The 55,358-nt window shown below is 73.4% G+C and carries 52 protein-coding genes and 1 pseudogene (1 of these 53 running past the window's edge); 26 read left to right on the plus strand and 27 right to left on the minus strand.

The features are described 5' to 3' along the window. Positions 1 to 2: 2 nt before the first annotated feature. Together ACFVHV_RS02490 and ACFVHV_RS02495 are read left to right on the plus strand one after the other, a co-directional pair. Complete coding sequence (locus ACFVHV_RS02490; protein WP_380348298.1) at positions 3 to 506, plus strand: MarR family winged helix-turn-helix transcriptional regulator; 504 nt, start codon at positions 3 to 5, stop codon at positions 504 to 506. A gap of 178 nt (positions 507 to 684) precedes the next feature. After that, positions 685 to 963 (plus strand): annotated as a pseudogene (locus ACFVHV_RS02495) (DNA-binding response regulator); the annotation flags it as partial. Between the two features lie 192 nt (positions 964 to 1,155). Here the strand turns inward: ACFVHV_RS02495 and ACFVHV_RS02500 are convergent. From ACFVHV_RS02500 to ACFVHV_RS02510, 3 genes are all read right to left on the minus strand, one after another. Beyond that, a complete protein-coding gene (locus ACFVHV_RS02500) occupies positions 1,156 to 1,926 on the minus strand; it encodes a peptidyl-tRNA hydrolase (protein ID WP_359900524.1) in 771 nt (256 codons plus the stop codon). A gap of 133 nt (positions 1,927 to 2,059) precedes the next feature. Continuing rightward, entirely contained in the window at positions 2,060 to 2,305 is a 246-nt protein-coding gene (locus ACFVHV_RS02505; RefSeq protein ID WP_380348300.1) for a hypothetical protein, read from the minus strand. A gap of 47 nt (positions 2,306 to 2,352) precedes the next feature. Continuing rightward, positions 2,353 to 3,282 carry a hypothetical protein gene (locus ACFVHV_RS02510; RefSeq protein ID WP_380348302.1) on the minus strand — a complete coding sequence of 310 codons (930 nt, stop codon included), beginning with the start codon at positions 3,280 to 3,282 and terminating at the stop codon, positions 2,353 to 2,355. Between the two features lie 124 nt (positions 3,283 to 3,406). Here ACFVHV_RS02510 and ACFVHV_RS02515 point away from each other — a divergent pair, with 124 nt between their 5' ends. Continuing rightward, positions 3,407 to 3,778 carry a YbjQ family protein gene (locus ACFVHV_RS02515; protein ID WP_359900518.1) on the plus strand — a complete coding sequence of 124 codons (372 nt, stop codon included), beginning with the start codon at positions 3,407 to 3,409 and terminating at the stop codon, positions 3,776 to 3,778. 168 nt (positions 3,779 to 3,946) lie between these two features. Next, positions 3,947 to 5,110: an NAD(P)-binding domain-containing protein gene (locus ACFVHV_RS02520; RefSeq protein ID WP_380348304.1), complete on the plus strand. Its 1,164-nt coding sequence runs from the start codon at positions 3,947 to 3,949 to the stop codon at positions 5,108 to 5,110. Positions 5,111 to 5,116: 6 nt separating this feature from the next. Here ACFVHV_RS02520 and paaE read toward each other — a convergent pair whose 3' ends face one another. The 8 genes from paaE to ACFVHV_RS02560 form a co-directional block, all read right to left on the minus strand. Then, the gene (gene paaE, locus ACFVHV_RS02525; RefSeq protein ID WP_380348306.1) at positions 5,117 to 6,292 is read right to left on the minus strand and encodes a 1,2-phenylacetyl-CoA epoxidase subunit PaaE; all 1,176 of its coding nucleotides are present in this window, start codon (positions 6,290 to 6,292) and stop codon (positions 5,117 to 5,119) included. Continuing rightward, positions 6,293 to 6,868, minus strand: a complete 576-nt coding sequence (gene paaD / locus ACFVHV_RS02530) for a 1,2-phenylacetyl-CoA epoxidase subunit PaaD (protein ID WP_380348450.1) — start codon at positions 6,866 to 6,868, stop codon at positions 6,293 to 6,295. 80 nt (positions 6,869 to 6,948) lie between these two features. Then, a complete protein-coding gene (gene paaC / locus ACFVHV_RS02535) occupies positions 6,949 to 7,887 on the minus strand; it encodes a 1,2-phenylacetyl-CoA epoxidase subunit PaaC (protein WP_380348308.1) in 939 nt (312 codons plus the stop codon). A gap of 13 nt (positions 7,888 to 7,900) precedes the next feature. Further along, complete coding sequence (paaB, locus tag ACFVHV_RS02540; RefSeq protein WP_359900510.1) at positions 7,901 to 8,218, minus strand: 1,2-phenylacetyl-CoA epoxidase subunit PaaB; 318 nt, start codon at positions 8,216 to 8,218, stop codon at positions 7,901 to 7,903. Beyond that, on the minus strand, positions 8,215 to 9,372 hold the full coding sequence (gene paaA, locus ACFVHV_RS02545) for a 1,2-phenylacetyl-CoA epoxidase subunit PaaA (RefSeq protein WP_380348310.1): 1,158 nt from the start codon (positions 9,370 to 9,372) through the stop codon (positions 8,215 to 8,217). The genes paaB and paaA overlap by 4 nt, the downstream gene beginning before the upstream one ends. A gap of 186 nt (positions 9,373 to 9,558) precedes the next feature. Beyond that, positions 9,559 to 11,235 carry a M20 family metallopeptidase gene (locus ACFVHV_RS02550; protein ID WP_359900506.1) on the minus strand — a complete coding sequence of 559 codons (1,677 nt, stop codon included), beginning with the start codon at positions 11,233 to 11,235 and terminating at the stop codon, positions 9,559 to 9,561. A gap of 817 nt (positions 11,236 to 12,052) precedes the next feature. After that, on the minus strand, positions 12,053 to 12,712 hold the full coding sequence (locus ACFVHV_RS02555; RefSeq protein WP_359900504.1) for a response regulator transcription factor: 660 nt from the start codon (positions 12,710 to 12,712) through the stop codon (positions 12,053 to 12,055). Beyond that, positions 12,709 to 14,058: a sensor histidine kinase gene (locus ACFVHV_RS02560; RefSeq protein ID WP_380348312.1), complete on the minus strand. Its 1,350-nt coding sequence runs from the start codon at positions 14,056 to 14,058 to the stop codon at positions 12,709 to 12,711. The genes ACFVHV_RS02555 and ACFVHV_RS02560 overlap by 4 nt, the downstream gene beginning before the upstream one ends. A gap of 197 nt (positions 14,059 to 14,255) precedes the next feature. Here ACFVHV_RS02560 and ACFVHV_RS02565 point away from each other — a divergent pair, with 197 nt between their 5' ends. From ACFVHV_RS02565 to ACFVHV_RS02585, 5 genes are all read left to right on the plus strand, one after another. Next, positions 14,256 to 15,182, plus strand: a complete 927-nt coding sequence (locus ACFVHV_RS02565) for a class I SAM-dependent methyltransferase (RefSeq protein ID WP_380348314.1) — start codon at positions 14,256 to 14,258, stop codon at positions 15,180 to 15,182. Positions 15,183 to 15,191: 9 nt separating this feature from the next. Beyond that, positions 15,192 to 15,494 carry a GNAT family N-acetyltransferase gene (locus ACFVHV_RS02570; RefSeq protein WP_359900498.1) on the plus strand — a complete coding sequence of 101 codons (303 nt, stop codon included), beginning with the start codon at positions 15,192 to 15,194 and terminating at the stop codon, positions 15,492 to 15,494. A 296-nt stretch (positions 15,495 to 15,790) separates the two neighbouring features. Further along, complete coding sequence (locus ACFVHV_RS02575; protein WP_380348452.1) at positions 15,791 to 16,726, plus strand: aldo/keto reductase; 936 nt, start codon at positions 15,791 to 15,793, stop codon at positions 16,724 to 16,726. Positions 16,727 to 16,810: 84 nt separating this feature from the next. Continuing rightward, positions 16,811 to 17,398 (plus strand): TetR family transcriptional regulator, encoded by a 588-nt coding sequence (locus ACFVHV_RS02580; RefSeq protein ID WP_359900495.1) that lies wholly within the window; start codon positions 16,811 to 16,813, stop codon positions 17,396 to 17,398. Positions 17,399 to 17,505: 107 nt separating this feature from the next. After that, positions 17,506 to 18,459, plus strand: a complete 954-nt coding sequence (locus tag ACFVHV_RS02585; protein ID WP_380348316.1) for an ADP-ribosylglycohydrolase family protein — start codon at positions 17,506 to 17,508, stop codon at positions 18,457 to 18,459. Here the strand turns inward: ACFVHV_RS02585 and ACFVHV_RS02590 are convergent. After that, on the minus strand, positions 18,446 to 18,709 hold the full coding sequence (locus ACFVHV_RS02590) for a GlsB/YeaQ/YmgE family stress response membrane protein (RefSeq protein ID WP_359900491.1): 264 nt from the start codon (positions 18,707 to 18,709) through the stop codon (positions 18,446 to 18,448). The two genes, ACFVHV_RS02585 and ACFVHV_RS02590, sit on opposite strands and share 14 nt — an antisense overlap. A 206-nt stretch (positions 18,710 to 18,915) precedes the next feature. After that, complete coding sequence (locus tag ACFVHV_RS02595) at positions 18,916 to 19,182, minus strand: GlsB/YeaQ/YmgE family stress response membrane protein (protein ID WP_355254305.1); 267 nt, start codon at positions 19,180 to 19,182, stop codon at positions 18,916 to 18,918. A gap of 257 nt (positions 19,183 to 19,439) precedes the next feature. Between ACFVHV_RS02595 and ACFVHV_RS02600 the strand changes: the two genes are divergently transcribed. Continuing rightward, entirely contained in the window at positions 19,440 to 20,687 is a 1,248-nt protein-coding gene (locus ACFVHV_RS02600) for a glycosyltransferase (RefSeq protein WP_380348319.1), read from the plus strand. A gap of 138 nt (positions 20,688 to 20,825) precedes the next feature. On the opposite strand, the gene ACFVHV_RS02605 is transcribed toward ACFVHV_RS02600, so the two are convergent. From ACFVHV_RS02605 to ACFVHV_RS02620, 4 genes are all read right to left on the minus strand, one after another. Then, complete coding sequence (locus ACFVHV_RS02605; RefSeq protein WP_380348320.1) at positions 20,826 to 22,382, minus strand: NCS1 family nucleobase:cation symporter-1; 1,557 nt, start codon at positions 22,380 to 22,382, stop codon at positions 20,826 to 20,828. Between the two features lie 209 nt (positions 22,383 to 22,591). Beyond that, entirely contained in the window at positions 22,592 to 23,605 is a 1,014-nt protein-coding gene (locus ACFVHV_RS02610; protein WP_380348322.1) for a TIGR03842 family LLM class F420-dependent oxidoreductase, read from the minus strand. Between the two features lie 155 nt (positions 23,606 to 23,760). Further along, on the minus strand, positions 23,761 to 25,209 hold the full coding sequence (gene hydA, locus ACFVHV_RS02615) for a dihydropyrimidinase (protein ID WP_359900481.1): 1,449 nt from the start codon (positions 25,207 to 25,209) through the stop codon (positions 23,761 to 23,763). Between the two features lie 11 nt (positions 25,210 to 25,220). Then, positions 25,221 to 26,063 carry a nitrilase-related carbon-nitrogen hydrolase gene (locus tag ACFVHV_RS02620; protein WP_359900480.1) on the minus strand — a complete coding sequence of 281 codons (843 nt, stop codon included), beginning with the start codon at positions 26,061 to 26,063 and terminating at the stop codon, positions 25,221 to 25,223. 432 nt (positions 26,064 to 26,495) lie between these two features. Here ACFVHV_RS02620 and ACFVHV_RS02625 point away from each other — a divergent pair, with 432 nt between their 5' ends. The 10 genes from ACFVHV_RS02625 to ACFVHV_RS02670 all read left to right on the plus strand — a co-directional run bounded on the left by ACFVHV_RS02625 (position 26,496) and on the right by ACFVHV_RS02670 (position 38,395). Next, positions 26,496 to 29,744 (plus strand): hypothetical protein, encoded by a 3,249-nt coding sequence (locus ACFVHV_RS02625; protein ID WP_380348324.1) that lies wholly within the window; start codon positions 26,496 to 26,498, stop codon positions 29,742 to 29,744. A gap of 162 nt (positions 29,745 to 29,906) precedes the next feature. After that, a complete protein-coding gene (locus ACFVHV_RS02630; protein ID WP_107086570.1) occupies positions 29,907 to 29,984 on the plus strand; it encodes a putative leader peptide in 78 nt (25 codons plus the stop codon). Between the two features lie 196 nt (positions 29,985 to 30,180). After that, positions 30,181 to 30,873 carry a cysteine dioxygenase gene (locus ACFVHV_RS02635; RefSeq protein WP_380348326.1) on the plus strand — a complete coding sequence of 231 codons (693 nt, stop codon included), beginning with the start codon at positions 30,181 to 30,183 and terminating at the stop codon, positions 30,871 to 30,873. After that, positions 30,867 to 31,253 carry a rhodanese-like domain-containing protein gene (locus tag ACFVHV_RS02640; RefSeq protein WP_359900474.1) on the plus strand — a complete coding sequence of 129 codons (387 nt, stop codon included), beginning with the start codon at positions 30,867 to 30,869 and terminating at the stop codon, positions 31,251 to 31,253. Before ACFVHV_RS02635 ends, ACFVHV_RS02640 begins: the two co-directional genes overlap by 7 nt. Before the next feature lie 214 nt (positions 31,254 to 31,467). Then, complete coding sequence (locus ACFVHV_RS02645; RefSeq protein WP_380348328.1) at positions 31,468 to 32,682, plus strand: ABC transporter ATP-binding protein; 1,215 nt, start codon at positions 31,468 to 31,470, stop codon at positions 32,680 to 32,682. Then, on the plus strand, positions 32,669 to 33,340 hold the full coding sequence (locus tag ACFVHV_RS02650) for an ABC transporter permease (protein WP_359900470.1): 672 nt from the start codon (positions 32,669 to 32,671) through the stop codon (positions 33,338 to 33,340). Before ACFVHV_RS02645 ends, ACFVHV_RS02650 begins: the two co-directional genes overlap by 14 nt. Further along, positions 33,337 to 34,014, plus strand: a complete 678-nt coding sequence (locus tag ACFVHV_RS02655) for an ABC transporter permease (protein ID WP_359900468.1) — start codon at positions 33,337 to 33,339, stop codon at positions 34,012 to 34,014. The genes ACFVHV_RS02650 and ACFVHV_RS02655 overlap by 4 nt, the downstream gene beginning before the upstream one ends. Before the next feature lie 45 nt (positions 34,015 to 34,059). Then, positions 34,060 to 35,007: an ABC transporter substrate-binding protein gene (locus tag ACFVHV_RS02660; RefSeq protein WP_359900466.1), complete on the plus strand. Its 948-nt coding sequence runs from the start codon at positions 34,060 to 34,062 to the stop codon at positions 35,005 to 35,007. 206 nt (positions 35,008 to 35,213) lie between these two features. Beyond that, complete coding sequence (locus tag ACFVHV_RS02665) at positions 35,214 to 35,783, plus strand: hypothetical protein (protein ID WP_380348330.1); 570 nt, start codon at positions 35,214 to 35,216, stop codon at positions 35,781 to 35,783. Positions 35,784 to 36,337: 554 nt separating this feature from the next. Continuing rightward, positions 36,338 to 38,395 (plus strand): glycosyl hydrolase family 18 protein, encoded by a 2,058-nt coding sequence (locus tag ACFVHV_RS02670; protein WP_380348332.1) that lies wholly within the window; start codon positions 36,338 to 36,340, stop codon positions 38,393 to 38,395. Positions 38,396 to 38,577: 182 nt separating this feature from the next. Here ACFVHV_RS02670 and ACFVHV_RS02675 read toward each other — a convergent pair whose 3' ends face one another. The 5 genes from ACFVHV_RS02675 to ACFVHV_RS02695 form a co-directional block, all read right to left on the minus strand. Further along, positions 38,578 to 39,912 carry a multidrug effflux MFS transporter gene (locus ACFVHV_RS02675; RefSeq protein ID WP_359900460.1) on the minus strand — a complete coding sequence of 445 codons (1,335 nt, stop codon included), beginning with the start codon at positions 39,910 to 39,912 and terminating at the stop codon, positions 38,578 to 38,580. A 295-nt stretch (positions 39,913 to 40,207) separates the two neighbouring features. Beyond that, positions 40,208 to 40,690 carry a hypothetical protein gene (locus ACFVHV_RS02680; protein ID WP_359900458.1) on the minus strand — a complete coding sequence of 161 codons (483 nt, stop codon included), beginning with the start codon at positions 40,688 to 40,690 and terminating at the stop codon, positions 40,208 to 40,210. A 516-nt stretch (positions 40,691 to 41,206) separates the two neighbouring features. Further along, entirely contained in the window at positions 41,207 to 42,085 is an 879-nt protein-coding gene (locus ACFVHV_RS02685; protein ID WP_359900456.1) for an alkaline phosphatase family protein, read from the minus strand. 294 nt (positions 42,086 to 42,379) lie between these two features. After that, a complete protein-coding gene (locus tag ACFVHV_RS02690) occupies positions 42,380 to 42,757 on the minus strand; it encodes an ADP-ribosylation/crystallin J1 (RefSeq protein ID WP_359900454.1) in 378 nt (125 codons plus the stop codon). A gap of 94 nt (positions 42,758 to 42,851) precedes the next feature. Continuing rightward, positions 42,852 to 44,039: an acyl-CoA dehydrogenase family protein gene (locus ACFVHV_RS02695; RefSeq protein WP_359900452.1), complete on the minus strand. Its 1,188-nt coding sequence runs from the start codon at positions 44,037 to 44,039 to the stop codon at positions 42,852 to 42,854. A 173-nt stretch (positions 44,040 to 44,212) separates the two neighbouring features. Between ACFVHV_RS02695 and ACFVHV_RS02700 the strand changes: the two genes are divergently transcribed. Beyond that, complete coding sequence (locus ACFVHV_RS02700; protein WP_359900450.1) at positions 44,213 to 44,539, plus strand: hypothetical protein; 327 nt, start codon at positions 44,213 to 44,215, stop codon at positions 44,537 to 44,539. 135 nt (positions 44,540 to 44,674) lie between these two features. On the opposite strand, the gene ACFVHV_RS02705 is transcribed toward ACFVHV_RS02700, so the two are convergent. Then, positions 44,675 to 44,983, minus strand: a complete 309-nt coding sequence (locus ACFVHV_RS02705) for an AzlD domain-containing protein (RefSeq protein ID WP_380348454.1) — start codon at positions 44,981 to 44,983, stop codon at positions 44,675 to 44,677. Next, entirely contained in the window at positions 44,983 to 45,720 is a 738-nt protein-coding gene (locus tag ACFVHV_RS02710) for an AzlC family ABC transporter permease (protein ID WP_380348335.1), read from the minus strand. Before ACFVHV_RS02710 ends, ACFVHV_RS02705 begins: the two co-directional genes overlap by 1 nt. A 159-nt stretch (positions 45,721 to 45,879) precedes the next feature. Between ACFVHV_RS02710 and ACFVHV_RS02715 the strand changes: the two genes are divergently transcribed. After that, entirely contained in the window at positions 45,880 to 46,539 is a 660-nt protein-coding gene (locus ACFVHV_RS02715) for a helix-turn-helix domain-containing protein (RefSeq protein WP_380348337.1), read from the plus strand. Positions 46,540 to 46,569: 30 nt separating this feature from the next. Here the strand turns inward: ACFVHV_RS02715 and ACFVHV_RS02720 are convergent, their stop codons facing one another. After that, a complete protein-coding gene (locus ACFVHV_RS02720) occupies positions 46,570 to 48,597 on the minus strand; it encodes a cholesterol oxidase substrate-binding domain-containing protein (RefSeq protein WP_380348339.1) in 2,028 nt (675 codons plus the stop codon). Between the two features lie 353 nt (positions 48,598 to 48,950). On the opposite strand from ACFVHV_RS02720, the gene ACFVHV_RS02725 reads away from it, so the two are divergent. Both ACFVHV_RS02725 and ACFVHV_RS02730 read left to right on the plus strand, forming a co-directional pair. After that, a complete protein-coding gene (locus ACFVHV_RS02725) occupies positions 48,951 to 49,784 on the plus strand; it encodes a carbon-nitrogen hydrolase family protein (RefSeq protein ID WP_380348340.1) in 834 nt (277 codons plus the stop codon). 214 nt (positions 49,785 to 49,998) lie between these two features. Continuing rightward, positions 49,999 to 51,405 carry a class II fumarate hydratase gene (locus ACFVHV_RS02730; RefSeq protein WP_359900439.1) on the plus strand — a complete coding sequence of 469 codons (1,407 nt, stop codon included), beginning with the start codon at positions 49,999 to 50,001 and terminating at the stop codon, positions 51,403 to 51,405. Between the two features lie 176 nt (positions 51,406 to 51,581). On the opposite strand, the gene ACFVHV_RS02735 is transcribed toward ACFVHV_RS02730, so the two are convergent. Next, positions 51,582 to 52,055, minus strand: a complete 474-nt coding sequence (locus ACFVHV_RS02735; protein WP_359900437.1) for an SPW repeat protein — start codon at positions 52,053 to 52,055, stop codon at positions 51,582 to 51,584. Positions 52,056 to 52,240: 185 nt separating this feature from the next. Here ACFVHV_RS02735 and ACFVHV_RS02740 point away from each other — a divergent pair, with 185 nt between their 5' ends. Then, positions 52,241 to 52,813, plus strand: a complete 573-nt coding sequence (locus ACFVHV_RS02740; RefSeq protein WP_380348343.1) for a PadR family transcriptional regulator — start codon at positions 52,241 to 52,243, stop codon at positions 52,811 to 52,813. A 113-nt stretch (positions 52,814 to 52,926) separates the two neighbouring features. Continuing rightward, the gene (locus tag ACFVHV_RS02745; RefSeq protein ID WP_380348345.1) at positions 52,927 to 54,642 is read left to right on the plus strand and encodes an acyl-CoA dehydrogenase family protein; all 1,716 of its coding nucleotides are present in this window, start codon (positions 52,927 to 52,929) and stop codon (positions 54,640 to 54,642) included. A gap of 112 nt (positions 54,643 to 54,754) precedes the next feature. Here the strand turns inward: ACFVHV_RS02745 and ACFVHV_RS02750 are convergent, their stop codons facing one another. Continuing rightward, a protein-coding gene (locus tag ACFVHV_RS02750) for a response regulator (protein ID WP_380348347.1) crosses the window boundary here: on the minus strand, positions 54,755 to 55,358 show its 3' portion. The gene runs 89 nt beyond the window's last position; 604 of the gene's 693 nt are visible here — the last part of the coding sequence; its start codon lies beyond the right edge, outside the window — the gene reads right to left on this strand; it ends in the stop codon at positions 54,755 to 54,757.

Consider the following 55,358-nt stretch of genomic DNA (forward strand, 5'->3'; position numbering starts at 1 on the left):
CCATGGATCACGTGGACGTCATGCTCGACCAGTGGAGCCGGGAGCGCCCGGACCTCGACCTGGCGGCCGTCGGCACCGTCGGCCGCCTCGGCCGCTTCGCGCTGCTCGCGGGTCGGGTCGTCGAAGAGGTGTTCAAGCAACACGGCCTCCAGCGCGGCGAGTTCGACGTTCTCGCCACCCTGCGCCGCTCCGGCGCGCCGTACGAACTGATGCCCTCCGAACTCGCCGCGCTGCTGCTGATGTCGCGGGCCGGCATGACCAGCCGGATCGACCGGCTGGAATCGGCGGGCCTGGTGGAACGCCGCACCGACCCGGCGGACCGGCGCAGCGTCCGCATCGCCCTCACCGCGGCCGGACGCGCCCTCGTGGACGCCGCCTTCACCGACCACGCGGCCAACGAGACCGCGTTGCTCTCCGCCCTCTCGGAGGAGGAACGGGCCACCCTGGACGGGCTCCTGCGCAAACTGCTCGCCGACGTCGAGGGCGCGGAGAGCCCGGCGCCCTGACGGCCCCGCCCGACGGCCCCGCCCGAGGACTGACCGACCCCGGACCTGACCTTCGCAGCCATTACGAACGACGACTGAGCCGGCACGGATTAGTTCATTCCTTCCTTCCTTCCGCACCAGCCCGACCGGCCACCTCCGAGCTCGGGCTCCGAGGCCGGCACACATCCTGCGGCCGGCGGCCAGGTCCGTGCAGGCCAGGACCGCGATCACCACCACTACTGCAACCGCGGCCGGCATCCGCACGATCGACGTCGGCAACGCGGAGATCGAGCGCGCGATCGGCTACCTGCTCAAGGACACCACGCGCGATCAGCTCGTCGACGCCATCCGATCCGCCTCCCGCGGCGAGACCGTCCTGGCCCCGAGGGTCGCGGAGCGGCTGGTTGCCCGCATGCGGCAACCAGCTCCGGTGACCCTGACCACCCGGGAGGTGGATGTGCTGAGCGCGGTCGCCGAACGGGTCCGGCATCGGACGGCCAGACAGTTCGCTGACGAACAGGCCGCGGCCTTCGCGATGCCTACCCGTCCTGCCCGTTGGCGGGAGCGCCATCCCCGGCCCGCTCCGAGAAGACCCGCCGGAGACATGCGACTGCCGGGAACGTACGCGCCTCACCTGCCACGTTGCTGTTTGGGGGTCAGCTTGGTGCGTTCACGGGCGCCGAAGGCGCGGGGTGGGGCAGTAGCGCGTGCCTCCTTCGAGGACAACAGTCGGCCCGGGGGCGATCTCGGTGAAGCCCGCGTCCTGGACCACCGGCAGCCCGCTGCGGACGAGTTCCTCCCACGCCTGCGGCGAGGCCGTTCGGACCGCGAGCGCGAAACCGGCCTCGGCCCACTCCTTGCGCTGCGCCTCGTCCAGCCGCCACCACCCGAGCTGGGCGGCGTGCCCGGTCTGCGCCATCGTCTTGCCCGCGCTCATCTCCAGCTCGGGGTTGAGCCACAGCACCGGCAGCCCCGGCTCGGGCGCCGTGACCTCGGCCGTCTCCTCAAGGTCCGTCCCGGACACCTGGAGCTTGGCGAGGTCCTTCGGCCACCCGTCCAGCGGGACCGGCGGGAACACCCGCACCTCGGCCTCCCGGCCGTGCACCGTGAGGCCCGGCAGCTCGCCCGCCCGGCGCCACTCCCCACCCCGGGCCCGCCGGACCACCTTGCGGATCCGGGCGTCCTCCCAGGCCGCGACCCGCTCCGCCCACTCGCCGTCCGCCCCGGTCACCCGGGGGTCGGACAGCAGGGTGAGCACCGCCCGGGCCGAGGTCTCCAGCGCGTCCGTCCGGCTCGGCGGAGTGGCCCGCTCCATCCGGACGACCAGGGGCAGCACGTACTGCGGCCGCTCGTCGCGGTCCTCGCGGTCCTCTCGCTCCGGGGCCTCGCCGGGGTCCGCCGCAGGGGCCGGGGGCTCGGAGACCGGAGCCGGAGGAACCACGGCCGGAGTCGGAGCGGTGGAGGTCGGGGCAGTGGGGGTCGGGGCATCGGAAGGATCAGTCACCCGTCCAGGATGCCAGCCCCGCTCCGGACGACTCGGCCCGGCCCGACCGCCGCAGCGTCCACCTCCGCGCTCACCGCAGCCGCTGCCGCAGCTCGTCCACCGCCGTCCGGATGCCCGCGCTGTACGCGTCCCCCGGCAGCGCGTCCTCCGACAGCGCGTCCAGACTGCGCACGGCGCGTTCGAGCTGCTCACGGGCGAGGTCCGGCTCGCCGAGCTCGAGGTGGTCCGAGGCCAGGTTGAGGTGCAGCGAGGGGTAGAAGGCGCGCACCTGGAGGGCCGACTCGTACGCCCCGGGTGCCCGATACCCGGCGTCCAATGCCCGGCGCCCGACGCCCGACGCCCGCCCTACGGCGCAGCGCCCCGTCAGCGCCGGTAGCCGCGCTGAGGGTCCCGCTCCTCGGCGTCCTCGTACATCAGGAACCAGCCCTCCGGGTGGGTGGCCGCCAGCAGCACCTCCGTGCGCTGCTCCGCCCCCAGTTCCGGATCGCCGTCGTCCGGCCCGTAGACCCCGAACAGTTCGTCGTGGCAGCCGTCCCAGTCGTAGTCGTACAGGTCGGCCGGGAGGTCGCCCATCATGTCCGCGACCGACTCGGGCTGGGCGCCGAGCAGCGTCCGGGCGTCCACCAGGGCCATCCGCAGCGCCACGTCCTCGGCCAGGCAGCGTGGCAGCGGCCACTCGCCGAGCGCGAGGTCGTCGGCGAGGTCGTCGAAGGCCCGGGCCATCGCGCGGCGCCAGCTCCGGTGCATCCGCCAGGTGCGTTCGGGGAGCCGGGCGAACACCGTCCAGTCCGCGTCCTCGCCGTCGACGATCGCCTCGTCCCCGTGCTCGTCGAAGTCGTCGTACGCGGCGTCGGCCAGGCCTATCAGCTGGGCGTGGAGCAGGCAGGCGGTGCGCGGGGTGAGCGTCCAGTCCGCGCCCGCGCCGCCGTCCTCCTCGTCGCCCTCCAGCGGGAACAGGTCGGCGAAGTCCGGTGTGAAGTCCTCCGTGACGCTGATCTCCAGCGTCCCGCCCATCGCCTCGACCCCGGGGATGGCGGCCACCAGCCGGTCCGGATGCAGCAGCGCGCCGAGCGCCGCGTTGGCGTCCTCGGCGACCTCGCGCAGCAGTTCGCGACGCTGGCCGGCCGGGTCGATGCCGTCGAAGTCCAGCTCCTCGACGGCCCTGATCGCGGCCGCGCGCAGGGCCGGCCAGTCGGTGATCCGCAGGCCCAGCACCACCGTCGCCTCGATCTCCTGCGCGCCGGAGTCCTCCGCCGCGCCCGGCCCCTGTGGATGATCGCTTCGCTCGCCCATGGGGCTAACGGTACGGCCTTTCGGCCCCCCGATCACCGGTCGGGACCAGCTTCCGGAAGCGTTCTCGGCCACCGCCCGGCCACGCCTCGGTCACTCGGACGCAGGAACTGGCAGGATGCGTCCCATGGCTGACATCAACGAGTACGGCGGCGGGCAGGGCCCGAACGCCGACGTCCTGGTCGTGACCACCAACGACATCCCCGGCTTCCGGGTCGACCACGTGATCGGCGAGGTCTTCGGGCTGACCGTGCGCAGCCGCCACCTCGGGAGCCAGATCGGTGCCGGTCTGAAGTCGCTGATCGGCGGCGAGCTGCGCGGTCTGACGAAGACCCTGGTCGAGAGCCGCAACGAGGCCATGCAGCGGCTGGTCGAGCAGACCAAGGCGCGCGGCGGCAACGCCGTCCTGATGATGCGCTTCGACGTCACGGAGGCGGCCGACGTCGGCACCGAGGTCTGCGCCTACGGCACCGCCGCGGTCATCTCCCCGCTCTCCTGACGCTCCTCCGCGCCTCTGCTCCTCCACGTCCGCGCATCCGCGCCTTCGCGCCTTCGCGCATCCGCCCGCGCACTCCCGTTCGCGACCACCGTTCGCCCGTCCACGGACGCCGACGGAGCCCCGGCGGAACGACGGGAACAGCCGTCGACCCCCCGATGTTTCAGCGGCGTGACTGTTTACGGTGCAACGAACAGCGTTCCGGAACGCGTGGACGTCCTGGTGGTGGGTGCCGGGCAGGCAGGCCTTTCCGCCGCCTACCACCTGGGCCGCCGCGGTTTCGCCCCGTACCGGGCGGGCGTCGACGGCGGTTTCGTCGTCCTCGACGCCAACGCCGTCCCCGGGGGCGCCTGGGCGCACCGCTCGCCGTCCTTGCGGATGGCCACCGTGCACGGCGTCCACGACCTCCCCGACGCCGAACTCCCGCCGCCGGACCCCGGGGCCCGCGCGCGCGAGGTGGTGCCGGAGTACTTCGCAGCGTACGAGGCCCGGCACGCGCTCCCGGTCGTACGCCCGGTCGCGGTGCGTGCCGTACGCGCCGAGTCCGAACGACCGGATGCCCGGCTGCTGGTCGAGACCGACCACGGTGTCTGGTCCACCCGCGCACTGATCAACGCCACCGGCACCTGGACCCGGCCCTTCCTCCCGCACTACCCCGGTCACTTCGCGGGCCGCCAGCTGCACTACGCCGAGTACCGCGGTCCCGAGGAGTTCGCGGGCCGGCGCGTGCTGGTGGTCGGTGGCGGCGCCTCGGCGGTCCAGGTGCTGTCGGAGGTCGCCGCCGTCGGCGAGACGGTGTGGGTCACCCGCTCCGAACCCCTCTACCACGACGGACCGTTCACCCCCGAGTACGGGCGCGCGGTGGTCGCCAAGGTCGAGGAGCGGGTCCGGCAGGGCCTGCCGGTGCGCAGCGTGGTCAGCGTGACCGGGCTCGGCCCGTCCGTCGCCCTCCGGCGCGCCCAGGAGCTGGGCGCGCTGCGCCGCCGCCCGATGTTCGACCGCCTGACCGAGCACGGGGTCGCCTGGGGCGACGAGGAGCTGCCGGTGGACGCGATCGTCTGGGCCACCGGCTTCCGGCCCGAGGTCGGGCACCTCGCCCCGCTCGGGCTGCGCTCCCCCGGCGGCGGGATCGCCCTCACCGGCACCCGCGCCACCGCAGACCCGCGCGTCCACCTGGTCGGCTACGGTCCGTCCGCCAGTACCGTCGGCGCCAACCGGGCCGGCCGCGCGGCCGTCAACGACCTGGTCAAGCTCCTCGGGGACCCGGCGCTCGCGGCACCGACCGGCGGGAGCCCGGCGCTCGCGGACCGGGTCGCGGAACCCGCCGCCGTCTGAGCTCGCTCAGCGGTCGTAGTCGACGGTCACCCGGTCGGTGAGCGGGCGGGCCTGGCAGGTCAGGACGTACCCGGCGGCCAGCTCCTTCTCCTCCAGGGCGAAGTTGCGGCGCATCTCCACCTCGCCCCCGGTGACCAGGGCGCGGCAGGTGCCGCAGACTCCGCCCTTGCAGGCGAACGGCAGGTCCGGCCGGGAGCGCTGGGCGCCGTCCAGGATCGAGCGGTCGCGCGGGAGGCAGAGCGTGCTGCCGCGGCCGTCGAGCACGACGGTCACCTCGCTCTGCGGGCCCGACCCGCCGTCGGCCGAGGCGTCCGTCCGGTCCCAGTCCTCGTCGCGCTCCGGGAGCGGCTCGTCCTCGGCGTGGAACAGCTCCTGGTGCACCCGCTCGCCCGGCACGTCCAGTTCCGCGAGCAGGTCCTTGGCCCCGGTGACCATGCCGAACGGGCCGCACAGCCACCAGTGCCCGACGCTCCCGACGTCCACCAGCGCCGCCAGCAGCGCGCGTACCCGCTCCGGGTCCAGCCGGCCGCTGAGCAGCTCGGCGTCCCTGGTCTCCCGGGAGAGCACGTGGACCAGCTGGAAGCGGCCGAGGTAGCGGTCCTTGAGGTCGGCCAGCTCGTCCGCGAACATCACGGTGTCGCTGCGCCGGTTGCCGTAGAGCAGGGTGACGGTGGAGCTGAGGTCGGCGGCCAGCACGGAGGCGGCGATCGACAGCATCGGGGTGATGCCGGAGCCCGCCGCGAGCAGCACGTGGTCGGCCGGGACCCCGAGTTCGGGGGTGAACAGGCCGGACGGCGTCAGCACCTCCACCTCCTCGCCGGGCTTCGCCTCGCGCACCAGCCAGCGCGAGAACAACCCGCCGGGCACCTCCCGGACGGCGATCCGCAGCGGCCCGCCGACCGGGGCGCAGATCGAGTACGAGCGGCGCTCGTCGGCGCCGTCCACCAGCTTGCGCAGGGTCAGGGTCTGCCCGGGGCGGAAGGCGTACTCCTCCGCCAGCCCGTCCGGCACCGCGAAGGTCACCGCGACGGCGTCCTCGCAGAGCCGCTCGACCCGGTCGATCCGCAACCGGTGGAAGGTCGGACGGCGGGCGGGGCGGATGCCGGTCGCGGACCCGGCGTCGACGGACGCGGGAACAGCGGCGGCGGGAACGGCGGAGCCGGCGGCGGAAGCGGCGGGCATTCAGATCTCCTTGACGCGTTCGAACGGCTCGCGGCAGGCCCGGCAGCGCCAGAGCGCCTTGCAGGCGGTGGAACCGAAGCGGGACAGCTCCTCCGTGTCGATCCCTCCGCACTGCGGGCACGGCACGGGGGGAACGGTGCCCGGCCCGGCCGTGGTCGGGGCTCCGGAGCGGGTCGGGCCCAGCGTGAGCGCCACCGGTCCGGCCGCGGCCGCGACGGCGGCGGTCGGGCGCGGTGGGGCGATGCCCGCCTCGGCGAGCTTGCGGCGGCCCTCGGCGGTGATCAGGTCGGTGGACCACGGCGGGTCCAGCCGCAGCCGCACCCGGACGTCCGGGTAGCCGGCCGCGCGCAGCCGGCGGTCCACGTCGGCGGCCATCTCGGCGACGGCGGGGCAGCCCGAGTAGGTCGGGGTCAGCCAGGCGGTGACGGTACCGCTGCCGCCGTCCACCTCGACCCCGGCCAGGACGCCCAGGTCGGCCAGGGTGAGCATGGGAAGCTCCGGGTCCGGGACGGCCGCGGCGACGGCCCAGGCCACGTCGCGGGTCGTCGGTTCCGCCGCGCCCGTCGTGCCCGCCATGCCCGTCGCGACCTCGTCGGTCACGATGCCGTCGGTCGCCACGTCGTGGGTCGCCACCTCGTCGGTCACCATGTCGTCGGTCACCATGTCGCCCCCGGGTGGGCTCGGGCCAGCACCTGGAGCTCGGCGAGCAGCGGGCCGAGCGCCTCGGTGTGCACGCCGTCCCGGCCGGCCCGGCCGAGGACGGTGGCCAGCGGCAGCGCGTCCGGCAGGGTCAGCCCGGCCTCGGCGAGGACTGCGGTGAGCGAGCGCAGCACCGGTTCGCGCAGGGTCGCCGGGTCGACACCCGCCCGCAGCTCCACCGGGTGCGCCGTGAACAGCTCCTCCAGCAGCGGCCAGACCGCGTCCAGCCCGGCCTGCATCCGCTCGGCCGAGTACGGCGTGCCGTCGCCGAGACGAAGCGTCCAGGCGGTCGCGTACTCCCGGTGGTAGGCGAGCTCCTTGACACCCCGGGTCGCGACCGCGGCCAGCACCGGATCGGGGTGCGCGCTCAGCGCCTCGTACAGGGCGCCGCGCGCGGTGGCGAACAGCAACAGCCGGGCGATCGAGTACGCGAAGTCGCCGTTCGACGTCTCCACCAGGCGGACGTTGCGGAACTCGTGCTCCTCGCGCCAGTACGCCAGGTCGTCCTCGGTGCGGCCGGTGCCGTCCGCCTGCCCGGCCCGGGTGAGCAGCAGGCGGGCCTGGCCGAGCAGGTCGAGGCCCAGGTTGGCGAGCGCGACCTCCTCCTCCAGCTCGGGCGCCCGGGTGCACCACTCGATCAGCCGCTGCGCGAGGACCAGGGCGTCGTCGCCCAGCATCTGGCAGTAGGCGGCGAGGTCGGCGCCGTCCAGACCGGCGGGCAGCGTGGTGTCCACGCCGAGCAGCGGGTCGGCGAAGCCCGTCCCGTACGCCCAGCGGCCCTCGCCCTCGGGTCCGGGGGCGGCGTCGGCGAGGCTGAGGTAGACGTGGTCGTCCTGGCCGGCGCCCGGGCCGGCGCCGGTGGTGGTTCCGGTGGTGGAGGTGGTGTGGTCGTGCACGGTGGCTCCCCCGTCAGATGTGCGGGACATCCTCGGGGATGTCGTAGAAGGTCGGGTGGCGGTAGACCTTGTCGCCGCTGGGATCGAAGAACGGGTCGCGCTCGTCCGGGGTGGAGGCGGTGATCGCGTCCGAGCGGACCACCCAGAGGCTCACGCCCTCGTTGCGCCGGGTGTACAGGTCGCGGGCGGCGAGCAGCGCCATCCGGTCGTCGGCGGCGTGCAGCGAACCGACGTGGACGTGGTTCAGCCCCCGCCGGGGGCGCACGAACACCTCGTACAGCGGCCAGCCGGCCTTGGACCCGGCCGGGGAGCCAACCTGGGGCTCGGTCACTTTCCGTTCTCCTGTTCGGTGGCTTCGGTGAGTCCGGGGGCTTGGTCGGCTCCGGGGGCGTCGACGGCTCCGGCGGTTTCGGCAGCCCCGGTGGCCTCAACGGCTCGGGCAGCCTCGGCGGCGCGCTTGGCCGCGTAGGCGACGGCGGCCTCGCGCACCCAGGCGCCGTCCTCGTGGGCGGCACGGCGACGTTCGATCCGCTGGGCGTTGCAGGGGCCCTGGCCGTGGATGACCCTGGTCAGCTCGGACCAGTCCGGCTCGCCGAAGTCCCAGCCGCCGCGCTCCTCGTTCCAGCGCAGCTCCGGGTCCGGGAGCGTGACCCCCAGGTGCTCGGCCTGCGGGACGGTCATGTCGACGAACCGCCGGCGCAGCTCGTCGTTGCTGTGCCGCTTGATCCGCCAGGCCATCGAGCGGGCGCTGTTCGGCGAGTCGGAGTCCGAGGGGCCGAACATCATCAGCGACGGCCACCACCAGCGGTCCACCGCGTCCTGGACCATCCGGCGCTGGGCCTCGGTTCCGCGCATCAGCGTCATCAGGAGCTCGTAGCCCTGGCGCTGGTGGAAGGACTCCTCCTTGCAGATCCGCACCATCGCGCGGGCGTACGGGCCGTAGCTGCACCGGCAGAGCGGGACCTGGTTGCAGATCGCGGCGCCGTCCACCAGCCAGCCGATCACCCCGACGTCGGCGAAGGTGAGGGTCGGGTAGTTGAAGATCGAGGAGTACTTCTGGCGGCCGGAGATCAGCTTCTCGGTGAGCTCGGCGCGGTCGACGCCGAGGGTCTCGGCGGCGGCGTAGAGGTAGAGGCCGTGACCGGCCTCGTCCTGGGCCTTGGCGAGCAGGATGGCCTTGCGGCGCAGGGACGGCGCCCGGGTCAGCCAGTTGCCCTCGGGCTGCATGCCGATGATCTCGGAGTGTGCGTGCTGGGCGATCTGGCGGATCAGGGTGGCCCGGTAGGCGTCGGGCATCCAGTCCCTGGGCTCGATCCGCTGCTCGGCGACGACGACCGCCTCGAACCGGTCCTCCGGCGTCTGCGCGGGGACCGCCTCGGCCACCTCTGCTGTCACCACAGTCCCCTCTCGTGTCCTGCCCGTCCTGCCCGGTCGGCTGCCGGAGTACCCGATCAACCAACCGACTGACCGTTCGGTCGGTACCATTCTGCGCAGCGGGGCGGAGGGATGGCAAGGTGTGAAACAGATAACAGCTGACAGATTTCAGAATCTGTCAGCTGTTATCTGTCGGCTGTCATCTGTTCGCCGGCGTCTGTCGGCCGTCCGCTGTCTGCTTCCGGCTGTTAGCTGTCAGCTGTCAGCTGCCGACCGTCAGCGGCTCACCGCAACGCCTCACCCCTCCGCGCGGTCACGCAGTCGCGGCAGCGGAACGGCGAGCAGCGCCGCCAGCAGCGCGATCCGGGGGGCGATCTGGTCGAGCCGGATGTATTCGTGCCGGGCATGGGCCCCGGCACCGACCGCCCCGAAGCCGTCCAGGGTCGGAAGCCCGCGCGAGCCCGGCAGGTTGGTGTCCCCCGCCCCGCCCGCCGGACCGCCGTCCAGCTGCTGACCGAGCACCGCGGCGAGCGAACGCACGTGCCGCAGCAGCGGGTTGCCGGTCCGCTCGGGCCAGGCCGGACGACTGGACAGCACCTCCGTACGAACCCGGGCACCCGGACGCAACGGGGCGAGCCGGGCGAGGTCGTCGAGCGTGCGGCGCTGCGCCTCGACAGTGGCGAAGCGCAGCCCCAGCTCGGCCTCGGCCCGGCCGGCGACCACGTTGGCACGCGAACCACCACTGATCCGACCGGCGTTCAGTTCGGTGCCGGGCTGGCCGGCGAGGTCCCGCACCACCACGAGCTGGTCCACCAGCTCGTCGACCGCGGACACCCCGTCGTGGGCGTCGTTGCCCGCATGCGCCTCGCGGCCGGTCACGGTGAGCCGCACCCGGGTGCTGCCGCGCCGCGCGGTCTTCAACCGACCGTCGGGGTGCGGTGGTTCGAGCCCCAGGACCGCCGCGGCGCCGCGCAACTGGCGCTCGACCAGGCGCCGCCCGTCCGGGCTGCCCACCTCCTCGTCGGAGACCACGACCAGGCGGACGGTCCGGTGCGGGCGCTCGCCCAGGTCCGCGAGCAGCGACAACGCGCTCTCCAGGACGGCGAGTCCACCCTTCATGTCGACCACGCCGGGGCCGGTGAGCCGACCGTCCTGCTCGGTCACCGGCCAGTCCGCGAGGGTGCCGACCGGCCAGACGGTGTCGTGGTGCCCGACGATCAGCAGGTGCGGCAGGGACTCGTCCCGGCCCTCCCACTCCAGCACGAGGTGGTCCCCGGCCGGTCCGGGCTCACGCCGGGCGGTGGCACCGGTGGCACGGAAGCCGGCCGCCAACTCCTCGGCGAGGGCGTCGAGTCTGGGCGCGTCCCCGCTGGGGGACTCGATCCGCGCCAGATCGGCACAGCGCCGCCGGACTGCTCCGGCGAGGGTACGGGCCCGGGCGCTGAGCGCCTGCGGCACACCGGGAAGCGCCGTGATGACGGTGGAGGCCCCGGGGGTGGCGGTGGCGGCCGGGCCCGCCGTGGGCTTTCCGGCCGTGTTCCTCGGCACCGCGGTCGTCGCCACCGCGTTCTTCGCGACGACCGCCTTGGCGAGGGACGACTTCGTGAGGGCGGACTTGGCCACCGCGGTCTTGGCTGCCGTGGTCTTGGCCGCTGCGGTCCTGGTTGCCGCGGTCTTGGCGACGGCTGCCGTGGTCACGGCGGTCTTCGCCGCGCCGGTCGCTACCGCGGCGGCCTGAGCCGAGGCGGCCGGAACCGCAGTGGCCTGAGCCGCAGCGGCAGTTGCGGTGCCGGTGGTGGCGCCCGCAGCGGTGGCGGTGCCGGTGGCGCCGACGGTGGTGGCGGCAGTGGTGGTGGTCGCGGTGGTCGCGGCGAGGGCCTCGCCGTCGGTGGCGGCCGGGACGGTGACCGGCGTCGGGTCGGGTTCCACGGCGGCGCCCGGCACGGCGGGCGCCCCGACGATCTGGGGACTCAACGCTCGCCTCCGCGACCACCGCCGGTATACAGCGGCCGTACCGGCCGACCGCTCCCACCCGGGTACCAGGCCCGGCCGGACCGCACCGGTCGACCGGTGTGATGGGCGGCCCACCGGATCGGCCCGTCTGGCCCAAGTACGGTGGAACGGCTGGGCGGCGTGCTTGGCATGTGCGTCCTCCTCGCTCGATCCGGGGGCCCCGGTCCGCCCGGAGCCCCCGTGGACGGTGGCCTCCTGGCAGCGGGCGCAATGGCCGGACCGCCGCAGGGAAGCCGAGATGTGAGCCTAGAAGAACCGTTCGGTTTCCTGCGAGGTGGCCCTGCTCCCAGCGTGCCGGTACCGGGCCCCGCTTCGGAGGCCGCCCGTCCACGATCGGCGCGGGCGCTCGGCGCGCGGGCCTGGATCGGCGCGCGGACGCGGTCGCCGGATCGCGCCCATCTCCACCATGGACCCGCCGCCCGAGTTCGGCAGCGCAAACGGCCAAGGCACGGCAATTCCACGCCGGATGGGTGACAGCGGCTCAGCATGCGATACGAACCGGGAGCACGCGGCGGCTCAGGGAAGCCCGCTGCCCCGCCCACCCCGACTCCGGGGGAACGTCCGGGGAACACCCGCGTGAACACCGGCCGGTGCCGTGCCCCGGTGTGCCCCTCCGAGCCTCGACGTGCCTCGGTTGCCCTCCCGGACACGACAGGGCGGCACCCCTGCACGGCGGGAGCAGGCCCGGTACGGACGTGCACGAATGTGTGCGAGCGTGCGCGACCGACCGGAACCCCGGTGCGCGGTCCCGGCCGCAGTCACTCTCCGCCGCTCGTCCTCAGCCACCGTCGCCCACCAGCCCGGCGTCGCGTGCGAGCAGCGCCGCCTGGACCCGGTTGCCGACACCGAGCCCGGTCAGGATCCGGCTGACATGCGCCTTGACGGTGCTCTCGCGCATTCCGAGCACGCCCGCGATCTCGGCGTTGGAGAGGCCGTCGGCAAGTTCGCGCAGCACGTCGGTCTCCCGCGGGGTGAGCCCGGCGACCCGGTGACGGGCGGCCACCGACCGGGGTGCCCCGACCCGGTGGTAGCGGTCGATCAGCCGCCGCGCGGCCGCCGGGTGCAGCATCCCCTGACCGCCCGCGACGACGTGGACAGCCCGGGCGATCTCCGCGGGCGGGGTGTCCTTGAGCAGGAAACCGTCCGCCCCGGCCGCGAGCGCCTGGTACACGTACTCGTCCAGATCGAAGGTGGTGAGGGCGATGACCCTTGGGCCGTCCGGGAGTTCGCGCAGCCGCCGAGTGGCGGCGATCCCGTCGAGCCGGGGCATCCGGATGTCCATCAGCGCGACGTCGATCCGCCGGCTGCCGGCGATTTCGACGGCTTGCAGCCCGTCGGCGGCCTCGGCGACCACGGTGAGTGCCGGGTCCTGGGCCAGGAGGTCGACCAGGCCGAGGCGAACCAGCGCGTCGTCGTCGACCACCATTGTTCGGATCATGCGGCACCCTTCGGCTGCTGCTTCGGTTCCTGCTCCGGTTCCATCGAACGCTCCGGTCCCGGAGACGCCCGCGCCGGGTCCGACGGCGCGCGCCCCGGTGGCGGCGGCGAACCCTCGCCCGGGGCGGGAGCCGGGTCGGGCACCAGCTGCGGCGGGCGGTCCGGCGCGGGCAACCGGGCGGAGAGCCGGAAGCCGCTGCCACCCTCCGGACCGGCGTCGAGGTGGCCGCCGAGGGCCTCGACCCGTTCGGCCAGCCCGACCAGCCCGTACCCGCCGCCGGCACCCGGCCCGTCCGGCATCGCCTCGCCCGGGCCGTTGCGGACCTCGACCGTCGTCGCCGGCGCCCCGTAGCCGACCCGGACGGTGACGGGCGCGGCGTGCGCGTACTTGCGGGCGTTGGTCAGCGCCTCCTGGACCAGTCGGTGCACGGCCAGCCGGTGGGTGGTCGGGATGGTCTCCGGGTCTCCCGAGAGGGCGAGTTCGACCCGTTGGCCGGCCAGGTTCGCCTCGCCGACGAGTTCGGTGAGGTCGCGCAGGGCGGGCGCCGGGACGCTCCCGGCCTCGGCCGGCACGGGCGGATCGTCTCCCGCGGCGTGCGGGGCCGGAGGGTCGGCCCGCAGCGCGCCCAGGACGTCGCGCAGATCGTCGAGCGATCGGGCGGCGGTGGTGCGCAGCAGTTCGAGTCGGTGGGTGAGGCGGTCGGTGTCCGCGGCGACGGTGCCGGCCCTGGCCTGGTCGCGCAGCACCCCGGCGTGCAGCACCAGGAGGCTGAGCCGGTGGGCCAGCACGTCGTGCATCTCCCGGGCGATCCGGGCGCGTTCGGCGGCTCGGGCCTGGTCGGCACGCAGCTCGCGCTCGCGGCGCAGCGCGTCGACCTGCTCGTGCAGGGTGCGGATCAGCACCCGTCTGCCGTGCAGCCACAGGGCGACCGCCAGGACGGCGGCCTGGACGAGGAGTTGGGACCCGGCGGTGCCGGCCCAGCCGATCAGCGAATCCGCACCCGCCGCACTGCCCACCACGATGGCCGCGCCGCCCGCCACCGCCGGGCCGGTCCGGCCCAGGTAGGCGAGGTGGAAGACGCTGAACAGGCCGGGGAAGGCCCGGTTGAACGACCCGCCGGTGAGCACCGGCAGTACGGCCGAGGCCACCGGGTAGCGGCGGGCGAAGACGAGCGAGAGCGCGGCGAGTGCGGCAACGACCGTACGCGGCAGGCGCAGTGGACCGTCGGAGTGCGTCCACTGGACCAACGCCTCCTCGATGCCCAGGCCGAGCACTCCGAGCAGCAACAAGGTATCGGTCCCGGCCCGGTGGTCCGGCCCGTACCAGCCGAGCACACTCCTGCGCATGACGCTCCTCCTTTCCTCTCCCCCCGCCCCGAAAGCCTTCCGCACGTTCGGTGTTCGGTACCTCGGGCTCGATGCTAGGGGCGCTCGACCGTGGAACACCTCTGTCTTCCGGGTAACCGCACCCTCGACTTTCGTCGGGGGTCGGCGCCACTGACCGGCCGATTCGCGGCGGCCCCGTGCTGCCTAGCGTCGACGTCATGACCAGTGAACGGCTCCACCACGTCACCAAGTCCCTTTCCCCCCGGTACGGTTCGTCCGTCGACGGGGACCGCCTGCTGTTCCTCGCCGAGGCCCTGCGCACCTTCCACGACACCGGCGCGCTGGCCCCGAGCGGCCCTGAGCTGGTGAACGCGCTGGTGGTACCGGTCACCAGCCGCCCGAACCGTCCGATCTCGGTGCTGGAGGTCGGCGCCGGAACGGGCGTGGTGACCCGCCGGCTCGCCCGAGTGCTGCGCCCGGGCGACCGGTTGCACGTCGTCGAGGCCAACCCGCGGTTCGCCGAGCGGCTCCGGGAGGACCCCGTCCTGGCCGCGCGCCACCCCGGCATCGGGCTGCGGCTGTCGGCCTGCCGGGTCGAGGAGCTTCCGGAGTCCCGTGCGGCGGAACCGGAGGGGGCCCGGCCGGAGGACTGCGCGCAGCGGTACGACGCGATCGTGTCCGGGCTGCCGTTCACCAACTTCGAGCCCGCGCGGGTGCGCGACATCCTCGACCTCTACCTGCGGCTGCTGGCGCCCGGTGGCGAGCTGACGTACTTCGGGTACCTCGGCACGACGACGGCGCGCATCCTCACCTCGGGCCCCCGTCGGGGCGCCCGCCACCGGGCGGTGGTGCGGCTGCTGCGGGGGTTCGAGGCGGCGTACGGCCTGGGCGAGCGCACGGTGTGGCGCAACGTGCCGCCCGCCCGCGCCTACCTGCTGCGGGCGCCGGGCGGACGCGAGGCCTGGGCGCCGGTCGGGGGCGCGGCCGGTGAGCCGACGGCCGCCGCCAAGAAGACGTGGACGGAGCGGGCGGAGACGGAGGGGACGGGGACGGGCACGGGGACGACCGGCGATCGACGGGCGGGGCGGCCCCGGTCGCCCGATGACGGACCGGGGCCGGGCCCGACCGCGACTCTCCGGCGGTGAGGAGGCTCGATGGCCCTCTCGGTACGTGACGTGGAAGCCCGCAACCGCTTCGAGGCCTGGGAGGACGACCGGCCGACGGGCTTCGCCGAGTACCTGCGCGGCGACCAGCTGGTGGTCTATCCGCACACCGTGGTCGAGCCCGCCTTCGAGGGCCGGGGCATCGGCAGTGCGCTGGCCCGCGCAGCCCTGGACGACGCCCGCGCCCGCGGCCTGGCCGTGCTGGCGACCTGCCCCTTCATCAAGGGGTGGATGCTCCGCCACCCCGAGTTCACCGATTTCGCGTACGAGAACCGCAGCCGGGTCGCCCGCTGACGGCCGGCGGGCAGCCGTGCCGCGACCGTCCGGGCAGCTGCGGCGGGGGTGGCTGATCCAGGGGCGTTCGTCCGAACAAATGACAACAGACAGAGTTCAACTTTCAGATAACAGACGACAGCGAACAGATTTTGAAATCTGTTCGCTGTCGTGCCACAGTGGGATCCGGGCCACCCTGCCCCCGCCTCCCAGCGCCGCACCCGCCCCTTGGAGTCCCCGTGTCCCCGCACACCCGCCCCGCCCAGCGCACCCTCGGCACCACCGGGCCGGTCACCTCGGCCCTCGGCCTCGGCTGCATGGGCATGTCCGACCTGTACGGCCCGGCCGACGAGGCCGAGAGCATCGCCACCATCCACGCGGCCCTCGACGCCGGAATCACCCTCCTCGACACCGGCGACTTCTACGGCATGGGCCACAACGAGTTGCTGATCCACGAAGCGCTGCGCGGCCGCGACCGCGAGAGCGTGCAGATCAGCGTGAAGTTCGGCGCCCAGCGCGGCCCCGACGGCCAGTGGCTCGGCTACAGCACGAGCCCCGCCGCCACCAAGACCGCGCTCTCCTACACCCTGCGCCGCCTGCGCACCGACCACATCGACGTCTACCGCCCGGCCCGTCTGGACCCGGACGTCCCGATCGAGGAGACCGTCGGCGCCATCGCCGACCTGGTGAAGGCCGGCTACGTCCGCCACATCGGGCTCTCCGAGGTCGGCGCCGACACCCTGCGCCGGGCCGCCGCCGTCCACCCGATCAGCGACCTCCAGATCGAGTACTCGCTGCTCTCCCGCTCGATCGAGGCCGCCGTCCTGCCCACCGCCCGCGAGCTCGGCATCGGCATCACCGCGTACGGCGTGCTCTCCCGCGGCCTGCTCAGCGGCCACTGGGACCGGGAACGCGCCCTCGCCGGCACCGACTTCCGCAGCCACAGTCCGCGCTTCCAGGGCGAGAACCTGGCCCACAACCTGGCGCTGGTCGAGGCCCTGCGCGAGATCGCCGCCGCGCGGGGCGCGACCGTCGCCCAGGTCGCCATCGCCTGGGTGGCCTCGCGCGGGCAGGACGTCGTCCCGCTGGTCGGCGCCCGCCGCCGGGACCGTCTGACCGAGGCCCTCGGCGCGCTCGACGTCACGCTGACCGGGCCCGATCTCGCCGCCGTCGAGGCCGCCGTACCCGCCGGCGCCGCCGCAGGTGACCGGTACGCTGCCGCACAGATGGCCCACCTGGACAGCGAGCACTGACCGCACCACCGGCGGCGCCGCACGACCCAACCGCACGACCCAACCGCACGACCCAACCGCACGATCCAAAGGACGGACCTCCCCGTGACCACGGACACCACACTCACCGCCGAGCAGATCCTGATCGCGGCGGAGGACGTCCTCCGGCGGTTCGGCCCGGCCAAGGCCACCGTCGTGGACGTCGCCCGCATCCTCGGCGTCAGCCACAGCAGCGTCTACCGCCACTTCCCCAGCAAGGCCGCGCTGCGCGAGGCGGTCACCCAGCGCTGGCTGGACCAGGCGCACCACGAGCTGGCGACCGTCTCCAACGAGGGCGGCCCCGCCTCCGAGCGACTGCACCGCTGGCTGAGGACGCTGTTCACGGCCAAGCGGAAGAAGGCGCTGGACGACCCGGAGCTGTTCGCCACCTACATGGTGCTGGTCGAGGAGAACAGCGGCCTGGTGAACGCCCATGTCGACACCCTGGTCGACCAGATCGCGCAGATCGTCACGGACGGCACGGAGCGCAAGGAGTTCAAGCTCGCCCACATCCGCAACACCGCCCGCGCCGTCTTCGACGCCACCGGCCCCTTCCACGACCCGGCCTACGCGTCCACCTGGTCCACGCCCGGGGTCGACGACCGGTTCGAGGCCGTCTGGAAGCTCGTCCTCGGCGGCCTGAAGGCGAAGTGACGGCACGTCAGCACCCGGGGCGCCGGCGAGCGGCGGGAAATCCGTTCGCCGGCGCCCCGCCCGTCCGGCAGACTGCCGCGCACAGTTGATCTCACTCGGAGGATGACATGCGTGCGGCCCGCCCGGTCCTGGACAGCCTGGAGGGACTCGCCCTCGGCGATGCCTTCGGCGACCGCTGGTTCTCGGTCCCGCCGGACGAGGCACCCGCCGCGCTGGCCGCCCGCCTGGTCCGGCGCGCGCCCTGGCACTGGACCGACGACACCGCCATGGCACTCGTGCTGGTCCGCCACCTGCTCGCTGCGGGAGAGGTCCGGCCGGACGCGCTCGCCCGGGAGTTCGCCGCCGAGTACGCCCGTGAGTACGGCCGCAAGTACGGCCCGTCGATGCACCGGGTCCTGCGCGGGATCGGCGCCGGCGGGGACTGGCGCGCCATCACCGCGGGCCAGTTCGAGGGTCAGGGCTCGCACGGGAACGGCGCCGCGATGCGGGTCGCCCCACTGGGGGCCTGGTTCGCCGACGACCTCGACACGGTGGTCCGGCAGGCCGAACTGCAGGCGCTCACCACCCACTTCCACCCGGAGGCGGTCGCCGGCGCGGTGGCGGTCGCCCTCGCGGCGGCGCTGGCGGTCCGGAGCCGGGGCGGAAGCCCGCCCGGCCGGGCCGAGTTGCTGACCGAGGTCGCCGGACGGCTGCCGGACTGCGAGGTCCGCTCCGGGCTGCGGATCGCCGCCCGGTTGCCCGGGCACACCAGCGTCCGGCACGCCGCCGGCGTGCTCGGCTCGGGGACGCTGATCTCCGCCCCGGACACCGTGCCGTTCGCCCTCTGGTCCGCGGCCGGGCACCTGGACTCGCTGTCCGAGGCCGTCTGGCACACCCTGGAGGGCTGGGGCGACAAGGACACCACCTGCGCCATCGCCGCCGGCGTGGTCGCCGCCCGGACCGGACTCGCGGACGTGCCGCCCGGCTGGCTCGCCGCCCGCGAGCCGCTCCCGGACTGGGTCACCGAGGCGTCCGGGGCCGCCGGGGCCGCCGGCCGCGGTCCGGTGGTCAGCGGCGGGTGATGAAGCGGAACACCTTGTAGGCGAGGAGCAGGACCATCGCGCCGCCGATCGCCGACACCCAGGTCGTGATGTCGAGGAAGCTCACCTTCACCGCCCCGTGCATCCAGTTCGAGACGATCCAGGTGCCGATGTAGGAGCCGGTGATCCCGATCAGGGTGCTGCCGATCAGGCCGCGCTCACCCCTCGACATCGCCATCCTGGCCAGCGTCCCCGACACCAGGCCCAGCACGATCCACGCCATCCAGCTCATCCGCCGCCCCTTGCGTCATCGGTGTGACGACCCCGTCGAGCCCCCGGGTCCGACCGGAAGGACGTACGAGAGCCCCGCACCGTTCCAGCGCCCGGAAGGACCGGTGCGAACCGGCCATCCGGGCGCGGCCGCTCCGGGCGGCGAACCCCCTCACGGCAGGCCGCCCCATGGCCTCCCGGGTACCGGTGACGGAACGAACCCGGCCGTCAGCGGCGCGAGTTGCCGAACAGCAGCCGGTAGACGATCAGCAGCACCAGGGCGCCGCCGATCGCCGACACCCAGGTCGCGGCGTCGAAGAAGTGCGCGGTGACCGAGCGGTGCAGGAAGTGCGACGCGATCCAGCCGCCGACGAACGATCCGGCGATGCCGATCAGGGTGGTCACGATCAGGCCGCCCGGGTCCTTCCCCGGCAGCAGCAGCTTGGCCAGCGCACCCGCCAGCAGGCCCAGCACGATCCACGCGACGATGCTCATTCCGACATCCCCTCCCGTCCGCGGCGCCCCGGGCCCCGTCCCGTGCGCTCTGCCCGGAAGGACGCCTCCGCCCGCCACCCGGTTCCGCCGCCCGGTTCGGCCGCCCGGCCCACCGCAGGGATCGGACGGGGTCCGCCACGTGGTCAGCCACGGCGCCCGCCACCTGCAGGCCGGCGTTCGATACCGGTCGGTGGGGCCGGGCCACCCCCGCGCGTGGCGCCCTTCCTGCCCGCCGCCGACGCCGAAATACTGCGACCATGCGCATCCTGATCGCCACCGCCGGCTCCCGGGGCGACGTGGCCCCCTTCACCGGGCTCGGCGTCCGCCTGCGGGCGGCCGGACATCAGGTGGCCGTCGCGACCCACGACACCTTCGCCGGGCCCGTACGGGCCGCCGGGCTGGAGTTCCGCCCGCTACCGGTCGACCCGCGCGCCGAACTCGCCTCCGCCGAGGGCCGGCGCCTGCTGCGGGCCGGCAGCGGACCGAGTGGAATCCTGCAACTCCTGCGGCTCGCCAGGAGGTTCATGCCCGCACTCGGCGAGGGCATCGCCGATGCCACGGCGCTCGGCACCGATCTGCTGCTGACCACCAGCACCACCAGCGCGCTCGGCCAGGTCGCCGCCGAGGCGGCCGGCATCCCCAGCATCGGGCTGTACCTCCAGCCCCTCTCCCCCACCCGGGAGTTCGCGCCCGCCGTCACCGGCACCCGGTCGCTCGGCCGGTCCGGCAACCTGCTGGCGGGGCACGCCGTCCAGGCCGCGACGGACCAGCTCTTCGGGCCGGCCGTCCGCGGGCTGCGGCAGCGGCTCGGCCTGCCGCCGCTCGGCGTCGCCCGGGCCCGTCGCAACCACCCCGTCCTGCACGGCTTCTCGCCGCTGGTGGTGCCCCGGCCCGCCGACTGGCACCCCCGGCTGGACGTGGCGGGCTACTGGTGGCCGCCCGAGCGGCCGGACTGGACACCCCCGGACCGGCTGCTCGACTTCCTCGCCGCCGGACCGCCGCCGGTCTTCGTCGGCTTCGGCAGCCTGGTCGTCCCCGACCCCGAGCGGCTCACCGCCACCGTCCTCGCCGCCGCCCGCGCCGCCCGGGTGCGCCTCCTCCTCCAGTCCGGCTGGAGCGAACTGGCCGCCGAGGACTCGGACTCCGTCCTGACCATCGGCGACACCCCGCACGACTGGCTCTTCCCCCGCACCGCCGTCGTGGTCCACCACGCGGGCGCCGGAACAACGGCGGCCGCCCTCCGCTCCGGGAGACCCACCGTCCCCGTACCCGCCCAGCTCGACGCACCGTTCTGGTCCGCCCGGCTGGCCCTGCTCGGCGTCTCCCCCGGTCCCGTCCCGCTGCGCACCCTGACCCCGGCCCGCCTCGCCACCGCCCTCCGCCTGACCCTCGACGACCCCCGCTACCGCACCCGCGCCAGGGCCGTCGCGACGGCCCTGGCCGTCGAGGACGGCACCGCGAAAGTCCTCGCCGCCGTCGACCGGGCGGCGGCAGCGGCCGGGTGAGGAGCGACCGGCGGCAGCGGGCGACGGGCGGCAGGCGACAGGCGACAGGCGACAGGCGACAGGCGACGAACGACGGCGAACGACGAACAGCCGACAGCTGACAGATTTCAAAATCTGTCAGCTGTTCGCCGTCATCCGTCAGCCCTCCCCCGCCCGCGCAACTCCCCTCCCGAACAGCCCGCTCAGCCCCAGGTACACCACGGCCGCCGCCGCGAGCCCAACGGCCCAGCCGTAATCGGCGAGCGGCTTGAGGACGGGGATCAGGCCGTCCGCCGGGAACGGACCCTGCTTCGCCCCATCGGCGTCAAGGGTGGAGTACGAGCCACCGACCGCCAGCACGCCACCCACCAGGAGCGCCGTGACGGCCCTCCAGTTCCAACCGGCCGCGTACCAGTACGCCCCGCCCGGCCGGTACAGCTCGGCGAGCCGGAGGCGGGTGCGACGCAGCACCCAGTAGTCGGCGATCAGCACTCCGCCGACGGTGCCGAGCAGGCCGCCGACCACGCCCAGCCAGGTGAAGATGTACACGTGCGGGTCGGAGATCAGCCGCCACGGGAGGATCGCGATCCCGACCACCCCCGTGATCAGCGCCCCGGTCCGGAAGCCGACGAGGCGGGGCAGCAGGTTGGCGAGGTCGTAGGCGGGCGACACGACGTTGGCGGCGATGTTCACCGACAGCGTCGCGACCAGCACGGTCAGCAGCGCGAACAGGATGCCGACCGGGTTCTCCATCTTGGCGGCCAGCTGGATCGGATCCCACACCGGCACCCCGTAGACCGCCTCGGAGCCAGAGGTGACCAGCACGGACAGGAACGCGAAGAGCGTCATCGTGGTCGGCAGGCCGAGCGCCTGCCCGCGTATCTGGGCGCGCTGGCTGCCGCCGAAGCGGGTGAAGTCGGGGATGTTCAGCGCGAGCGTGGACCAGAACCCGATCATGCCCATCAGCGCCGGGAAGAAGACCTTCCAGAAGCCGCCGCCCCACCCCAGCCTGGACGGCTGGTCGAGCAGCGGTCCGAGCCCGCCCGCCTTGACGGTGATCCACACCAGCAGCGCGAGCGCGCCGACGATGACGAACGGCGCCGCCCAGTTCTCGAACCGCCGCAGGGCCTCCATCCCCCGCGCGATGATGGCCATCTCGATCAGCCAGAACAGCAGGAACGAGAGCCACTGGGTCCACGGGTGTCCGCCGAACTCACCGGCGGTGCGCCAGGATTCACCGAGCAGTTTGCCGGCCAGCAGGAAGATGCCCTCGCCGCCGATCCAGGTCTGGATGCCGAACCAGGCGCAGGCCACCGCCGCCCGCAGCAGGGCCGGCAGGTTGGCGCCGCGCAGCCCGAACGAGGCGCGGGCGAAGACCGGGAACGGGATGCCGTACTTGGTGCCGGCGTGCCCGGTGAGCAGCATCGGGACCAGCACGACGAGGTTGGCGAGTGCGATGGTCAGCACCGCCTGCTTCCAGTCCATGCCGAGCGCGACCAGGCCCGAAGCCAGGGTCCAGGACGGGATGTTGTGGGCCATGCCGACCCAGAGCGCGAGGAAGTTGTACGTGGTCCAGGTGCGCCGCGCCACCGGGACCGGCCGCAGGTCGTCGCTGGTGAATCCGTTGGGGGGCAACTGTCCGTCGGCCGGGCCGAGTTCGACCCGGCCGTCGGAGTGGTGCAGCTGTCTGCTGCCACTGGCTTCGGTTCCGGACACGGACAACTCCCGTCCGCCGCGGCCGAATCAGCGGCCGGGCTCAGGTTGGGGTCAGGGGCGGGTTCACAGGCAGCTTCACGGGCAGGTACACGGCCGGGTTCACAGGCAGGTACACGGTCGGCTTCACGGCCGGGTTCACAGACAGGCGCACAGGATGGTCACGATCGACGGCACGGGCAGGACTTCACACGGAACTGCGCGGGCCGGCGTCACAGGTGCGGGATGACGTCCGTCCCGTACGCGTCGATGGTGGCCTCGATGGCGTCGTGCATGGCGTAGACGGCGAACTGGTCGACGCCGAGCGAGCGGAGCTCCGCCAGCCGGGCCCGGTGCGCCTCCGGCGGGCCGATCAGGCAGAAGCGGTCGACGATCTCGTCCGGGACGAAGGCCGTGTCCGGGTTCCCGGCCCGCCCGTGGTGGCTGTAGTCGTAGCCCTGCCGGCCCTTGATGTACTCGGTGAGCGCCTCCGGCACCAGGTCGGAGTGCTCGCCGTAGTGGCTGACCAGGTCGGCCACGTGGTTGCCCACCATCCCGCCGAACCAGCGGCACTGCTCCCGGGCGTGGGCGAGCGCCTCGGGCGAGTCGTCGGCGGTGACGTAGGCCGGGGCGGCGACGCAGACGGTGACCGAGTCCGGATCCCGGCCGGCCTCGACGGCGGCGGCCCGTACCGCCTTGATCATGAACTCGGTGAGGTACGGATCGGCCAGCTGCAGGATGAAACCGTCGGCCTGACGGCCCGTCAGGTTCAGTGCCTTCGGGCCGTAAGCCCCCATCCAGATCGGCAGCGACGCGCCGGAGCGAACCCACGGCAGGTGCATCTCGGTTCCGTCCACCTCGGCGGTGCGCCCCTCGGCCAACTCCTTGATGGCGCGCATGGCTTCGGAGAGCCGGGCGAGGGTGGCGGGGCGTCGTCCGGCGACCCGCATGGCGGAGTCGCCGCGGCCGATGCCGCAGACGGTCCGGTTGCCGTACATGTCGTTGAGCGTGGCGAAGGTGGAGGCGGTCACCTCCCAGGTGCGGGTTCCGGGGTTGGTGACCATCGGGCCGACGGTCATCCGCTCGGTCTCGGCGAGGATCCGGCTGTAGATGACGAAGGGCTCCTGCCACAGCACGCAGGAGTCGAAGGTCCAGCCGTGGCTGAAACCGGCCTGCTCGGCGCGGATCATCCGGTCGATGAGCAGCCGGGCGGGCGGGTCGGTCTGAAGGACGAGGCCGATGTCCATGGAGGGCTCCAGGTAAGGGTTCTGCCCGCCGCCGACCGGCCACCGACCGGATCGGAGCGGCGGGCGGACAGCGGTCGGACGGCGAGCGGTGGAACGGCGAGCAGGCGGCGCCAGGTGACGCCGCACGGCGGGAGGGGCGGGAAGCGGGAGAGGGCTCAGACCAGGTACTGGCAGGTGTCCCGGCGCAGGAAGGCGCCGTGGCCGGCCCGGCCGAGCCAGGCGCCGTCGTCCAGCACGACGGTGCCGCGCGACATCACTGTCCTTGCCCGGCCGGTGAGTCGGCGGCCCTCGTAGGCCGAGTAGTCCACGTTCATGTGGTGGGTCGCGGCGGAGACGGTCTGCACCGCGGTGGGGTCGTAGACCACCAGGTCGGCGTCGGCGCCCGGGGCGATCGTGCCCTTGCGCGGGTGCAGGCCGAACATCCGGGCCGGGGTGGTGCAGGCGATCTCGACCCAGCGGCGCCGGCTGATGTGCCCGTCCACCACGGCCTGGTGGAGCAGGTCCATCCGGTTCTCGACGCCGGGCAGGCCGTTGGGGATCTTCGAGAAGTCGCCCCGGCCCAGCTCCTTCTGGCCGACGAAGCAGAACGGGCAGTGGTCGGTGGAGACCACCTGGAGGTCGTTGGTGCGCAGCCCGCGCCAGAGCGCCTCCTGGTGTTCGCGCGGCCTGAGCGGCGTGCTGCACACGTACTTGGCGCCCTCGAAGCCGTCGGCGCCCTCCTCGGCGAGGTTGTCGGTGGAGAGGAAGAGGTACTGCGGGCAGGTCTCGCCGAAGACGTTGAGGCCGGTGTCCCTGGCCTGGGCGATTTCGGCGAGCGCGGCGGCGGCGGAGACGTGCACCACGTAGAGCGGGCTGCCGGCCACCTGGGCGAGCTTGATCGCCCGGTGGGTGGCCTCCGCCTCCAGCAGTTCGCGGCGGACCTCGCCGTGGTAGCGGGGGGCGGTCCTCCCGGCGGCGAGCGCCTGCTCGACCAGGACGTCGATGGCGATGCCGTTCTCCGCGTGCATCATGATCAGCCCGCCGTTGGCGGCGCCGCGCTGCATGGCGCGCAGGATGCGGCCGTCGTCGCTGTAGAAGACGCCGGGGTAGGCCATGAAGAGCTTGAAGGAGGTGGACTCGCCGGAGTCCACGAGGGCGTCCATCTCCTTCAGCACGGCGTCGTTGACGTCGGAGACGATGGTGTGGAAGGCGTAGTCGATCGCGCAGTTGCCCTCGGCCTTGGCGTGCCAGGCGTCCAGGCCCTCGCGCAGCGAGCCGCCGACCGGCTGGACGGCGAAGTCCACGATGGTGGTGGTGCCGCCCCAGGCGGCGGCCCGGGTGCCGGTCTCGAAGGTGTCGGAGGCCGCGGTGCCGCCGAACGGCAGTTCCATGTGGGTGTGGGCGTCGACGCCGCCCGGGATGACGTAGTGGCCGGTGGCGTCGATGACGGTGTCGGCGGTCCAGGCCCCGGCGGCGGAGCTGCCGGTGGCGGCGAGGGCGGCGATGCGCTCGCCCTCGATCAGGACGTCGGCGTGGACCTCCTCGGTCGCGGTGATGACGAGGCCGCCGCGGACGACGGTGCGCTGGTGCGGGTCGCGGGCGGCCCGCACGTCGTTGGTGGTCATCGCGCTGCTCCTCACGCCTCGGCGAGCGGTCCGTAGGCGTCGGGCCTGCGGTCGCGGTAGAACGCCCACTGCTGGCGGACCTGCTCGATCAGGCCGAGGTCGAGGTCGCGGACGACGAGTTCCTCCTCCTTGTCGGAGGCGACGTCGCCGACGAACTGGCCGCGCGGGTCCACGAAGTAGGAGGTGCCGTAGAAGTCGTTGTCGCCGTACTCCTCGGTGCCGACGCGGTTGATCGCGGCGACGAAGTACTCGTTGGCGACGGCGGCGGCGGGCTGTTCGAGCTGCCAGAGGTAGGCGGACAGGCCGCGGCTGGTGGCCGAGGGGTTGTAGACGATCTGCGCGCCGGCCAGGCCCAGGGCGCGCCAGCCCTCGGGGAAGTGGCGGTCGTAGCAGATGTACACGCCGACCTTGCCGACGGCGGTGTCGAACACGGGCCAACCGAGGTTGCCGGGCTTGAAGTAGTACTTCTCCCAGAAGCCCTTGACCTGCGGGATGTGGTGCTTGCGGTACTTGCCGAGGTAACTGCCGTCGGCGTCGATGACGGCGGCGGTGTTGTAGTAGACGCCGGGCTGCTCCTCCTCGTAGACCGGGACGACCATCACCAGCCCGAGTTCGCGGGCGAGTTCCCGCATCCGGCGCACGGTCGGGCCGTCGGGAACGGCCTCGGCCCAGCGGTAGTGCTCGGCCTCCTGGACCTGACAGAAGTACGGGGAGTTGAAGACCTCCTGGAAGCCGATGATCTTCGCGCCCTGGGCGGCGGCCTCGCGGGCGTACCGCTCGTGGAGCGCGATCATGCTCTCCTGGTCGCCGGTCCAGCGGGTCTGGACGAGCGCGGCACGGACGATCTGCGACATGGGTACCTCCGCAACTCCGCGGTCCGGCCGTGCGGTCGGGCCCGCGGTCTGAGGGTTGACGGGGCGGGTCTGACCCGCGGTTCCGCTCGGGGAACCACAGGGTCTACGTGCGTAGAAAGCGATCTGTAGACGGTAGGCCCGGCCTCGGTGGCCTGACAATACGTTGACGGAAACGCGTCTGGGGAGATCTTGTTGCGCGGACACGCGGGTGGTCCCGGGTGCGATGAAAAGACGATCTACCCCGAGACTCGCCTCCTTACTCGTTCGAGTGAAACCGAACGCCCGGGGTGCGCACATGGCGATGGCCGGGTAAGAGCCGCGTGAACTTCGCTGTGGATCGCGATGGACCGTCAGTCCTCGCTGGTTTCATACGAGTTCGACGGCTCGGTCACGGGGGATCGAGGCGACCGAGCGGGGGTGACGATGACGGTGGTGCGGAATTCCGCGGCGGAAACGGCGGAAAGTGCGGGAGCAGCAGGCACCGCGGGAGGCGAGGCGGGAGGCGCGGCCGGAGGCACGGTTCCGGCCGGTACGGCGGCGGGCGGAAGCCCCGCGGCTCGGTCGCCCGCACTGCCCGCCTGGGCCGGCCTGCTGCTCGCCCTCGGCGCACTGGTCCCGGTCGTCCTCGGCGGGCTGCTGTTCCGGCACCTGGCACCGCAGGTACAGGACGTCGCCCTCCAACTGGCCGGTTCCCGTGCGGCCGCCGAGGCGGTGGTCGGGGGACGCGTCGCGGACCACCTGGCCGCACTGCGCGCCGACGGCTGGCTGATCGGCGGCTACGCGCTGACGCTGCTCGCCACCGCACTGCTCGGTGGGTACCTGCTCGGACCGGCACGCCGACGGCTGCCGGCGCTCGCGGTCGGCGGCGCCGGACTGCTGGCGGCCTGCTGCGACCTCGGCGAGGACGCGTTGCTGCGCGCGGGGCTCGACGGCCTCCGCCCCGGCACGGGCGGCTCCGGCACCCCCTCCGACACCCCCTTCGCCGCCGCCACCGCGCTCGCCACCGTCAAATGGCTGCTGCTCCTGCCCGCCGGGGCGGTCGCGGCAGGACTCCTGGTGGCGACCGCCACCCGCGCCGTACGCGGGCTCCGACCGGCGCGGGCGAGCGCGAAGGCCCACGGCACCGACTCCCCCGAGCGCCCGGCGCTGATCCCGCCCTGGCCGATCGCCACCCGGCACGGCGCCCCACCGGCCGCCGCCGCGTCTCCGGACGCCCACGGCCCGCCGGGCGCCCGGGACACCCCGGTCCGGCACGCCCGCTGGCGCGACGCCGCCCGGGTGCCGCCCGGCCGCGAACCCGCCGAACTCGGCTTCTGCGCCTCCGGCGGCGGCATCCGCTCGGCCTGCGTCACCCTCGGCGCGCTCCAGTCGCTGCGGCCCTGGCTGAAACGGGCCCGCTACCTCGTCTCCGTCTCGGGCGGTGGCTACACCGTCGGCGCGCTCCAGCTCGCGCTCAGCGACTCGGCACCCGGCAGTCCCGTGCACGCCGCCTCGGGCCTGACGGCCGACACCGTGATGGAACCCGGCTCCCCCGAGGAGGACCACCTCCGCCGGCACGGCAAGTACGTCGCCGACGGCGCCGGCGAGTGGCTGGTCGCCCTCGGGACGCTGCTGCGTGGCGTCCTGTCCGCGCTCACCCTGCTGCTGGCCGCCGTCCTGACGCTCGGCCTCGGGCTCAGCCGCTGCTACCGGGCCGTGCCGCTCACCGACCTGAGCCAGCTGGCGGCCGCCGGGCTGCGCCACACCGACGCCGTACCGGGCCCGTTGGAGTTCCGGGTGCCCGCGCTCGCCGCCCTCGGCGTGCTGCTGGCCACGGCCGCCGGGTGCTGGCTGCTCTGGCTGCTGGCCTTCCCGTCGCTCGGCTGGCAGACGGTGCTGCCGCGCGCCCTGCGCCGGGCCAACCTCGGCCTCCTCGGGCTGGCCGCCCTGCTGGCCGTCGGGGTACTGGCGGTGCCGGAGCTGGCCTGGGGCGCGGTGCGGCTGCAGCAGGCGCTGGCGGCCGGGCCGCAGCTGACCGGCGCGGGTCTCGGCCTGACCGTGGCGCTCAGCTACCTGGCGCTGCTGCTCGGCATACTCTGGCGCGACCGCCGGTCGCCCGGCCGGGGTGCCACCCCACCGGGCACGGCGGGCACGGCGGACGGCGGCACCGGTCACGGCGCGGGCCGTCCCCGCGACGGTCGTGCCGCCGGCCTGCCCCGGACCCTCGTGGTGTGGTCCGCCCTCCTGGCGCTGACGGCCGGTGCGCTGCTGGCCCTCGGCTGGGCGGTCGCCACCGGGTACGCCTGGCCGACCGCCGTCCAGGTGCTGCTGCCGCTGCTGCTCGGCGCGGTAGGGCTGAACCTCGACCAGACCTGGATGAGCCTGCACCCGTTCTACCGGCTGCGACTGGCCTCGGCGTTCGCGGTCCGGCGCGCCACCGAGAGCGGCGGGTCGGTGGCCCGCCCGTACCACTTCTTCCGGGAGCAGACCTGGCTGAGCCACTACGGCGCCCGGCGCCCCGACTTCCCCCAGGTGATCTTCTCGGCGGCGGCCAACCTGTCGGGCAACTCCCGTACACCGCCGGGTCGTCCGGCAGTCTCCTTCTCGCTCTCGTACGACTACGTGGGCGGTCCGGACATCGGGTACGCGCGCACCGACCTGCTGGAGCGGCGCACCCGTCCGCACATCGCCCGGGACCTCACCGTGCAGTCGGCGATGGCCGTGTCCGGCGCGGCCTTCTCCTCCGCGATGGGGCGGGAATCCCGGGTCCACCAGCGGCTCTTCGCGGTGACCAACGCCCGCCTCGGCACATGGCTGCCCAACCCGGCGGTGCTCGGCCCGGACTGGTCCGGCCCACCGGACTGGCGCCGCCCCGCGCAGCCGGCCGTCCGCCGCCTCCCGTACCAACTGCGGGAGCTGATCGGGCGGTTCCCGGCCGACGACCGCTTCCTGCTCACCACCGACGGCGGCCACTACGAGAACCTCGGGCTGGTCGAGCTGCTGCGGCACCGGGTGGGCACGGCGGTCTGCATCGACGCCAGCGGGGACGCGGGCTACGCCGTCAAGCTGGCCGCCGCGATCACCCTGGCCCGCGAGGAGCTGGGCGTCGTCATCACCCTGCACGAGCCCGAACTGCTGATCCCCGGCAGCGCCGCCGACCGGCCCACCGACCGACCCGCCGGGGGCGGCGGTGCGGACGACGGCGCGGACCATCGCGCGGACGACGGCGCGAAGGACCGCACGAACGGCCGCGCGGGCCGCCGGCCTCCCTTGCGCGGGCTCGCGGCACAGCTGTCCGCCCGGCTCTCGGCCCGGGCGGTGATCACCGGGGACATCCACTACCCGGACCTGGACGAGGGGCCCGGGGCAGTCCGGCACGGCCGGCTGGTCCTCCTCCAGGCGGTGCTGACCCCCGACATGCCGTACGAGCTGCACGCCTACGCGATGGCGAACCGGGCCTTCCCGAACGACCGCACCAGCGACCAGTGGTTCGACCACCAGCAGTTCGACGCCTACCAGACACTCGGCCGCCACCTGGGCGAGCAGGCCGCGCCCCTGGTCGAACAGGCACTGGCCGACCAGGCACTGGCCGGACCGGCGCCGGGCGCCGGCGGGTCGGTGCCCGCGCAACCGACGGGCGACACCGCGTCGGCGCCGCCCGCCACGGGTCCACCGGTTCCGCGCCACCTGGTCGAGGAATAGAGGCCGAGGAGTGGACGAGGGACGGTCGAGAAGGACGGTCGAGAAGTGCTCGAAGGACGGTCCGACCGGCGGCCGACGGGTCCGCCCGGCACCGGCAACGGACGGCGGCGGGCCGTCGGCTCGGCTTGACTTCGTCCGGTTCGCTCGGGAAAGATCCGGCGCATGGACTCCGGCGCCACTCTGGTCTGCCGCCTGCACGTCGATCTGCGACGCCAGGCGAGTTCCATCTGTGCCTGTTGACCTTGCTCTCCCCCGCCGGTCCCGCCCTGTGACGTCCGCCAGGTCCCGCGCCGCGCACCCGCACCCGCAGTTCTGACTCCTGCCCCGCCCCGGCGCACCCGTTCGTGCCGAGCCGCTCCGTCGGCCCGCGCCCGTCCGACGCCACCGGACGCCGGGCGCTTCCCGCCGACGTTCCCGCCGCACCCGAGGACGCCCCATGAGCCCGAGCCCGAGCATCAGCCGCCGCACCCGCCCGACCACCGGCCCCGAAGCCGACATCGACACCGGCTCCGACACCCGCACCGCCACCGGCACCGACGCTGACGCCGTTGCCATCACCACCGCCGGCATCACCACCGCCGACACCGTCGGCACAACCACCGCCGCCGGCTCCGCGAGCCCGGCGAGCGCCCCCGAGCCACCACCACCGCCGCCGCCCGCCGGGGACACCCCCGCGCCGCTCACCCCCAGCACCCTGCGGACCATCGTCCGCGAGCTGGCCGAGCGGCCCGACGAGTGGATCCACCACGTCCGCCTCTCCACCGAGGAGCGCTGGTACCGCCGCCTGGCGGCCGACGAGGACCACGAGGTGTGGCTGATCAGTTGGCTGCCCGGCCAGTCCACCGGCTTCCACGACCACGGCGGCTCGCGCGGCGCCTTCACCGTCGCCCTCGGCGAGTTGGAGGAGCTGTCCCTCGGCGGCCCGGAGCAGGGCCTGCTGATCCGGCGGATCCCGGCCGGCACCGCCCGCGCCTTCGGCCCCGAGTACGTGCACGACGTGCGCAACACCGCCGTCGGCCCTGCCGTCACCCTGCACGCCTACTCGCCGCCGCTGAGCTCGATGGCGCACTACGACCTGCGGGCCGGCGGGCTCGTCCGCACCTCCGAGGAAGGACCGGAACAATGGTGACCACGATCGACGACCTGGTGGAGCGGGCCCGGCAGGGCGTGCACCGGCCGCGCGCCCGCGAGGCCTACCAGGCCCAGTTGGACGGCGCGCTGCTGGTGGACATCCGTCCGGCGGCGCAGCGGGCGGCCGAGGGGGAGATCCCCGGCTCGCTGATCATCGAGCGCAATGTGCTGGAGTGGCGGCTCGATCCGACGGGCAGTCACCGGATCCCCGAGGCCTCGGGCTACGACGTCGAGGTGATCGTGGTCTGCTCCGAGGGCTACGCCTCCAGCCTGGCCGCCGCTTCCCTGCGCGAGCTGGGGCTGCACCGGGCGACCGACCTGGACGGCGGTTTCGTGGGCTGGGCGGCCTCCGGTCTGCCGACCCGTCAGGGCGGCTGAGGTCGCGGTCACACCGCGTGCCGGGCGGTAAATCAAGGACAGGAGATGATGCAGGTCATAGTCTGATCAGAGTTTCCGCCGGTCCAAAGCTGGGCAGCCACGCGGGCGGAAGTACGCCCGGGCGCTTGAAACCGCCGTCACCGAACGACCCGACCGAACGACCGAACGACCCAGGCGCCGCCTCCCCGGGGCGCCCTGACGAGGAAACTCCCACGTGATCAGATTCGAGGGCGCCGGAAAGCGCCACCCCGACGGCACCGTCGCGGTCGAGGGCCTGGACCTGGAGGTCCCGACCGGTCGGATAACCGTCCTGGTCGGCCCGTCCGGCTGCGGAAAGACCACCCTGCTGCGCATGGTCAACCGAATGGTCGAGCCCACCTCGGGCCGGGTCCTGCTGGACGACACGGACGTCGCGAAGCTGGAACCCGCCAAGCTGCGCCGTGGCATCGGGTACGTGATCCAGCAGGCCGGGCTCTTCCCGCACCGCAAGGTGATCGACAACATCGCCACCGTCCCCTACCTGCTCGGCTGGGACCGCAAGAAGGCCCGCGCCCGCGCCGCCGAACTGCTCGAACTGGTCGGACTCGCACCGGAGACCGCCAAGCGGTACCCGTTCCAGCTGTCCGGCGGCCAGCAGCAGCGGGTCGGCGTGGCGCGGGCGCTGGCCGCCGACCCGCCGGTGCTGCTGATGGACGAACCGTTCAGCGCGGTCGACCCGGTGGTACGGGCCGGGCTCCAGGAGGAGTTGCTGCGGCTCCAGTCCGAGCTGCACAAGACGGTGCTGTTCGTCACCCATGACATCGAGGAGGCCGTCCGGCTCGGCGACCAGGTGGTGGTGCTCCGCGAGCGCGGACGGATCGCCCAGCTGGCCGACCCGCACACCCTGCTCACCACCCCCGCCGACGAGGGCGTGGCCGCCTTCCTCGGACGCGACCGGGGCCTGCGCGGCCTCGGCCTGCGCTCCGCCCGGGCCGTCGAGCTCCGCCCGGTGGGCGACGGGCTCCGCTACGGGGGCTGGGAGTTGGCCCTGGACGACGAGCGCCGTCCGATCGGCTGGATCGACCGCGACGCCGTCGTCGCCGAACTCCAGCCGACGGCCGGCTTCCACCCGGACACCGACACCCTGCGCACCGCGCTGGACGCCGCCGTCCTCTCCCCCGCCGGGGTCGCCGTGGCGCTGGACGCCGACGGCCGGGTCACCGGCACCGCGAGCCGCGAGGCCGTCCTCGCCGCGCTGCGGCCCGACGCCTCCGGCTCGCCGGCCGCCGATGCCCCCGTCCGCATCGACAAGTCCCCGATCGCCGGAAGCCACGCGAGCGACACGGGCGGCACGGGCGGCACGGGCGACACGGGCGGCGCGAGTGGCACCGGCCTCACGGACGGCACGGACGGCACGGACGGCACGGACGGAGTCGATGGTGGACGATGAACCGATCGTCCGCTGGTACTGGATCGGCGATCACCTCGGCTACCTCGGCCACCTGCTCGCCGACCACGCCGTGATCGCCCTCGTCCCCGTGCTCATCGGCCTGCTGCTGGCCGTCCCGCTCGGCCTGGCCTGCGCCCGCTACCCCCGGCTGTACCAGCCGCTGTCCGCCGTGTTCAACATCGTCTACGCGCTGCCCTCGCTGGCCGTGTTCGTGGTGCTGATCCCGTACACCGGCCTCGCCACCCAGGCGACCGTGATGATCCCGCTGACCTTCTACGCCCTCGCCGTGCTGCTTCCGACCACCGTGGACGGACTGCGCGCCGTCCCGGACGCCGTCCGGCAGGCCGCGACCGCGATGGGGTACGGGCCGTGGCACCGGCTGACCTCGGTCGAGCTGCCCGCCGCCGTGCCGTACCTGATCGCCGGACTGCGGGTCGCCGCGGTGTCCAGCATCTCGCTGGCGAGCGTGGGTGCGCTGGTCGGCCGCGGCGGGCTCGGCTACCTGTTCGTCGACGGCTTCCAGCGCACCTTCCCGACCCCGATCGTGGCCGGCATCGCGCTGATCGCCGTCCTGGCACTGGCCGTCGACCTGCTGCTGGTCACCGCCCGGCGGCTGCTCGCGCCCTGGGCCGTCCGGGAGAAGGGAGCCGGCTCGTGAACTGGCTGAACTGGCTGGGCGACTTCTTCACCGCCCCGGACCACCTCAGCGGGCCGGACTCGATCGCGCACCGGGTCGCCGAGCACCTGCTGCTCTCCGGCGAGGCCCTGCTGTGCGCGACGCTGCTCGCCGTCCCGCTCGGGCTGTTGATCGGCTACACCGGGCGCGGCGTCACCGTGGTGACCGCGTTCGCGGGCGCCGCCCGCGCCCTGCCCACCCTCGGCCTGGTGACGCTGGCCGTGCTGCTCGCCGGGGTCGGCGACACCGCCGTGCTGATCCCGCTGGTCGCCCTCGCCGCGCCGCCGTTGCTGGTGGCCGCCGTCGAGGGGGTGCGCGGCACCGACCCGGACGTCCGGGACGCCGCCCGCGGCATCGGGCTGACCCACCCCCAGGTGCTGCGGCAGGTCTGCCTGCCCTCGGCCGCGCCGACCCTGCTGGCCGGCTTCCGCACGGCGACCGTGCAGGTGATCGCGACCGCCACGGTGGCCGCCTACGTCGGTCTGGGCGGCCTCGGCCGCTACGTCATCGACGGGCTGGCGACCCGCCAGTACGCCGTGACCGTGGGCGGCGCGCTGCTGGTGGTGCTGCTCGCGGTCGCCGCCCAGCTGTTCTTCGCCCTGCTCGCCCGGTTCGCGCTCCCGCCCGGGGTGCGCGCCCAGCAGCGGCCCCACTGACGTCCGTCTCCCCTCACCTCCCGTTCCGGAAGGACATTTGTCATCATGTCGACAATCAACCGAAGCCGTCGCGCCGTCGTCCTCGGCACCCTCGCCGCGCTCGCCCTCGGCGCCACCGCCTGCGGATCCTCCGGCGGGGACCCGCTCGGCGGGGGGTCGAGCGCCTCGGCCCCGGCAGGCGGCTCGGGTGGCTCAGGCGGCTCAGGGTCGACGGTCGTGGTCGGCTCGGCCAACTTCCCGGAGAACGTCCTGCTCGGGTCGATCTACTCGCAGGCGCTCAAGGCCAAGGGCGTCAAGGTCCAGGAGAAGTTCAACATCGGCAGCCGCGAGGTGCTCTACGGACAGCTGCAGAGCGGCAACCTGACCGTCCTGCCGGAGTACAACGGCTCGCTGCTCGCCTACCTGGACCCCAAGTCCACCGCCGCCACCACCCAGGACGTGAACACGGCGCTCACCACGACGCTGCCCGCCTCGCTGGGCCTCCTCGAATCGTCCCCGGCCGAGGACAAGGACTCGCTCAGCGTCACCCAGGAGACGGCCGACAAGGACAACCTCAAGAGCATCGCCGACCTCGCCGCCAAGGCCGGCGAGTTCACCATCGGCGGGCCGCCGGAGTTCAAGAACCGTCGCGAGCAGCAGCTCAAGGACGTCTACGGACTGACCTTCAAGGAGTGGAAGCCCACCGCCGACACCACCGCGAACGCGCTCAAGGACGGCAACATCCAGGTCGGCAACGTGTTCACCACCGACCCGAAGATCGCTCAGTACAAGCTCGTCCCGCTGGCCGATCCGAAGAACATCTTCGGCGCGCAGAACGTCACCCCGCTGGTCTACAAGGCGGGCGTGGACGCGACCGCGACGGCGGCGCTCAACGCGGTGTCGGCCAAGCTCGACACCGCCGGGCTGGTGGCTCTGATGAAGCGCGTTTCGGTGGACAAGGAGGACCCGTCGGCGGTCGCCAAGGATTGGCTGAAGTCCAACGGGCTCGGCTGACGGCGGTCCGGCGCGGACGCCCCCGGACGCCCGTGCATGCGCGCGGACGCTCGTGGATACCTGCTGACGCCCGCGGACGCCCGCGGATCATGAACGCGGCGGCCCGGAGGAGTTTCCTCCGGGCCGCCGCCCGCCGTTCCGGCGATCCTCCTGAGCCACCGGAGACACCTTCCCTTCCATGCCGCGAACATGACACTCTGGGCGCCATGCGCACTCGTCTCCTCGCCGCCACCCTCACGGCACTCGCCGCGGTGAGCCTCGCAGCCTGCTCCAGCTCCGGATCGGGCTCGGGCTCGGGCTCGGCCACCTCCGCGGCCGGCTCCCCCACCGCCTCCGCCGCATCGACCCCCGCGCCCTCCGACGCCGCCACCACACCGGCGGCTCCCGCGCCCGGCTCGGCCACCCCCACGGCCGACGGCGCCACCGGCGCTCCCGCCCCCGACGCCGGTGCCTCGGGAGCCCCCGCACCGGCCAAGCCCGCCCCGCCCACCGACGCCGGGCTGCCCGCCAAGCCGGGCACCGACCTGGCGACCAAGCTGGTGTCCGCGCTGGACGCGATCGACCCGGCGATCGTCGGCGGCAAGCCGGACCAGGCCGTGGACCGGGCGCGCAACCAGTGCCAGTCGATGTACCAGTTCCCCAAGGACAAGCAGAAGCTGGTCGACCTGGCCAACCAGCGCTTCACCTCCGCCGACCACCCGCAGGGCTTCGGCCCGGACACCGCCGCGAAGATCAACGAGGCGCTGCTCGCCACGCTCTGCCCGCCGTCCCGCTGACTCCGGCCACTGATCCTGGTCCAAGCCACCGATCCGGGCCGACAGGTCCACGGAACCGCGACACCATGAACCGCCCGGTGTCCTGAGCGCCGGGCTGCCGTGGCCGCGCCCCCTTCCGGGTGCGCGGCCACGGTCTTCTCGTTACGGGGCCTCTCGCCGACACCGGCACCGACCCCAGCACCGGCACCGGCACCGGCCCCCTCCCACCCCCTTTCATCACGCGGACCGTGTGCTGACGAACTGTTAGGTCTCTTGACAGACCAGTGGTCTAGTCCAAACATAAGCATGTCGATCCGACCGGGATGCACTGTGGGGGTGTGACCACCGGCGGCTGAGGCACTGCCCTGCCATGCTCCACTCCACCCCCGCTCCGTACGGCGCGCATGCGCACGCCGCCCGCGTCCGCGCGAGCCGGTGGGCGTTCGCACGCCCGCACGCCCGCACTCCCGATACCCGCCCCGGTCCCGGGATCGCGGCCGACCTCACTCGGCCGCCCCGCCCGGACCGACCGCACCTCCCCAACGTCCTGCCCCACCAAGTCTGTTGGAGAATCCATGCGCCTTCGCAGAACAGTCCAGGCCGTGTTGACAGCCTGCGCCACACTCGCCGCCTCGGCCGGCCTGGTCGCCGCCGGGACGAGCTCCGCCCAGGCCGCCACCCCGCTCCCCAGCCGGGTCTTCGCCCCCTACTTCGAGTCCTGGACCGGCCAGAGCCCGGCCCAGCTGGCCGCCCAGTCCGGCGCCAAGCACCTGACCATGGCGTTCCTCCAGGCCGCCACCAAGGGCTCCTGCACGCCGTACTGGAACGGCGACACCTCCAAGCCGGTGTCCTCCTCCACCTTCGGCGCCGACATCGCGACCATCCGCGCCAACGGCGGGGACGTGATCCCGTCCTTCGGCGGCTACACCGCCGACAACACCGGCACCGAGCTGGCCGACAGCTGCACCGACGTCAACCAGATCGCGGCCGCTTTCGAGAACGTGATCACCACCTACGACGTCAGCCGGATCGACCTCGACATCGAGGACAACTCGCTCACCAACAGCGGCGGGATCGACCGCCGCAACAAGGCGATCAAGCTCGTCCAGGACTGGGCGGCCACCAAGGGCCGGACCATCCAGTTCTCCTACACGCTGCCGACCACCCCCTCCGGACTGGCCGACAGCGGCCTCGCGGTGCTGCGGAACGCGGTCAGCAACAACGCGCGGATCGACGTCGTCAACATGATGACCTTCGACTACTACGACAACGCCACCCACGACATGGCGGCCGACACCCAGACCTCCGCGCAGGGCCTCTACAACCAGCTCGCCAAGCTCTACCCGTCCAAGACCCCCGCCCAGCTGTGGGGTTCGATCGGGATCATCGAGATGATCGGTGTCGACGACTTCGGCCCGGCCGAGACCTTCACCCTGGCCAACGCCAACACCGTGTACAACTGGGCGGTCGCCAAGGGCATCAACACGCTGTCCTTCTGGGCGCTCCAGCGCGACAACGGCGGCTGCCCGGGAACGGCCGGGAACGACAACTGCTCCGGGATCACCCAGAACACCTGGGACTTCAGCCACATCTTCGCGCCGTTCACCAGCGGCTCGACGGTGAACAACGACTTCTCGGTGTCGGTCAGCCCGAACTCCGCCACCGTCGCCGCCGGTTCGTCCACCTCGGCGACCGTCGCGACGGCCGTGACGGCGGGCTCGGCGCAGAGCGTCAACCTCACGGTCAGCGGAGCCCCGGCCGGCGTCACCGCCACCGTCACCCCCGGCAGCGTCACCGCCGGCAACAGCGCCACGCTCAACATCAGCACCATCTCCGGCGTGACGCCCGGGAGTTACCCGATCACGGTGACCGGCTCGGCGGCCTCCGGCAGCCACACCGGCACCTTCACCCTGAACGTCACCGGCACCCAGCCCGGCAACGACTTCTCGGTCGCCGTGAACCCGAACTCCGGTACGGTCGCGGTTGGTTCGTCCACCTCCGCCACCATCACGACGGCGACCACCGCAGGTTCGGCGCAGACCGTCAACTTCTCGGTCATCAGCGTCCCGACCATCGGCATCAACGCCACCGTCACTCCTGGCAGCGTCACCACCGGCAACAGCGCGACGCTCAACATCAGCACCACCTCGGCCGCGACTCCGGGCACCTACCAGCTCGGCGTCACCGCCACCGGCCCCTCCGGCAGCCACACCGCGGCCTACACCCTGACCATCACCGGGGCCGGCCCGACGACCGGCCTGGTCAACGGTGACCTGGAGAGCGGCAGCCTGACCCCGTGGACCTGCCAGAGCGGCGGCGCCGTGGTCTCCACCCCGGTCCACTCCGGCGCCAAGGCGCTCCAGGCGGCGGCCACCGCCGGCCAGACCGGCGAGTGCTCGCAGACCGTCACCCTGAAGCCCAACACCAGCTACACCCTGAGCGGCTGGGTGCAGGGCAACTACGCCTACGTCGGCGTCAGCGGCGGCGCCACCGCCAGCGCCTGGACCAGCTCCTCCGGCTGGACCAAGCTGTCCGTCCCCTTCACCACCGGCGCCAACGGCACCGTCACCGTGTACCTGCACGGCTGGTACGGCCAGGGCAACGTGTACGGGGACGACTTCTCCATCGCCTGAGTCCGCTTCGGGTGACGAATGACGGATGACAGCTGACAGATTTCATTTTCTGTCAGCTGTCATTCGCCTTCCGTTCGCTGATCCCTGTTACCTGTTCGCTGTTACCTGTTCGCTGTTACCTGTTCGCTGTTATCTGTTCCCTGTCGTCCGTTCGTCGGCGTCCGTTCGCCGCTGTTCGCCCGTCAGCCGCCCGCCGCCCGCATCCGCTCCGGCCGGCACAGCGCCAGGTACGCCACCGTCGCCAGCACCCCGCAGACCAGGACCACCAGCGCCAGCAGCACGGCGGACGGCCGACCGCCGAGGCTGCTCAGCGGTGCGACCACCGCACCGCACAGGAAGTTGCCCGTCCCCAGCAGGGCCGACGCCGTGCCCGCCACCTGCGGCTCGACCAGGCCGAGCGCCTGGGCGGCGGTGTTCGGCAGCAGTACCCCGAGGCTGCCCATCATCACGAACAGCGGCGGGCAGAACCCGGCCAGCCCGAAGTCCCACACCGTCGTCAGCAGCACCAGCGCCGCCCCGGCGGCGACCGCCGCCGCGAGGCTGCCCAGCATCAGCGCCCGCTGGGTGAAGCGCGGCGCCAGCACCCGTCCGTTCACCTGGGTCATCACCACGATCGAGAACGAGTTCAGCCCGAACAGCAGGCTGTAGGTCTGCGGCGAGACCTGGTACACGTCCTGGAGGACCGTCGACGATCCGCTGATGTAGCCGAAGAGCGCCCCGAAGGCGAGGGAGCTGGTCAGCGCCAGCCCGAGGAACGGCAGGTTGCGCAGCAGCCTCCCCATCGTCCGCAGGGCCGCACCGACCCCGCCGCGGTCCCGGGTCTCCGGCGGCAGCGTCTCCCGCAGCACGCCGAACGAGACCAGGGTGAGCAGCAGTCCGAGGGCCGTGAGCACGCCGAAGGTGCCGCGCCACGAGGTGAACCGCATCAGCTGCGCACCGATGATCGGGGCGAGGATCGGCGCCAGCCCGGATATCAGGGCGATCGAGGCGAGGAAGCGCAGCAGTGCCACGCCCTGGAAGCGGTCCCGGGAGACGGCGCGCCCGATCACCAGCCCGGCGGAGCCGGCCGCGCCCTGGACGAAGCGGCCGACGATCAGCACCGTCAGGTTCGGCGCGAACACGCACGCCACACTGGCCAGGGTGTAGAGGACGAGCCCCGCGAGCAGCGGCCGACGGCGCCCGTAGCGGTCGCTGAGCGGCCCGAAGAGCAGCTGACCGGCCGCGACCCCGAGCATCGAGAAGGTCAGGGTGAGCTGGACGGCGGCCGGCTGGGCGACCAGGTCGTCGGCGATCGCGGGCAGGCCCGGGAGGTAGAGGTCGGTGGTGAGCGGGCCGAGCGCGGCGATCCCGCCGAGGGCGGCGATCACGGCCCAGCCGGGCCGGGCCCGGCCGGTGGCGGGGGCCGGGGCCGGGGCCGGAGCCGGGGCGGCAAGGGACGCGGGGTCGGGAGTGGTGGCGGGTGCGGGAGCGGCAGCGGTCGACGTGTCGTCGGTGGGGCCGACGGTCGGGCCGGGCATGGTTCTCCTTACGGACGGGTGACGCGGGGTTCGTTCGCGCTCCGTCCTATCGCAGCCCGGGCCGGTTCCGACAGCGGGGGTGCACGCTGTTCGGCCGTGGGGGTGCGTCCGGCGGTCGCCCCGCGGCCCGGCCCGGCCCGCACACGACGACGGCCCGCCCGCACCTTCCGGTGCCCGGCGGGCCGTTCCGTTCCGCTCCGCTCCCCGGGCCGGAGGTGGCCGGGAGGAGTCCTCGGCAGTGCTCGGGAGGGCCGGCGCCCGGCCGGCGGGCGGCCCCCGGGGCCGGTCGCCGGACTCAGCGCTTGGCGACGTGCTCGGCGCGCAGCGCCGCCTGCACCGCGGCGCCGTCCTGCCAGGCGTAGAGCTGGTTGCCGGTCAGGGCCACGTTGTAGTGCCCGCAGGTGCCGGTGGCCTTGGTCGCGACGCTCTCGGGGAACCAGCCGGCCTTGAGCGCCTGCGGCACCGGGTGCGCGCTCTTGCCCGGCAGCCCGGCGGTGCAGCCGGCGGGCAGCCGGCCCTCCGGGAGGGTGGCGCGCAGCAGGCGGTCGTCGCCCGTGGTGGACATCAGGTACTTCACCCCGGAGGCGTCGTCGGGCAGCCAGGTCGGCATCGAACGGCGGTCCGCCTTGGCCTGGGTGCCGGTCTCGTACGCGCCCTGCTGCTGGTGGTGCTCGTCGTACCAGTCGGACACCCGCGGGCCGATTGCCACAGCCGCCACGGCGACAGCCATGCCGGTACCCGCGACTCCCAGCGCGACCTTGCTCACGATGCCCTTCATGCCCGACTGTCCTCTCCGTGTCGTGACCGATGCGGCCGTTGCCGCTCGTGCCGCTGCCGCTCGTCTTCGCTGTCGGCGGCCGCTCAGGTCCGCGTCACCGACCCGGTCGGCGTGCTCCGCCGTCTGGTGCAACCATCGTGGCCCGTCCGGACCCGTCGGATCGTCACCACCAGGTCGCGAACTTGTCTCCGACCCACGGGGTACCTTCTCCACCTTCAGGCGTATGTCCTCCGGCAGGGACCCTGAGGCCCGCGGATTCCGGACCTGCGAATTCCGGCCCCGCGGGTCCCGGACCTGCGGATCCCTGAGCCACAGGCCCCGGCACCACCGGTCGCCGGGTCCGTGCCGCTCCGGCGCTCAGGTTGGCACGCCCGGGTCGAGAACGGCCCGGGCCCCGATCGAGCCTCGCTCAGGCCCGGAGCCGCCGCAGCCCGGCCTGCTGCAGCCGGGTCACCCGCCGCCGCCGCTTCGGACCACCACGGCTTCGGGCCACCACCGCTTCGGGCCGCCGCGGTTTCAGACCGCCGCCGGTACCGGACGGGCGACCGGGAACGGGCGGCCGTCGAGGGTCCAGTGCGGGTCGATCGGACGCAGCAGCGAGGCGTACACCTGCGCGGCGACGTCCGGATGACGGATCTCGCCGGTGGGCGGACCGGCCGGGATGTCGTGCCCGGCGCAGGCCACCCAGGCCGTCCGCTCCTCGGCCGTACGGCCTCCGTGGCCGCCGGCGTCCACGTGCCCGTGGTCGGTGACGACGATGACCGTCCACTGCTCCTCGGCGTGGGTCGCCCGGCCCCGGACGGCGTCGAGGAGGCGGCCGAGGCGCTCGTCGGCGGTGCGCATGGACGCGCGGTACTCGTCGCCGCAGCCCAGGAAGTGGGCGGTCTCGTCGACGGCGCCGAGGTACACGAAGGACGCCTCGGGGTCGGCGGTGCCGAGGACGTGGACGGCCTCCCGGGTGACCTCCTCGTCCACCGCCTCCCAGGCCTCGGGGGTGTCCTCGGCGGGGGCCACGTAGGAGAGCCGGCCGGGGGCGCGGAACAGCGGGCCGCCGGACTCGTTGATCATCAGCGGGTCCCAGCCGGCCGCGACGAAGGTGCGGCGGCGGTCGCCCCGGGCGAGGCGGGTGGCGAAGTCGGGGAACACGTCGAGCCGGTTGCCGCCCAGGTGGTTGCCCCACACCCCGTGCTTGGCGGGCTCGACGCCGGTCACGATGGTGGCCCAGCACGGCCCGGACATGGTGGGCGTGCTGTCCGCGACGGTGACCGGTACCAGGAACCCGGCCTCGGCGACCTCCTGCAGGCGGGGCATCGGCACCTGTGCGAGGAAATCGTGGCGGACGCCGTCGATCCCGACGACGAGCACCCGGGGGCGGGGCCACTGGGCAGCGGACATGGGGGTTCCTTTCGGTCGTGCGCACCCGGCCGCGCCCGCCGAGGGCGCCGCCGACCGCGCCATGGTTCACCGACCGCCGTACCGGTCGGCGTCCCACCGCCGAACGTCAGGTGTCCACGAAGTGTCGGACGGGCGTTCCCAGGCCCCGGGCGGAGTTCCGCCGCTGCCGTCCGGGGGCGGGCACGGGGGTCCGGGACTGCCGTCCGGGAGCGGGTCAGGAGGGTCCGGTGCGCGGCAGCCGGGAACCGTCCGGGTAGACCGCGGGCGGCAGCGACTTGTCGGCGGCCGGCCGCGTCACGGCTGTGGGCGGAACTCGTGGACGACCTCGATGCGGCCGACGATGTGCCGGTTGAACTCGTCCAACTCCTCGGCGGGAACCCAGAGTTCGAGGATCGTCCGGCCGCCTGCCCGTTGAACGGGGTAGCGCGCGAGGAAGGCGGTGTCGACCTCGAAGCGGGTGACGTAGCCGACGCCCGAGGCGGGCACGTTCCAGTCCCGGGCGATCCGGATCGCGTAGTCCTCGTTGAGGACGGGGTAGAAGATCGGCTGCTCGGGGAGGCGGGGCGGCCAGGCGCGCCGGTCCGCGGCCTCGACCAGGGCGAGCTCCTCGGGGCCGGTGGGGCGCCAGAGGGTGGTGGTCGGGGGCTGCGTCGGGACGAACCTGCTGGTCATGGCGGGGACGGTAGCCGGGCCACGACGGGCCCGGCCACCGGATTTCCCGGGCCGCGAGGGACGAAGAGATGCGGCGAGGGCGGACGGGCGGCCGTCAGCGGTAGGCGGACTCGCCGGTGATGGCCTCGCCGAGCACCAGGGTGTGGATCTCGCTGGTGCCCTCGTAGGTGAGCACCGATTCCAGGTTGTTGGCGTGCCGCAGCACCGGGTACTCGGTGGTGATGCCGTTGGCCCCGAGGACGGTCCGGGCACTGCGGGCGATCTCCAGGGCGGTGCGGACGTTGTTGAGCTTGCCGAAGCTGATGTGCGGCGGGCGGGCGGCGCCCTGCTCCTTGAGCCGCCCGATCCGCAGGGCGACCAGGTACGCCTTCTCGACCTCCAGCATCATCTCGACCAGCTTCTGCTGGGTCAGCTGGAAGCCCGCGATCGGACGGTCGAACTGGATCCGGCTCTTGGCGTAGTCCAGGGCGGAGGTGTAGCAGTCGCGAGCGGCGCCGACGGTGCCCCAGAGGATCCCGTAGCGGGCCTCGTTGAGGGAGGAGAGCGGTCCGCGCAGGCCGACCACCCCGGGCAGCACGGCGTCGGCGGGCAGCACCACGTCGTCGAAGGCCAACTCGCTGGTGACGGAGGCGCGCAGCGAGAGCTTGCCGTGAACATCGGTGGCGGTCAGGCCGCGGGCGCCGCGCTCGACCAGGAAGCCGCGCACGCCCTCCTCGGTCTGCGCCCAGACCACGGCGACGTCGGCGATGCTGCCGTTGGTGATCCACATCTTGCTGCCGGACAGCACCCAGTCGCCGCCCTCACCGCCCTTGCGGACCGCCCGGGTGCGCATGTTGGCCGGGTCCGAGCCGAAGTCCGGCTCGGTGAGGCCGAAGCAGCCGATCAGCTCACCGGCGGCCATGCCGGGCAGCCAGCGCTGCTTCTGCTCCTCGGAGCCGAAGGCGTGGATCGAGCGCATGGCGAGCGAGCCCTGGACGGAGACGAAGCTGCGCAGCCCGGAGTCGGCCGCCTCCAGCTCCATGCAGGCCACCCCGTACGCCACCGCGTCGGCGCCGGCGCAGCCGTAGCCGTCGAGGTGCATGCCGAGCACGCCCAGGGCGCCGAGCTCGGGGGCGAGTTCGCGGACCGGGAAGACCCCGCGCTCGAACCACTCGCCGATGTGCGGGCGGATGCGCTCCTCGGTGAACCGGCGGACGGTGTCGCGGATCAGCCGCTCCTCGTCGGAGAGCAGATCGCCGACGGCGAGCAGGTCGGACGGGTCGATCCGGGTCGGCTTCGTCACTGAAGCTCCTTGTACTCTCGGCGGGACACCGGCGGAACACCGGCGAGTATTCCGCACCCGGCCGGGTGGTGGGCGGGCGTGAACGAGTGAGGATGGCGACACGTCCGACGGCGCGCCCGAGGGCGCGTACGGCCGAGCGGAAGCGAACCGGAGGGGAAGGGGCGGGGCAGGACATGGCACGTTGGGCGCTGGTCGTCGAGGAGACGGTGGGCATGGGCCAGGATCGGATCTGGGGGAGCAAGGTGCTCGCCGAGGTCGAGGGGACCCGCGAGGAGGCCGTCGAGGAGCTGAGGCGACTCGTCCCCTCCTACACCCCGGAGCACCCCTTCAACAGCCGACGGCGGACGCTGCTCCGCGACGGGGACACCTACCTGCTGATCGCCCAGGGGAGCATGCGCGACTACCACTGCGTGTTCAAGGTGTGGGAGCTGCTGTGGGACAGCAAGCGGCCGGAGGTGCAGGCGGAGCGACTGGCCGAGGGGCCCGGGGAAGGCCGCTGAGGGCGAACGGACGACGGCCGACGGCCGACGGCCGACGGCCGACGAGCACCGGATCACGGATCACGGCCGACGGATCACAACCGACGGATAACGGATAACGGATAACAGCTGACAGATTTCAAACTCTGTCAGCTGTCACCCCGCCCCGCAGAGCCGCAGCAGCGCCGTGGTCGCCGCACCCGCGACGACCACCAGCGGGAACGGTGCCCGGCGCAGCGCGAGCACTCCCGCGACCAGTACGCCCGCCGGGCGGGCCCACCCCGCGAAGCCGTGCCCCTGGGTCAGCGCGCCGGTCGCGACCAGGGCCACCAGCAGCACCGCCGCCGCGACGGCCAGCAGGTGCCGCAGCCGCTCCGAGAGGGCGAGCCGACCGGCGAGCAACGGCCCGGCCAGTCGGAAGGCGTACGTTCCGGCCGCGAGCAGCAGAACGGCGTACAGCGGCATCATCGGACCTTCTCCTTCTCCGCGTCCGCGGCGTTCGGTCCGTCCGCCGCCTTCCGACCCGACTCCCCCGCAACCGGCCGACCGGCGAACACCAGCCCGACCAGGGCGAGCAGCACCGGCAGCCCGGCGGGGACGAACGGGGTCGCCGCGACCGCGACCGCCGCACCCGCCACCGCCGCCGTACGGGTGCGGCGGTCCGCGAGCGAGGGCAGGACGAGCGCGAGCAGCACCGCGGGGAAGGCCGCGTCCAGGCCGAACGCGTCCGTGTCGCCGATCAGCCCGCCCGCGAGGGCGCCGAGCAGCACCGAGACGTTCCACACCACGAACAGGGCGACCCCGCAGAGCCAGTACACGGCCCGGCGCCGACGGGGATCGCTCTGCTGCAGGGCGAAGGCGACGGTCTCGTCGGTGAGCAGTTGCGCTCCCACCAGCCGCCGCCACCACGGGCCGTCGGGCACGTCGGGCACGGTGAAGCCGAAGGGCAGCAGCCGGGCGTTGAGCACCAGTCCGGTGGCGACCGCGGCGAGGGCGCCGCCGCCGGAGAGCACCACGCCGACCGCCGCGAACTGGGAGCCGCCGGCGAAGACCAGGACGGAGAGGGCGATCGGCACCCAGAGGGGCAAGCCCCCGGAGACGCTGATCGCGCCGAAGGACGCGCCGACCAGGGCATCGGCCAGGCAGACCAGGGCGACGTCCCGGAGGGTGGCACGCTCCAGTGTTCGAAGTAGCGAACGCATGTTCATTAGAGTGAACCGACTCGACGTCGTTCGTCAAGGCGAACACTTGGACCGATCGGGCGAACGGCGGCCGGTGCGACCGGCCATGGCAGCATGAACGGCGGCATCGGCCGCACCGGCGGCCATGGAAGGGGCCAGGAGGAAGCATGAGTGGCGAGCATGAGTGACCAGAGCACCCCGGCCACGGACTCCGGCGGCTCCGACGACTCCGGCGGCTTCGGCCGCTCCAGCAGCAGCGATAGCAGCGGCAGCGCCGGCAGCGGCGCCAACGGCGGCGAGCTGATCGGCCAGATCGCCGCCTCGATCAGGCGCGAGCGCGAGCGCAGCGGGCTGTCGATGGCCGAGCTGGCCCGGCGCGCGGGCATCGCCAAGTCCACGCTGTCCCAGCTGGAGTCCGGCGCGGGCAACCCCAGCGTGGAGACGCTCTGGGCGCTCGGCGTCGCACTGAACGTGCCGTTCAGCCGGCTCGTCGACCCGCCGCGCCCGGTGGTCAAGGTGATCCGGGCCGGCGAGGGCCCGGTGACCCACTCCGAGCGCGCCGACTACGCCGCCACCGCGCTCTCCTCCTGCCCGCCCAACGCCCGGCGCGACATCTATCGGATCGAGGCGCAGCCGGGTGAGGCCCGGGCCTCCGATCCGCACATGCCCGGCACCGTCGAGCACGTGCTGATCGGTGCCGGGCGGGCGCTGGTCGGGCCGACGGAGGCGCCGGTGGAGCTGGGCCCGGGTGACTACGTGAGCTACCCGGGCGACACTCCGCACGTGTTCCGCGCCCTGGCTCCGGACACCCTCGCGGTGATCGTCATGGAGCACATCTGACAACTCCTCAGCTCCGGCAGGGGGCACCTCCTACTTCAACAGACCGTCCAGGAAGGGATTCCCGAAGACCCGGTGCGGGTCGTGGCGGTCCAGGACGGCGACCGCCTCGTCCCAGCCGGGCCCGCCGCCCGCCCGCAGACTGTCCGGAACGACCCGGCCGAGCAGGTCCGGATCGGACCAGGCGGCGGCGTCGGTGTACGCCCAGCCCTTGGACCACTCGACCCGCAGGCCCGCCCGGGAGCCGTCGAAGGTGCGCAGTAGCCACTGCTCCAACTCCCGCGCGAAGCGCTCCAGTCCGGGGGTGCCGGGGAAGGCGAGGACGTCCAGCCAGACGGCCGTGTCCCACTCCGGGCGGTCGGCGCGCGGTCGCAGCGCGGACAGCAGCGGGGGCCGGGCGCCGGGGACGCCGGAGGAGGCCGGGTCGTCCAGGCCGGTGACCCGGATCTCCACCGCGCCGTTCACCGGGAACTCGCCCCGGGCCTGGTAGGAGGCGAGCAACTCCCGGTAGTAGGCGGCGAATTCACTCACCGCCCACTGAAGGTCGGCACGCTTGAGGAGGATCGCGTAGCCGTTGGCGGTGACCCGCAGGGTGGTCGGGCGGACGTACTGGAGCAGGGTGCGCGAGGGCCCCCAGAGGTCGGACCGCAGTCCGCCCGCGAGCAGGTGGGTGAGCACCTCGCCGCTGAGCAGTCGGCGCAGCAGGGCGCCGGAGAGCAGGACTTCGGTGATGTCACCGGTGAGTCCCACCTTCGTGACCAGGTACTGGAGTTGGCCGAACAGCGGGGCCGAGGCCCAGGCGCCGGTGACGATCTCGCCGGCGAGCCGGGCGACCGGTTCCGGAAGGCTGTCCGAGAACGGGTAGTTGTACGGGTGGTCGACGGACAGGGAGGCGAGCGGCTTGCTCGGGGTGACGCTCCAGGTCTTGAGCCAGGGGTACTCGGTGTAGGCGAACCAGATCGCCTCCACCCGACCGTCGCGCTCCACGAAGTCGGCGAGGGTGCGCGGGCCTCCTCCGCTCCCGAGGACACCGCCGAGGACACCGCCCAGCACTCCCCCGAGCACTCCGCCGAGACCCCCGCCCCCGCCGGTACCCGCACCGGCCCCGGTGCCGGCGCCTGTTCCGCTGCCGGCGCCTGTTCCGGTTCCCGTTCCGGCCGCGGGGCGGGCGAAGAGCTCGCTCGCCGGGATGTCGAGTCGGCTGACGCAGCGCAGCGGCCGGTCGGCGCCGGCCCGCAGCACCACCTCGGTCAGGAAGGCACGGCCGAGGTGCACCAGGAAGGCGGCGCTGTCGGCCTCGGAGCGGTCGAAGGTCCGCAGCGTGTAGCGGCCGGTGGCCGGGTCGAGGACGACGGCGGTGAGCCGGACGACCTGGTTGCTGACCGATCCGTAGCCGTGCCCCTCCGGTCGCACCTCCCCTGCGGCCGGGACGGCGGTGCCGTGGCCGCCGATGGCGAATACACCGCCTACGGTGATCTCGCCGGGGGCCGGGCAGGCGGTCAGGCCGAGGCCGCGGTCGGCGAGGTGGGCGAGCAGGGCCTCCATGGTGGCGCCGGTCTGCACCCGGACGGTGTCGGGCGAGTCGGCGCCGATGGCGGTGAGGTGCCGACTGGTGTCCACCAGCAGCACCCTGGCGCTCTCCGGGGTCCCGGCGGCGACGGTGAGCGGTGCCCAGGTGTGCCGGTACCCGGAGGCGCGCAGCCGCCAGCCGTTGGCGTGCGCCCAGTCGGCGAGGGCCGGGACCTCCTCGGGGGTGCGGGGCGCGCAGGTCCACAGCTGGTCGGTGCGGATCTCGCCGGACCAGTTCTGGAAGACCCGCTGGTAGAGCTCGGTGCCGGGGGGCAGCGCGGGCGGTACCGGCGCGGCGGCCTCGGCGCTGTCCGGGCCGATGGTGCCGCGCAGCAGCCAGGCCGCGCCGCCGAGCGCCGCCGACGCACCCAGCAGCTGCCGCCGGGTGAGGCCACCGGGGGCGGTCTTCGCCGAGGTCTTCGCCGGAGCGTCGGTCGGGGCGTCCGTCGGGGCGTCCGTCGGGGCGCCCGTCGGGACATTCAGTGGGGTCATCCCCTCCCGTACCGCTCCGTCACCCGTTCCGCCCATCGGGCCGTGTCCTGTGGTCATCCGTCCGTCCGCCCCCTCGTCCTGGTCCCCCGGGCCGAGCTGCGCCGATCCGGGTCCGGCCGGAGTCCGCCCGGCCCGGTCTGGAGCGTATGAAGGGGCGCACGGCAGTTTGAAGCGCCCGCCGGGGATCTCACTCCTTCGAGTGAGATCGGCCCGATCGGCCCCGGGCGCCCCGTCCACCTGCACCGCTCCTCGTCCCGGCTCCGTTGCCCACGTCCTCGACGGGCGCATAGGTTGATCACGGTCACGGTTGATCACGATCGCCCCACCCCACCCCGCCCGCCGGAGGCTTCGCCATGCCCTCGTCCACGCCCTCACCCGAGTCCTCGCGCGCCGACTCGCCCGCGGACTCGCGGCCGGACTCGGCTACGGACTCGGCCTCCGCCCCGTCCGCGAACCCGCCCGCCCGCGGAGCCCTGACCGTCGCCGTCGCCCAGCCCGTCTGCGCCGCCGCCGGCCGTCCGGACACCGTGTCCGAGAACGTCGCCCTGCACGCCGAGGCGGTGCTGAAGGCGGGCACCCGGCTGGTGGTGTTCCCCGAGTTGTCGCTGACCGGCTACGACCTGACCGCACCGGCCGTCGACCCGGCGGACGTCCGGCTCGCGCCGCTGGTGGCCGCCTGCGCCGCGACCGGCGCCGTCGCCCTGGTCGGGGCGCCCGTCACCGAGGCCGACGGACGCGAGTCCATCGCCACGCTGGTGGTCACCGGGCAGGGCGCCGAGGTCGCCTACCGGAAGATGCGCCTGCACGGCGCCGAGGTCGAGCGCTTCGCCCCCGGCGGGAAGCCCGTCGTCCTGGAGCTGGACGGCCTGCGGCTCGGCCTCGCCGTCTGCGCGGACGCCGCCGACCCGGCGCACGCCGAGGAGGCCGCCGCGCTCGGCATCGACGCCTACGTCGCCTCCGCCCTCTACGGGCCCGGCGCCGCCCAGGCGGAGCGCCGGGACGGCCACGTCCGCGACCGGGCCGCCGCCCACGGGGTGTGGTGCGTGCTCGCGACCTGTGCCGGGGCGACCGGCGAGTACCCGGAGAGCTCGGGCGGCTCCGGCGTCTGGGCCCCGGGCGGCGAGCTCGTCGTCCAGGCCGGTACCGACCCGGGCGAGCTGGTCCGCGCCGAGCTGCCCCGCCGGTAGGAGCCGAGCCGGGGCCGGGAACCGGGCCGCACCGGCCGCGGGCACCCGGCCCCGCACCGAAACGGAACGGGCGGAACGGGCGGAACGGGCGGAACGGAACGGGCGGAACGGAACCGGATCACCCCGACCGGAAATACCCGGGCCTCGTTCGCGGCTGTGCTGACCGAAGATCCGTTCCGGGCCGGTCGGGCCCGTACAGGAGGTGCAGCGCGCGATGGGTGGCGAGCAGGAGAAGGCGCAGGAGTACCGGATCGAGCACGACTCGATGGGCGAGGTCCGGGTGCCGGCCGACGCGAAGTGGCAGGCGCAGACGCAGCGGGCGGTGGAGAACTTCCCGGTGTCCGGCCAGCGGCTGGAGCGGGCGCACATCGCCGCACTGGCCCGGATCAAGGCCGCTGCGGCCCGGGTGAACGCCCGGCTCGGGGTGCTGGACGAGGAGACGGCGGAGGCGATCGCGGCCGCCGCCGAGGAGGTCGCGGAGGGGCGCTGGGACGACCAGTTCCCGGTGGACGTGTTCCAGACCGGCTCGGGCACCTCGTCCAACATGAACACCAACGAGGTGATCGCCACCCTGGCCGGGGAGCGGCTGGGCCGACCGGTCCATCCGAACGACCACGTCAACGCCAGCCAGTCGTCCAACGACGTCTTCCCGTCCTCGATCCACATCGCCGCGACCGCCGCCGTCACCCATGACCTGGTCCCGGCGCTGGAGCACCTCGCGGAGTCGCTGGAGCGCAAGGCCGCCGAGTTCGCCCGGGTGGTCAAATCGGGCCGCACCCACCTGATGGACGCCACGCCCGTCACGCTCGGCCAGGAGTTCGGAGGCTACGCGGCTCAGGTGCGGCACGGGCGGGAGCGGCTGCTGGCCACCCTGCCCCGGGTGGCCGAACTCCCGCTCGGCGGGACGGCGGTGGGCACCGGCATCAACACCCCGCCCGGTTTCCCGGCGGCCGTCATCGCGGAGGTCGCCCGCGCCACCGACCTGCCGTTGACCGAGGCCAGGAACCACTTCGAGGCGCAGGGCGCGCGGGACGCCCTGGTCGAGTTGAGCGGTCAGCTGCGCACGGTGGCGGTGGGCTTCACGAAGATCGCGAACGACCTGCGGTGGATGGGCTCCGGTCCGCGCACCGGGCTCGGCGAGATCAACCTGCCGGACCTCCAGCCCGGTTCGTCGATCATGCCGGGCAAGGTGAACCCGGTGCTGCCCGAGGTGGTGCTGATGGTCGCCGCCCAGGTGGTGGGCAACGACGCGACGGTCACGCTGGCGGGCGCGAGCGGCAACTTCGAGCTGAACGTGATGCTCCCGGTGATCGCCCGCAACGTCCTGGAGTCGGTGCGGCTGCTCGCCAACAGTGCCCGGCTGCTGGCCGACCGGACGGTGGACGGCATCACCGCCAACGTGGATCGGGCACGGGAGTACGCGGAGTCCTCGCCCTCGGTGGTGACCCCGCTGAACCGCTACATCGGATACGAGGAGGCCGCGAAGGTCGCCAAGCAGTCGCTGGCCGAACGCAAGACGATCCGTCAGGTGGTACTGGAGCGCGGCTACGTCGAGCAGGGCAGGCTCACCGAGGAGCAGCTGGACGAGGCACTGGACGTGCTGCGGATGACCCACCCCTAGCGGGTCGGAGTCGGGTCGAAATCGGGTCGGAGCCGGGTTGGGATCGGGCCGGAACGTACCGGGCCCGCGCCCGGGTCACGCCTCGGGCGCGCGCCTCGGGCTCGCGCCTCGGGCTCGCGCCGGGGCGCGGGGGGCACTCGCGCCCTCCGCGCCCCGGTCACGGGCTGCGGGGAAGATCAGCCCTTCGCGCGGCCGGCCCGGCCGCGCCGCATCGACGCCCCGTTCGACGTCATGGTCGCCATCGAGATCGCCGCGAGGCCGAGCAGGAACATCACGGCGCCCACGATGATGCAGGTCACGATGTTCTTGCCGTGCGCGACGGACCCGGAGACGACCCACGGGGAGATGATCGTCCAGACACCGAGCGCAGCGGCCGCCCAGGCACGGGCGTGGGTGCGTTCGTAGGCCGATCCGTAGCCGGCCATCAGGGCCGTGTAGGCCAGACCCACGATCAGGCAGGTCACGGTCAGGGTGCTGTACGCGGTGAAGCCGACGATCCATGGCGATGCCGCCAGGAAGAGACCGGCCAGGACGGCCAGGGCTTCGACGCCCTGGGCACGGGGGGTCGAGGTGACCCGCTCGTAGCGTTCGCGGAGTTCGACGATGTCCGGATGGTGCTCCATGCCCGTCGTCGGGATATGGGTTGCCACCGATACCACCTCCTGTGGTCGGAACCGGTAAGGCGCTTGCCCCGTACCCATTCTGGCGCTTATCCAACGTTTTGCACCCGATAGTCCGGAATGACCGATAACCATCCGGTCACGCCGGTGACCTGCGTCTCAACCGTCCGGGCCGCCATTGCCTATGCAACTCGTTGCATAGCAGGATGCGGGCCATGGCACTGGAGCACGCGATCCTCGTCTCGCTGCTGGAGCAGCCCGGCTCCGGCTACGAGCTCGCCCGGCGCTTCGACCGCTCGATCGGACGCTTCTGGACCGCCACCCACCAGCAGATCTACCGGGTGCTGCGGCGGATGGAGGCGGACGGCTGGGTGGCCGCGCAGGAGGTCCCCCAGGACGGGCGCCCGGACAAGAAGGTCTACTCGGCTGCCGGGGCCGGACGGGCCGCGCTGGCCGGCTGGCTGCGCGAACCGGTCGAGCCGGAGACCGTCCGGCACGAACTCGCGGTCAAGATCCGGGCCGCCGCCTTCGACGACCCGGCCGCGCTGGTCTCCGAGGTGGAACGGCACCGCGAGAGCCATGCCGCCCTGCTCGCCCGCTACCTGCACGGCGAGCAGCGCGACTTCCCCGACACCACCGCACTCGATGCGCACGAGCAACTGCAGCACGTGGTGCTGCGCGGCGGCATCGAGTACGAGCGGATGACCCTCGCCTGGCTCGACGACGTACTCGCCACCCTGCGCCGCCTCTCCGCCGACGGCGGACGGCGGCCGACGGATGACGACTGACGACTGACGACTGACAGATGACAGCCGACGGATGACAACTGACAGAGTTTGAAATCTGTCACCCGAACCCTGTCACCCGCCCTCTTCACACCCTCGACCCCGGGAGCCCCTCGATGCTCTTCAACCCGCGCAACTACGACCCCGCACAGTTCGACGAGCCGACCCGCCGACTGCTGCGCGCGACGGTGGACTGGTTCGAGTCCCGCGGCAAGAAGGCGCTGATCGACACCTACATCGACCGCAGCTGGTACGCCGACTTCCTGGACTTCGCCGCGAAGGAGGGCCTCTTCGCGGAGTTCCTGACCCCCGCCGCGGCCGACCCCGACAAGCGCTGGGACACCGCGCGGATCGCCGAGCTGAACGAGATCCTCGGCTTCTACGGCCTCGGCTACTGGCACACCTGGCAGGTCACCATCCTGGGCCTCGGCCCGGTCTGGCAGAGCGAGAACGAGGCCGTCCGCGCCCGCGCCGCCCAGCTCCTCGCGGACGGCCACGTGATGGCCTTCGGCCTCTCCGAGCGCACCCACGGCGCCGACATCTACTCCACCGACATGATCCTCACCCCGGACGGCGAGGGCGGCTTCACCGCGACCGGCTCGAAGTACTACATCGGCAACGGCAACGTGGCCGGCCTGGTCTCGGTGTTCGGCCGCCGCTCGGACGTCGAGGGCCCGGAGGGCTACGTCTTCTTCGCCGCCGACAGCCGCCACGACGCGTACCACCTGGTCAAGAACGTGGTGAACGCGCAGATGTACGTCAGCGAGTTCCGCCTGGAGGACTACCCGGTGCGCGCCGAGGACGTGCTGCACACCGGCCAGGCCGCCTTCGACGCCGCGCTCAACACCGTCAACATCGGCAAGTTCAACCTCTGCACCGCCTCGATCGGCATCTGCGAGCACGCGATGTACGAGGCCGTCACGCACGCCCACAACCGGGTGCTGTACGGCAAGCGGGTCACCGACTTCCCGCACGTCAAGCGGGAGTTGACCGACGCCTACGTCCGCCTGGTGGCGATGAAGCTGTTCAGCGCCCGGGCGGTGGACTACTTCCGCAGCGCCTCCCCCGAGGACCGCCGCTACCTGCTGTTCAACCCGATGACCAAGATGAAGGTCACCACCGAGGGCGAGAAGGTCATCGACCTGATGTGGGACGTCATCGCCGCCAAGGGCTTCGAGGCGGACACCTACTTCGACAAGGCCGCGAAGGACATCCGCGGCCTGCCGAAGCTGGAGGGCACCGTCCACGTCAACCTGGCGCTGATCCTCAAGTTCATGGGCAACTACCTGTTCGCCCCGGCCGACTACGCCCCGGTGCCGAGCCGCGTGGACGCCGCCGACGACGCCTTCCTGTTCCGGCAGGGCCCGGCCCGCGGCCTCGGCGCGATCCGCTTCCACGACTGGCGCACCGCCTACGACCGCCACGCCGAGCTGCCCAATGTCGCCCGCTTCCGCGAACAGGCCGACGGCTTCTGCGAGTTGCTGCTCCAGAACGCGCCGAGCAAGGAGCAGCAGGCCGACCTGGACTTCCTGCTGGAGATCGGCCAGCTGTTCGCGCTGATCGTCTACGGCCAGCTGGTGCTGGAGCAGGCCGAGCTGACCGGCCTGGCCGCCTCCGAGCACGGCGGCGACGTGCTGGACCGGGTCTTCGACGCGCTGGTCCGCGACTTCTCCGCGCACGCCACCGAGCTGCACGGCAAGGCCTCGGCCACCGAGCAGCAGGCCGCCTGGGCACTCGCGAACGTGCGTCGCCCGGTCGCCGACCCGGCGCGGGACGCGCGGGTGTGGACGCAGGTCGAGTCGCTCTCCGGCGCGTACGAGATGCGGCCGTGAGCGGGATGCAGCCGTAGGGCGGGGACGGCAGGACTCCGGGGGTGCCGCTCGGCGGACCGGCACCCCCGGTTCACAGCTCCCCGCTCACGACACCCGGTTCACGACACCCGGCTCACCTCTCCGGGTTGGTCCGGTCGTCGCCGAGGCCCATGTCGCGGGCCCGGGCGACCGCCTCGGCGCGCGTCGCGACGTGCAGCTTCTCGAAGATGTGGGTGATGTGGTTGCGGACGGTCTTCTCCGCGACCACCAGCTCCCGGGCGATCCGCCGGTTGTCCAGCCCGCGCGCGACCAGGTCCAGCACCTCGGCCTCGCGGGCGGTGAGTTCGGGGAAGAGCTGTCCCGCCTCGCGCATCTTCGCCCCGGCCAGCAGGGCGGTGATCCGTCCCGCCACCTCGCCGCCGAACACCGCGCCGCCCGCCGCGACCGTCCGCACCGCGTGCAGCACCTCCTCCCGCCCCGCTCCCTTGACCAGGTAGCCGCGCGCGCCGGCCTGGAGGGCCGCGAGCAGGTTTCCGTCGTCGTCCGACATGGTCAGCATCAGCACCGGCGGCGGCGCCTCCTGGGTGGCGAGCTGCCGGACGGCCTCCAGCCCGGAGCCGTCGGGCAGCGAGAGGTCCATGATCACCACGGTCGGGCGGTACCGGGCGACCGCCTCCGGGACATCGGCGACCCGCTCGGCCTCGGCGACCACGAGGACACCCTCGGCGCTCTCCAGT

It is taken from the genome of Kitasatospora sp. NPDC127116, from assembly GCF_042677365.1.
GTDB classification, from domain to species: Bacteria; Actinomycetota; Actinomycetes; order Streptomycetales; family Streptomycetaceae; genus Kitasatospora; species Kitasatospora lactacystinica.

Excerpts from the sequence above, each read along its gene's own strand:
- ACFVHV_RS02490 (WP_380348298.1), top strand. The coding sequence starts at position 3 with ATGGATCACGTGGACGTCATGCTCGACCAGTGGAGCCGGGAGCGCCCG.
- ACFVHV_RS02725 (WP_380348340.1), top strand. The coding sequence starts at position 48,951 with ATGCCCTCGTCCACGCCCTCACCCGAGTCCTCGCGCGCCGACTCGCCC.
- ACFVHV_RS02575 (WP_380348452.1), top strand. The coding sequence starts at position 15,791 with ATGGGCATGTCCGACCTGTACGGCCCGGCCGACGAGGCCGAGAGCATC.
- ACFVHV_RS02595 (WP_355254305.1), bottom strand. The coding sequence starts at position 19,182 with ATGAGCATCGTCGCGTGGATCGTGCTGGGCCTGCTGGCGGGTGCGCTG.
- ACFVHV_RS02590 (WP_359900491.1), bottom strand. The coding sequence starts at position 18,709 with ATGAGCTGGATGGCGTGGATCGTGCTGGGCCTGGTGTCGGGGACGCTG.
- ACFVHV_RS02620 (WP_359900480.1), bottom strand. The coding sequence starts at position 26,063 with ATGTCGCAGATCGTCCGTGCCGCGCTCGTCCAGACCCGCTGGACCGGC.
- ACFVHV_RS02555 (WP_359900504.1), bottom strand. The coding sequence starts at position 12,712 with ATGATCCGAACAATGGTGGTCGACGACGACGCGCTGGTTCGCCTCGGC.
- ACFVHV_RS02700 (WP_359900450.1), top strand. The coding sequence starts at position 44,213 with ATGGCACGTTGGGCGCTGGTCGTCGAGGAGACGGTGGGCATGGGCCAG.
- ACFVHV_RS02560 (WP_380348312.1), bottom strand. The coding sequence starts at position 14,058 with ATGCGCAGGAGTGTGCTCGGCTGGTACGGGCCGGACCACCGGGCCGGG.
- ACFVHV_RS02680 (WP_359900458.1), bottom strand. The coding sequence starts at position 40,690 with ATGAAGGGCATCGTGAGCAAGGTCGCGCTGGGAGTCGCGGGTACCGGC.
- ACFVHV_RS02740 (WP_380348343.1), top strand. The coding sequence starts at position 52,241 with ATGGCACTGGAGCACGCGATCCTCGTCTCGCTGCTGGAGCAGCCCGGC.
- ACFVHV_RS02685 (WP_359900456.1), bottom strand. The coding sequence starts at position 42,085 with ATGTCCGCTGCCCAGTGGCCCCGCCCCCGGGTGCTCGTCGTCGGGATC.
- ACFVHV_RS02705 (WP_380348454.1), bottom strand. The coding sequence starts at position 44,983 with ATGCCGCTGTACGCCGTTCTGCTGCTCGCGGCCGGAACGTACGCCTTC.
- ACFVHV_RS02630 (WP_107086570.1), top strand. The coding sequence starts at position 29,907 with ATGGACTCCGGCGCCACTCTGGTCTGCCGCCTGCACGTCGATCTGCGA.
- ACFVHV_RS02670 (WP_380348332.1), top strand. The coding sequence starts at position 36,338 with ATGCGCCTTCGCAGAACAGTCCAGGCCGTGTTGACAGCCTGCGCCACA.
- ACFVHV_RS02610 (WP_380348322.1), bottom strand. The coding sequence starts at position 23,605 with ATGGACATCGGCCTCGTCCTTCAGACCGACCCGCCCGCCCGGCTGCTC.
- ACFVHV_RS02675 (WP_359900460.1), bottom strand. The coding sequence starts at position 39,912 with ATGCCCGGCCCGACCGTCGGCCCCACCGACGACACGTCGACCGCTGCC.
- ACFVHV_RS02570 (WP_359900498.1), top strand. The coding sequence starts at position 15,192 with ATGGCCCTCTCGGTACGTGACGTGGAAGCCCGCAACCGCTTCGAGGCC.
- ACFVHV_RS02660 (WP_359900466.1), top strand. The coding sequence starts at position 34,060 with ATGTCGACAATCAACCGAAGCCGTCGCGCCGTCGTCCTCGGCACCCTC.
- ACFVHV_RS02600 (WP_380348319.1), top strand. The coding sequence starts at position 19,440 with ATGCGCATCCTGATCGCCACCGCCGGCTCCCGGGGCGACGTGGCCCCC.
- ACFVHV_RS02585 (WP_380348316.1), top strand. The coding sequence starts at position 17,506 with ATGCGTGCGGCCCGCCCGGTCCTGGACAGCCTGGAGGGACTCGCCCTC.
- ACFVHV_RS02650 (WP_359900470.1), top strand. The coding sequence starts at position 32,669 with ATGGTGGACGATGAACCGATCGTCCGCTGGTACTGGATCGGCGATCAC.
- ACFVHV_RS02515 (WP_359900518.1), top strand. The coding sequence starts at position 3,407 with ATGGCTGACATCAACGAGTACGGCGGCGGGCAGGGCCCGAACGCCGAC.
- ACFVHV_RS02745 (WP_380348345.1), top strand. The coding sequence starts at position 52,927 with ATGCTCTTCAACCCGCGCAACTACGACCCCGCACAGTTCGACGAGCCG.
- ACFVHV_RS02710 (WP_380348335.1), bottom strand. The coding sequence starts at position 45,720 with ATGCGTTCGCTACTTCGAACACTGGAGCGTGCCACCCTCCGGGACGTC.
- ACFVHV_RS02640 (WP_359900474.1), top strand. The coding sequence starts at position 30,867 with ATGGTGACCACGATCGACGACCTGGTGGAGCGGGCCCGGCAGGGCGTG.
- ACFVHV_RS02510 (WP_380348302.1), bottom strand. The coding sequence starts at position 3,282 with ATGGGCGAGCGAAGCGATCATCCACAGGGGCCGGGCGCGGCGGAGGAC.
- ACFVHV_RS02720 (WP_380348339.1), bottom strand. The coding sequence starts at position 48,597 with ATGACCCCACTGAATGTCCCGACGGGCGCCCCGACGGACGCCCCGACG.
- ACFVHV_RS02715 (WP_380348337.1), top strand. The coding sequence starts at position 45,880 with ATGAGTGACCAGAGCACCCCGGCCACGGACTCCGGCGGCTCCGACGAC.
- ACFVHV_RS02690 (WP_359900454.1), bottom strand. The coding sequence starts at position 42,757 with ATGACCAGCAGGTTCGTCCCGACGCAGCCCCCGACCACCACCCTCTGG.
- paaA (WP_380348310.1), bottom strand. The coding sequence starts at position 9,372 with ATGGTACCGACCGAACGGTCAGTCGGTTGGTTGATCGGGTACTCCGGC.
- ACFVHV_RS02665 (WP_380348330.1), top strand. The coding sequence starts at position 35,214 with ATGCGCACTCGTCTCCTCGCCGCCACCCTCACGGCACTCGCCGCGGTG.
- paaE (WP_380348306.1), bottom strand. The coding sequence starts at position 6,292 with ATGCCCGCCGCTTCCGCCGCCGGCTCCGCCGTTCCCGCCGCCGCTGTT.
- ACFVHV_RS02635 (WP_380348326.1), top strand. The coding sequence starts at position 30,181 with ATGAGCCCGAGCCCGAGCATCAGCCGCCGCACCCGCCCGACCACCGGC.
- ACFVHV_RS02565 (WP_380348314.1), top strand. The coding sequence starts at position 14,256 with ATGACCAGTGAACGGCTCCACCACGTCACCAAGTCCCTTTCCCCCCGG.
- ACFVHV_RS02730 (WP_359900439.1), top strand. The coding sequence starts at position 49,999 with ATGGGTGGCGAGCAGGAGAAGGCGCAGGAGTACCGGATCGAGCACGAC.
- hydA (WP_359900481.1), bottom strand. The coding sequence starts at position 25,209 with ATGACCACCAACGACGTGCGGGCCGCCCGCGACCCGCACCAGCGCACC.
- paaD (WP_380348450.1), bottom strand. The coding sequence starts at position 6,868 with ATGGCGGGCACGACGGGCGCGGCGGAACCGACGACCCGCGACGTGGCC.